This is a genomic window from Acetobacter sp., assembly GCF_047723915.1.
Lineage (GTDB): Bacteria > Pseudomonadota > Alphaproteobacteria > Acetobacterales > Acetobacteraceae > Acetobacter.
This window is the reverse complement of the sequence record NZ_JBDOBQ010000024.1, coordinates 1-45,057: the sequence shown is the minus strand read 5'-3', so window position 1 is coordinate 45,057 and position 45,057 is coordinate 1. Positions and strand designations below refer to the sequence as shown.

Annotated in this window: 36 protein-coding genes; 15 read left to right on the top strand and 21 right to left on the bottom strand. The window is 65.9% G+C overall.

Annotated features, from left to right (window positions below; all coding sequences use genetic code 11):
* Positions 1-137 precede the first annotated feature (137 nt).
* From ABF990_RS11805 to ABF990_RS11775, 7 genes are all read right to left on the bottom strand, one after another.
* Positions 138-1,454 (bottom strand): S1C family serine protease, encoded by a 1,317-nt coding sequence (locus tag ABF990_RS11805; RefSeq protein WP_415500238.1) that lies wholly within the window; start codon positions 1,452-1,454, stop codon positions 138-140.
* Between the two features lie 262 nt (positions 1,455-1,716).
* Entirely contained in the window at positions 1,717-4,527 is a 2,811-nt protein-coding gene (locus tag ABF990_RS11800; RefSeq protein ID WP_415500237.1) for an ATP-dependent RNA helicase, read from the bottom strand.
* Positions 4,528-4,838: 311 nt separating this feature from the next.
* Positions 4,839-5,765 (bottom strand): hypothetical protein, encoded by a 927-nt coding sequence (locus tag ABF990_RS11795; protein WP_415500236.1) that lies wholly within the window; start codon positions 5,763-5,765, stop codon positions 4,839-4,841.
* A 57-nt stretch (positions 5,766-5,822) separates the two neighbouring features.
* Positions 5,823-6,770: an Hsp33 family molecular chaperone HslO gene (locus ABF990_RS11790; RefSeq protein ID WP_415500235.1), complete on the bottom strand. Its 948-nt coding sequence runs from the start codon at positions 6,768-6,770 to the stop codon at positions 5,823-5,825.
* Positions 6,771-6,828: 58 nt separating this feature from the next.
* Positions 6,829-7,143, bottom strand: a complete 315-nt coding sequence (locus ABF990_RS11785; protein WP_415492465.1) for a hypothetical protein — start codon at positions 7,141-7,143, stop codon at positions 6,829-6,831.
* A gap of 3 nt (positions 7,144-7,146) precedes the next feature.
* The gene (gene argF, locus ABF990_RS11780; protein WP_415492464.1) at positions 7,147-8,139 is read right to left on the bottom strand and encodes an ornithine carbamoyltransferase; all 993 of its coding nucleotides are present in this window, start codon (positions 8,137-8,139) and stop codon (positions 7,147-7,149) included.
* The gene (locus ABF990_RS11775) at positions 8,136-9,338 is read right to left on the bottom strand and encodes an aspartate aminotransferase family protein (RefSeq protein WP_415500234.1); all 1,203 of its coding nucleotides are present in this window, start codon (positions 9,336-9,338) and stop codon (positions 8,136-8,138) included. Before ABF990_RS11775 ends, argF begins: the two co-directional genes overlap by 4 nt.
* Before the next feature lie 258 nt (positions 9,339-9,596).
* Here ABF990_RS11775 and ABF990_RS11770 point away from each other — a divergent pair, with 258 nt between their 5' ends.
* The 12 genes from ABF990_RS11770 (at position 9,597) to ABF990_RS11715 (ending at position 22,408) form a co-directional block, all read left to right on the top strand.
* Positions 9,597-10,349, top strand: coding sequence for a RecX family transcriptional regulator (locus tag ABF990_RS11770; RefSeq protein ID WP_415506622.1), 753 nt, complete (start codon positions 9,597-9,599; stop codon positions 10,347-10,349).
* Positions 10,350-10,623: 274 nt separating this feature from the next.
* Entirely contained in the window at positions 10,624-11,076 is a 453-nt protein-coding gene (locus ABF990_RS11765; protein WP_415492369.1) for a CHAP domain-containing protein, read from the top strand.
* A 159-nt stretch (positions 11,077-11,235) separates the two neighbouring features.
* Entirely contained in the window at positions 11,236-11,487 is a 252-nt protein-coding gene (locus ABF990_RS11760; protein ID WP_415492364.1) for a twin-arginine translocase TatA/TatE family subunit, read from the top strand.
* Between the two features lie 32 nt (positions 11,488-11,519).
* Positions 11,520-12,170, top strand: coding sequence for a methylthioribulose 1-phosphate dehydratase (locus ABF990_RS11755; RefSeq protein ID WP_415492368.1), 651 nt, complete (start codon positions 11,520-11,522; stop codon positions 12,168-12,170).
* A complete protein-coding gene (locus tag ABF990_RS11750) occupies positions 12,167-12,712 on the top strand; it encodes a 1,2-dihydroxy-3-keto-5-methylthiopentene dioxygenase (RefSeq protein WP_415500940.1) in 546 nt (181 codons plus the stop codon). Before ABF990_RS11755 ends, ABF990_RS11750 begins: the two co-directional genes overlap by 4 nt.
* Before the next feature lie 11 nt (positions 12,713-12,723).
* Positions 12,724-13,434: an acireductone synthase gene (gene mtnC, locus ABF990_RS11745; RefSeq protein ID WP_415500941.1), complete on the top strand. Its 711-nt coding sequence runs from the start codon at positions 12,724-12,726 to the stop codon at positions 13,432-13,434.
* A gap of 4 nt (positions 13,435-13,438) precedes the next feature.
* Positions 13,439-14,377: a bifunctional riboflavin kinase/FAD synthetase gene (locus tag ABF990_RS11740; RefSeq protein WP_415492367.1), complete on the top strand. Its 939-nt coding sequence runs from the start codon at positions 13,439-13,441 to the stop codon at positions 14,375-14,377.
* 163 nt (positions 14,378-14,540) lie between these two features.
* On the top strand, positions 14,541-17,465 hold the full coding sequence (ileS, locus tag ABF990_RS11735; protein WP_415492361.1) for an isoleucine--tRNA ligase: 2,925 nt from the start codon (positions 14,541-14,543) through the stop codon (positions 17,463-17,465).
* Between the two features lie 11 nt (positions 17,466-17,476).
* On the top strand, positions 17,477-17,977 hold the full coding sequence (lspA, locus tag ABF990_RS11730; RefSeq protein ID WP_415492360.1) for a signal peptidase II: 501 nt from the start codon (positions 17,477-17,479) through the stop codon (positions 17,975-17,977).
* Between the two features lie 70 nt (positions 17,978-18,047).
* On the top strand, positions 18,048-18,569 hold the full coding sequence (locus tag ABF990_RS11725; RefSeq protein ID WP_415500942.1) for a DUF3035 domain-containing protein: 522 nt from the start codon (positions 18,048-18,050) through the stop codon (positions 18,567-18,569).
* A complete protein-coding gene (mutL, locus tag ABF990_RS11720; protein ID WP_415506621.1) occupies positions 18,556-20,739 on the top strand; it encodes a DNA mismatch repair endonuclease MutL in 2,184 nt (727 codons plus the stop codon). Before ABF990_RS11725 ends, mutL begins: the two co-directional genes overlap by 14 nt.
* A 109-nt stretch (positions 20,740-20,848) precedes the next feature.
* Positions 20,849-22,408, top strand: coding sequence for a complex I subunit 4 family protein (locus ABF990_RS11715; protein ID WP_415492404.1), 1,560 nt, complete (start codon positions 20,849-20,851; stop codon positions 22,406-22,408).
* Between the two features lie 288 nt (positions 22,409-22,696).
* Here the strand turns inward: ABF990_RS11715 and ABF990_RS11710 are convergent, their stop codons facing one another.
* The 3 genes from ABF990_RS11710 to ABF990_RS11700 all read right to left on the bottom strand — a co-directional run bounded on the left by ABF990_RS11710 (position 22,697) and on the right by ABF990_RS11700 (position 26,497).
* Positions 22,697-23,614: an EamA family transporter gene (locus ABF990_RS11710; RefSeq protein ID WP_415492405.1), complete on the bottom strand. Its 918-nt coding sequence runs from the start codon at positions 23,612-23,614 to the stop codon at positions 22,697-22,699.
* 37 nt (positions 23,615-23,651) lie between these two features.
* Positions 23,652-25,676 carry a DNA topoisomerase IV subunit B gene (gene parE, locus ABF990_RS11705; RefSeq protein WP_415500971.1) on the bottom strand — a complete coding sequence of 675 codons (2,025 nt, stop codon included), beginning with the start codon at positions 25,674-25,676 and terminating at the stop codon, positions 23,652-23,654.
* A 308-nt stretch (positions 25,677-25,984) separates the two neighbouring features.
* Positions 25,985-26,497 carry a hypothetical protein gene (locus ABF990_RS11700; RefSeq protein WP_415492407.1) on the bottom strand — a complete coding sequence of 171 codons (513 nt, stop codon included), beginning with the start codon at positions 26,495-26,497 and terminating at the stop codon, positions 25,985-25,987.
* 494 nt (positions 26,498-26,991) lie between these two features.
* Here ABF990_RS11700 and ABF990_RS11695 point away from each other — a divergent pair, with 494 nt between their 5' ends.
* Entirely contained in the window at positions 26,992-27,528 is a 537-nt protein-coding gene (locus tag ABF990_RS11695) for an Ig-like domain-containing protein (protein WP_415492408.1), read from the top strand.
* 349 nt (positions 27,529-27,877) lie between these two features.
* Here the strand turns inward: ABF990_RS11695 and ABF990_RS11690 are convergent, their stop codons facing one another.
* Positions 27,878-28,330, bottom strand: coding sequence for an RrF2 family transcriptional regulator (locus tag ABF990_RS11690; RefSeq protein ID WP_415492409.1), 453 nt, complete (start codon positions 28,328-28,330; stop codon positions 27,878-27,880).
* Between the two features lie 180 nt (positions 28,331-28,510).
* Here ABF990_RS11690 and cysK point away from each other — a divergent pair, with 180 nt between their 5' ends.
* A complete protein-coding gene (gene cysK / locus ABF990_RS11685; RefSeq protein WP_415492410.1) occupies positions 28,511-29,497 on the top strand; it encodes a cysteine synthase A in 987 nt (328 codons plus the stop codon).
* A gap of 170 nt (positions 29,498-29,667) precedes the next feature.
* Here the strand turns inward: cysK and ABF990_RS11680 are convergent, their stop codons facing one another.
* From ABF990_RS11680 to gltX, 10 genes are all read right to left on the bottom strand, one after another.
* On the bottom strand, positions 29,668-30,894 hold the full coding sequence (locus ABF990_RS11680) for an OmpA family protein (RefSeq protein WP_415501044.1): 1,227 nt from the start codon (positions 30,892-30,894) through the stop codon (positions 29,668-29,670).
* A 129-nt stretch (positions 30,895-31,023) separates the two neighbouring features.
* Complete coding sequence (locus ABF990_RS11675) at positions 31,024-31,365, bottom strand: DUF1491 family protein (RefSeq protein WP_415492533.1); 342 nt, start codon at positions 31,363-31,365, stop codon at positions 31,024-31,026.
* Positions 31,366-31,373: 8 nt separating this feature from the next.
* On the bottom strand, positions 31,374-33,020 hold the full coding sequence (locus ABF990_RS11670) for a S41 family peptidase (protein WP_415506623.1): 1,647 nt from the start codon (positions 33,018-33,020) through the stop codon (positions 31,374-31,376).
* Between the two features lie 580 nt (positions 33,021-33,600).
* The gene (locus ABF990_RS11665; RefSeq protein ID WP_415500909.1) at positions 33,601-35,730 is read right to left on the bottom strand and encodes an RNB domain-containing ribonuclease; all 2,130 of its coding nucleotides are present in this window, start codon (positions 35,728-35,730) and stop codon (positions 33,601-33,603) included.
* Positions 35,731-35,735: 5 nt separating this feature from the next.
* Positions 35,736-38,465 (bottom strand): type I DNA topoisomerase, encoded by a 2,730-nt coding sequence (gene topA, locus ABF990_RS11660; RefSeq protein WP_415500908.1) that lies wholly within the window; start codon positions 38,463-38,465, stop codon positions 35,736-35,738.
* A gap of 31 nt (positions 38,466-38,496) precedes the next feature.
* A complete protein-coding gene (gene dprA / locus ABF990_RS11655; RefSeq protein ID WP_415500907.1) occupies positions 38,497-39,864 on the bottom strand; it encodes a DNA-processing protein DprA in 1,368 nt (455 codons plus the stop codon).
* A 108-nt stretch (positions 39,865-39,972) separates the two neighbouring features.
* The gene (gene plsY, locus ABF990_RS11650) at positions 39,973-40,617 is read right to left on the bottom strand and encodes a glycerol-3-phosphate 1-O-acyltransferase PlsY (protein ID WP_415492314.1); all 645 of its coding nucleotides are present in this window, start codon (positions 40,615-40,617) and stop codon (positions 39,973-39,975) included.
* Entirely contained in the window at positions 40,614-41,906 is a 1,293-nt protein-coding gene (locus ABF990_RS11645) for a dihydroorotase (RefSeq protein ID WP_415492313.1), read from the bottom strand. The genes plsY and ABF990_RS11645 overlap by 4 nt, the downstream gene beginning before the upstream one ends.
* Complete coding sequence (locus tag ABF990_RS11640) at positions 41,903-42,844, bottom strand: aspartate carbamoyltransferase catalytic subunit (protein WP_415492312.1); 942 nt, start codon at positions 42,842-42,844, stop codon at positions 41,903-41,905. The genes ABF990_RS11645 and ABF990_RS11640 overlap by 4 nt, the downstream gene beginning before the upstream one ends.
* Positions 42,837-44,240 carry a glutamate--tRNA ligase gene (gene gltX, locus ABF990_RS11635; RefSeq protein WP_415492311.1) on the bottom strand — a complete coding sequence of 468 codons (1,404 nt, stop codon included), beginning with the start codon at positions 44,238-44,240 and terminating at the stop codon, positions 42,837-42,839. Before gltX ends, ABF990_RS11640 begins: the two co-directional genes overlap by 8 nt.
* A 38-nt stretch (positions 44,241-44,278) precedes the next feature.
* On the opposite strand from gltX, the gene ABF990_RS11630 reads away from it, so the two are divergent.
* A partial coding sequence (locus ABF990_RS11630) for a DUF4131 domain-containing protein (RefSeq protein ID WP_415506620.1) occupies positions 44,279-45,057 on the top strand: 779 nt, incomplete at its 3' end.

Below are 45,057 nucleotides of genomic sequence, written 5' to 3'. Positions count from 1 at the left end.
CGGCACGGCACGGCACGGCACGGCACGGCACGGCACGGCACGGCACGGCACGGCACGGCACGGGGATGGTGTGCAACGGCATGGCCAGGGGTGGCGTCTGGCGCCCGGTGTCGGTTAGGCGGGCCGTTCCTGCGGGGTCAGTGAGTGTCCCCGTCCTCCGAATCCGGGCGGGTGCCAATATGCACGCCCAGCACCAGCGACTGCTTTGCCCGCAGGATCGTGATCTGGGCATCGGTTTCGGGCTGGATGGCAGCCACGGCGCGGATCAGGAAGCGTGCGGTTTCAACCCGTTCGGTATTCAGCCGGGTAATGATATCGCCCTTGCGCAGCCCGCCACGAAAAGCAGGGCCGTTGCGATCCACCTCGGACACCTGCACCCCCGTATGGGTAGCGCTGTCTTCCAGCGTGGCCCCCAGCCAGCCCCGGTCGATATGACCGGTCCGGCGCAGGGTTTCCACAATGGGAATGACCAGTTCGGACGGAATGGAAAAGCCGAGCCCGACCGACCCGCCGGTGGGTGACACGATGGCCGTGTTCAATGCCACGACCTGCCCCGCGAGGTTGAAGGTCGGGCCGCCTGAATTACCGGGGTTTATCGGCGCGTCCAGTTGCAGAAAATCGTCGAACGGGCTTGCCCCGATATCGCGCCCGCGGGCCGAGACAATGCCCGCCGTGACCGAAGACCCCAGCCCGAACGGGTTGCCCGCTGCCAGAATCCAGTCCCCTACCTGCACAAGGCGGCTGTCGCCCCATTGCACGTAAGGCAGGGGCTGGGGGCTGTCGATCTTGATGACGGCAATATCCGTCAGCGGGTCAAGCCCGGTCAGGGTCGCGGTATATTCCTGCCCGCCCATGAGCGAGACGGTAATCCGGTCCGCGTCCTCCACCACATGGCCATTGGTGACGATCACCCCGCTCGGGTCGATCAGGAAGCCCGAACCGGCTTCCAGCAGGTCGTCATGGTGGCGGCGCATGCGTTCGCGGTAGCGGTGTTCCAGCGGCGTGTCCCGCACGGATGACGGCAGCTTGCGCCGGGCCTGTGGGTCCGTATCCCGCGTGACGGCAATATTGACCACGGCTGGCACCACCTTGCGCACGAGTGGCGCAAAGCTGGACGGCCCCCCGCCAACAAGCGGTATGGGGGGCGCAAAGGCAGGCAGTACCTGCCGCGAGCCTGGCTGGTCACGTGCCGCAGGGCCAGCAGGTGCCGAACCGGCTGTTGCCGCGTCGGGCAGGAGCGCGTTGGCCAGCGCCGGTGTGGCAGCCCCGCCCAGCAGGACCACCAGTCCCGTTCCCGCCAGTGTGGGGACGGTGCGCGCATGCAAAAAGGCCGACAGTCCGCGCATGGACCCGCCACCGGCACCAGAGGCGGACAGGCCACGGGCCTTGCCGCACGGTATGCCGCCGCCCGGGCGTATGGAAAAAAGCCGACGTGCGAACCCTTTGCCCGTCATGGGTGTCCCCGTTCGCCCCTGTGCCGGCGTTTTGCGCAAAGGCGCTGTCATGCGGGGGGTGTCACGTCATCAGCCATACCGATTTCTGGCCCGGTTTGCGCAGTTTGTGCAACCGTTATGCGGTACCCGGGCGCCGATTTCTTGGCTTTGTCTTAATATGTGGCCCGGCTGGCATGGCCTACCATGTTTCGTTTACCATGGGGCGGCGGGCGTGGCTGCTGCCCGTTCGTGCCCGTTTCAGTTCAGTTCAGTTCAGTTCAGTTCAGTTCGGGCGCGTGCGGGGGCGGGCCGGAGCCAGGCCAGGATTTTCCGGCCAGTCGTGGCGGGGGTAGCGCCCGCGCATGTCGCGGCGCATGTCCGCCCACCCTCCCTGCCAGAAACCTGCCAGATCCGCCGTAATGGCCTGCGGCCGCCCTGCGGGGGACAGCAGGGCCAGTCGCAGCGGCACACGCCCGCCCGCCAGCCGGGGTGTTTCCGTGGTGCCATAAAATGCCTGCGCACGGGCTGTGGCCACGGGCACGGGCTGAGTATAATCGACATCCGCCCGCCCGCCGGGAAAGGGCAGGGCTGTGGGCAGTTCACGGTCGAGCCAGGTGGCGTGTGTGTAGCCCAGATGGGTGCGCAGCACGCTGGTGATATCGATGTCGCGCAGGGCGGCAGGTGTCATGCACCCTTCCATGAACGGGGCGAACCAGTCCGTGGCGGTACGCCCCAGTGCTGCGGATGAAAAATCCGGCCAGTCCTGTGGCATGTCGGTATTCTGCGGGGCCAGGGTGCGGGCAATTTCTACCCGCGCCTGAAGCTGGCGCACGGTATCGGTCCAGTTCAGGGCGGTTTCGGGGTTGGTCTGCACATGGGCCAGCAGCAGGGGGCCTGCATCTTCGGGGCGGACTTTTTCGGTGCGATCACGCAGTACCAGGCAGCCTATGCGGGTGCGCCTGCGCGCCATGATGGTACCGCTGACGGGGTCCAGCGTGGTTTCCACCTGTTCGCGCGCGCGGTCCAGCACGGCGGGGGGCAGGTTGTCGGCATCGAGCGGTGCCGCAAGCCTGATTTCCGCCGCAGCCCGCAGGTGCAGCCCTGCTACGGCCAGCAGGCGTGCGGTGCTCAGCCCGTCATCCCGTCGCAGGCGGGCATTGCTGCCATTGGCCAGTCGGAAACTGCCGATCTCGCCCCGGCTCAGGGCAATCCGGTCGGGAAAGCCCGCAGCCAGCAGGGGCGCAGCCTCGCCCTGGGCGGCAAGCCGTGGGGACAGGCCCAGCCGGGCGCGGAAACGCCCTGCCGCCTGGCGGATACGGGCCAGTGCCGCGCGGTCCGCCTGTGGGTGGTCGCCCCCGGCTATCAGGTCCAGCCGCAGGCCGATGTCGGCTGGCGGCACGGGCGGTGGCCCACCGCCGCCGCTCTGGCGGGGGCGCAACGGGTCGCGTTCTTCCAGCAGGGCGGCCAGGTCGGCGGCCAGGGCGGCTTCGGGCGGGGTGCGGGCGGCCAGCAGCATGGCCGCCAGCCGGGGGTGGGTGCCAAGGGTGGCCATGCGCCGCCCCAGCGGAGTTATGGCGCCGGTATCGTCCAGCGCGCCCAGCAGCACCAGCAGTTCACGCGCTACGCTGACAGCAGCGCCGGGCGGTGTGTCCAGCAGGGGCAGGGCGTTGTCGGGCTGTCCCGGAAGTGTTGTTCCCGTTGTTTTGGGTGGGGATGTTCCCTGTGTGCCGGTTTCCTGTGTGCCGGTTTCCTGTGCGCCAGTTCCCTTTGTGTCCGGTTCTGGCGTGCCTGTGCCCAGCGTGTCGGCCCATAATGTGGTGGCCAGCACAAAGTCGGACAGGTCCGCTTCCAGAATTTCGGGCTTGTCGTGCTGGGGCAGGGCGCGTTCGGTATGCGGGGTCCACAGGCAGTAGGCAACGCCGGGAGCTTCACGCCCTGCACGGCCTGCGCGCTGGCGGGCGGCCGCCTTTGAAATCCGCACCGTATCTAGCCGAGAAAGCCCCGCCCCCGCGTCGAACCGGGGGGTGCGCCGAAAACCGCAATCCACCACGGCGCGCACGCCCGGCACGGTCAGCGATGTTTCGGCAATGGATGTGGCCAGAATAACCCGCCGTTCACCCTCATTGCCGGGGCGCAGCACACGGGCCTGTTCGGCCGGGTGCAGTTCCCCGTGCAGGGGCAGGACCGTGACCCCCGTATCGGCCAGCAGTTGTGCCGTACGCCGGATCTCGCCCGTGCCGGGCAGAAACACCAGAATATCGCCCTGTGTTTCCGCCAGAGCCTGCCGGACCCCGTTGGCCGTGGCGGCGGGAATGTCCCGCACGGAGGGAATATCTTTCCTGGCGTGGTGTATGCTCAACTCGAACATGCGCCCGGCACTGGTAAAGACCGGGGCGTTCATATAGGCGGCCAGTTTCTCCGTTTCTGCCGTGGCGGACATGGCCACCAGCCGCAGGTCCGGGCGCAGGTTGCGTTGCAGGTCCAGGCAGAAGGCAATGGCCAGGTCCGCATCCAGCGAACGTTCATGCACTTCGTCGATGATGACGCAGGCGACCCCTTCCAGCATGGGGTCGTCCAGCAGGCGGCGCAGGAACAGGCCTTCGGTCAGCACCTCTATGCGTGTGCGGGCCGACATGGCCGAGTCCACCCGTGTGCGATAGCCGACAAAACCGCCTGCTTCTTCCCCCAGCAGGGCGGCAATGCGTTGCGCCGCCGCCCGCGCCGCCAGCCGCCGTGGTTCGAGCATGATGATCCGATCGTCCTGTGCCCGCCAGGGGGCGGCAGCCAGCACAGGCGGAATGGATGTGGTCTTGCCCGCACCCGGTGGCGCCACGACAATCGCGTTGATGGAGGTCCCAACCGTAGCCGTCCCAACCGTGGCGGTCCCGACAGGGGATGCCCCAGCAGGGGGTGTCCCAGTAGGAGGTGTCCTGGTCGGGGCGATGGCAGGGGCTTGCGCGCTGTTATGCCCCTCGGGGTCCTGTGCGGTGGCCGCCCCGGCCAGATGCGCGCACAGGGCAGGCAGGATTTCGCGGACGGGCAGGCCGTCGGCAATGCGGATCATGTCGTGCAGGGAAGGGGCTGTTTCAGGCATACGGCGAAAAAAGTCCACGGCTGGAACGGCCCGGGCCGGTCAGGCCAGAGCCGGGGGAAGAAACACCCGTCATTGTCCGCCGGGGTCTGCCGCGACCTTGCCGGGTGTCGCGGCGGCCTGCGCGCGGGAAGGGGCGGAGCATGGCGGTGCCGGCCGGTGAGCGATCCCAAGGCGGATGGTGGGGGCGGCCAAGCTTGCTGAAAAACACGCTCCTGAGCCTTACCCCCGGGCCAGCATGGTGTCAGCCCGGCCCGGAACCCGTTTGCCCGTATCCACCCGAGGGGCGGGCGGAGACGGGCTGGCGGGGTGTGTTACTGCCCCGTGGTGGTCTGCCCCGGCAGCTTGAGGAACCCTGCCTTGGGGGACAGGCTCTTGGGGGTGGATTTGGACGGGGCGGCGGCGGAACTGTCCGTACCCGCCGGGAAAACGGGATTGGGTTCACTGTCCTCCGGGCTGGGGGCGGAAGTGGCGGCAGAACTGGCTGCAGGACTGACGGCCTGCGTTGCCGCAGGGGCGGTCGACGTCCCGTCCAGCGGGGGGGCAAGGGCAGCAGGCGCCTGCCCGCCGGAGGTGGCGCCCGTGGTCAACTGGCCGGTGCCCGACGGGTCCGTGCTTTCGCCCGGGCCTGCAAGCGGCTGCGCCTGAATGGCGTCGCCCACAGGCGCGCCACCGGCATCGACCAGCCATTTGCCCAGCGAATGGCGCATTTCATATTCGAACTCGACATTCAGCGTCTGCATCATGCTTTTCGTGAGTTCATACAGATTGGCCTGGCTTTCGACATTGCCCGACGGGTCGGGGTGCAGGGTCTGCGTGGCCTGCGCGCCGGCAAAGGCCACGCGCTGCCCTTCCGGGTTGAGAATGTCGAGATGCACCGCCACCTTGCCCGACAGCGTGCCACCCGGTTCATGCAGGATGGAGGCCTGTTCGATCACGAAGCGCGCTTTGGTGGCAACCCCCACGGCACCCTTGGCCGCAAGCCGGTCCTCGGCCATCTGGCGTACAGCAACAACTGGTGGTGTGGGGGCTTTGTAGCCGATATCGCCCTCGACCGGGTGGGTTGGCGTTTTGTCGCTGATACTGAGCGAGGACACATTCAGGTTGATCTGGTTCAGGTAATCGTAACGCAGCGGAGCGAAATGCTTTGGCTGGTCGTCATCCGCGCAGCCGGCGAGCAGCGTGGGCAGCGCGAGAACCGCCGCCAGGCAGAAACGGCGCGAACGGGAAAGCAGCATCATGGCGAATACTCTGGCACAACGGGTTGAATGCGGGGAAAAAAGGCGGTTCGGCGGTCTTTACAGGTCGGCGGTAATATCCTTGCGCGGGAAATGAAAATCCTTGTTGCAGAATTCGCATGTCATCACGATTGTCCCGCTGTCCTCGCTCATGTGGTCCAGATCGTCGTCGGGGAAGGTCTGGAGCACTTCGGCCAGGCGCGCGCGGGAACAGCGGCAGCCAAACGCCAAGGCGCGTGGCTGGCTGACATGCAGGTTTTCTTCATGGAACAGGCGGTGCAGCAGTTGCGCGGGGGGCAGGCCGTCATCGAGCAGTTCGGCGGTCGACAGGGTTGACGCGAGAATGGTCGCGGTTTCCCAGTTGGCATCGGCCTCGGCATTGTCCACGACATGGGACCCGCCTTCCCCCGCGATCCGCTCCAGCACCAGACCGCCCGCACGCCAGCCGGCGTCGGTCATGGTGCATGACAGCATCAGCCAGCAGGCATGCTGTTCACTGGTGGTGAAGTAGTGGGTCGCCATGTCGGCCAGCGTGTCCCCCGCGATATCCACAATACCCTGGTGGCGGTCCGTATCGGGGCCCTGGTCCACTGTCAGCGCCAGATAGCCGCTCCCCAGCAGGTCGCGGTCCATGGGGCGGGGTGTCCTGGCCAGCAGGGCTTCCAGCGCGTCTTCATCCGTGCGGGCGTAAAAGCGCAGGGCCCCAGTGTCCGTGCAGTCGGCCACCAGCATGGAGATCGGGCCATCGCCCTTGATCTGGAGCGAGAACGAGCCCTGGAACTTCAGGGCCGAGGCAAGGCTTGCCACCAGAGCCAGCGCCTTGCCCGCAAGGCTGGTCACGGGGGCCGGGTTGTCATGCCGGGTCAGCAGCGCATCGGCCAGCACGCCAAGGCGCACAAGGCGGCCACGCACGGGCCGGCCCGCCAGATAGAAAGGCGTTACTCCGCCCGGAACCACCAGATCAGGCACATCGGGGCGGTCGCGGTCGAGAAAAGCCGGTTTTTCCATGAAAATAATTTATCCTGAGCGGGTCAGTGGCGGAAACACGGCGGCATGGCCGGGTGTTTCAGAGATCGGCGGAAATATCGAGTTCGAGTTTTTCGAGCTTCTGTTCCAAGGTGCGCTGGCCAGCCGCATCCAGCCCCAGCCCGTCCTGCAGGGCGCGCAGAAGCCCCTTGCGGCAGGCGTCATGTTCCGTATCCAGGTCGGCCGCGCGGCCACAGCGGGCCAGACAGTCCAGGTAGGAGGCGCGGAACGGCGCAAGCCTTGCGCTGTCATAGGGCAGGGTGGCCAGGATCGCGTCCAGACTGCTTTCCACCCAGCCCGGCGTGGCCGGGGTTTCTTCCGTGGTGGACGGGGTTGGAAATGCGCCGTCGTTCATGGGTTATTCCTTGCCGAAAGATGTCCAGTTCGAACCACCGAGTGTCCAGGCCAGAATGCCCTTCTGGGCATGCAGGCGGTTTTCCGCCTCGTCGAACACGACGGAGTGGCGGCCTTCGAACACGTCCTTGGTCACTTCCTCCCCTATATGGGCGGGCAGGCAGTGCATGAACAGGGCATTGGGTGCCGCGCGGGCCATCAGTTCGGCATCCACGCGGTAGGGTTCCAGCCGGGCGCTGCGCGACGCCGCTTCTTCCTGCGAGTCGGACATGCTGACCCAGGTATCGGTCACGATACAGTCCGCCCCCGTCACGGCCTCGTCAGGGTCGGACGTCCATTGCACGTCGCCCCCTTCGCGGTGGGCCCAGTCAAGGGCGGCCTGCGGCGGTTTCATGGTCACGGGGGTCGCGGCCCGGAGCGCGAAGCCGAAACGCACCGCCCCTTCGATCAGGGAGACCAGAACATTGTTGCCATCCCCCGTCCAGGCGAAGGTGCGCCCGCGCACGGGGCCGCGATGTTCCTCGAACGTCATGATATCGGCCAGGATCTGCGCCGGGTGCGAATCAGGCGTCAGGCCGTTTATGACGGGCACGTCGGCCCAGCGGGCGAGTTCGTGCAGGGTTTCGGTATTGCCTGTGCGCAGCGCGATGGCATCTACAAAGCGGGAGAGCACGCGCGCCGTATCGGCAATGCTTTCCCCCCGTCCGATCTGCATTTCCTGCGGGGAAAGCACGACCGCATCCCCCCCAAGCTGGCGGATTCCCACCTCGAACGACACGCGTGTGCGGGTGGACGGCTTGGACAGGATCAGCCCGAGCTGCCGCCCCGCCAGCGGCTGGCGCGGATGCAGGGGGAAACGGCGCCCCTGCTGCATCCGCTTCATGCTGCTGGCCACGTCCAGAATCTGGCGCAGGGTGGCGGCATCCAGGTCCTTGAGGTCAAGGAAGTGGCGCGGTGCCGTGGCCGTGTAGGAGGAGGCGGTGGCGACTGCGCTCACTGTGCGGGCTCCAGAACTGTCGATGTGCTGTTTTTGATCGTGGCGACCGCGTGCGCCAGACGGGCGACGGCCTGGCGGCAGTCATCCTCGCTCAGGGTCAGGGGCGGGACAAGGCGCAGCACGTTGTCGCCTGCCGTTACGCACAGCAGACCTGCATCCAGCACCGCTTCCTGCACGTCGCCCACGGGGGGCACGCAGCGCAGGCCGATCAGCAGGCCCAGGCCACGGCGCTCGGCAAAAATGTCCGGCGCGTCGGCCACCAGGGCGTCGAGCAGCCCGTCCAGCAGGGCGGCGCGGGCGCAGACCTGGTCCAGAAAGCCCGGCGCCAGCACCACGTCCAGCACCGCGTTGGCGGCGGCGCAGGCCAGCGGGTTGCCGCCGAAGGTGGTGCCGTGCGTGCCCGGCGTCATGCCCTGCGCCACTTTCCGCGTGGCCAGAATGGCCCCGATGGGGAACCCGCCGCCAAGCCCTTTGGCCGTGCTCATGATATCGGGGGCAATGCCTGCCCACTGGTGCGCGAACAGCCGGCCGGTACGGCCCACGCCGGTCTGCACCTCGTCCAGGGCCAGCAGCACGCCGGTTTCGTCGCACAGGGCGCGCAGGGCGCGCAGGAATTCGGGCGACGCCGCCTTGATCCCGCTTTCACCCTGAATGGGTTCGAGCATGACGGCGGCGGTTTGCGGGGTTATGGCCGCGCGCACGGCGTCTATGTCGTTGAACGGCACATGGCTGAACCCGGACACGGGCTGGCCATACCCTTCAAGGTATTTGGGGTTGCCCGTGGCGGCCAGCATGGCCAGCGTGCGGCCATGGAACGCCCCGTCCATGCAGATAATGTCCGTGCGTTCGGGGTGGCCTGCCAGCATCTGCGCCCGGCGGGCCATCTTGACCATGCCTTCATTGGCTTCCGCACCGGAATTGCAGAAGAACACGCTGTCGGCAAACGTATTGGCCACCAGCCGCTCGGCCAGTTTTTCCCCCTGGGGAATGCGGAACAGGTTGGACACATGCATGACCCGGCCAGCTTGGCGGGCAATGGCCTCGACCAGATGCGGGTGGGCATGTCCGAGCGAGCAGGTGGCGATCCCCGCCGCGAAGTCCAGGAATCGTCGACCGTCCGATGTCTGCAGCCATGCGCCTTCGCCCTGCTCGAAAGCGAGGTCGGCGCGCTTGTAGGTCGGCATTATCGGAGAAATCATGGATTCTGGTCTTTACTTTGGCGGTTGTGAGCCTGATCGGGGTGTGACGTAAAACGAAAAGAGCCCGCTGCCTGAAAATGGAGCGGGCGATCCGTTACTACCTTGTATCATGGCGCTTTGTGCGGGCGTGTGTCAAACTTCTGTCACGAAAAACCTGCATATGTGTCATGAACGCTCCGCCTGTATTTGCACGCGCCTGACAGGCTGTGTGTCGCGGGGTATATTTTCCACCCGCGCCGGGCGGGGTAAGGTGGTGGCATGAATAATGCGGCTCATACTTCTGCGGTGGTTCCGGCCCCCGCCCGCCCGGCCCCTGACCGCCCGGCCCCCGACCATTCGGCCCTGCGGCAGGCGGCGCTGGCGCATCTGGCCCGGTTCGGCACCACACGGCACGGTCTTGAGCAGGTGCTGCTGCGGCGTGTGGCGCGCTGGCAGCGCCAGGCCATTGCCGCCGGGGCGGAACCCGACCAGACCGATGCCGCGACCCGTCAGCTTGGTCCTGTCATAGCGGCTGTCGTGGCCGAAATGGTGGCCGCCGGTGCGGTGGACGACTCCGCTTTCGCCCGCTCCCGCGTGCGCAGGCTCGCACGTTCCGGCCGTTCGGGGCGGGCCATTGCCGCCCATCTGGCCGCGCGCGGGGTGGAGGCGCAGGTCAGTGCCGAGGCTCTGGCAGGCGGTGCGGATGATGATTTTGCCACCCCGCCCGGCATTGGTGTTGCGCCCCTGAGTGCGGGCGAGCGTGACCTGTGCGCGGCCCTTGTTCTGACCCGCAAGCGCAGGCTTGGCCCGTTCAGCCCCGTGGCGGAGGGGGCGGATCATGCGCCGGATCATGCGCAGGATTACGATACGGCGCACGATGCCGATACCGCAGCACCGGCGGCGCTGGCGCGGGGCAGGGCGCTGGGTGTTCTGGCGCGCGCCGGGTTCGGGCGCGACACGGCCGAGCGTGCTCTCGATATGGACGCGGAGGAGGCGCAGGAATGGCTGGAACGCCTGAAGAGCGCGCCATGAGGTGCCGGGCATGACGGAACGCCATGCGGATCGCGGGTATGACACGTGCCGGGACGGCGTGCGCATGGGCTGGCCAGTTGGTGGGCCAGTTGGTCGGTCAGTCGGTGGGCCGATCGGCGGGCTGGCCGGCGGGGCGGCGGTAGGGTCGCGCTGGACCGCGTTCCGCAATGCCTGCGGGTTGGCTGCGCAACGCCCGGTGCGGGGGGTGTGTTCCTTTTTTTGTGGCGGCGTGGCGGGGGCCAGCCTGCCTGCTGCGGAAGCATCTGGCGCCAGCGTGGCGCGCCTGTCGGTTCTGGCGTTGCTGCTGTTGCTGCCTGCCTGCGCGGGCGGAGGCTGGAACGGGTCCGTGCAGTGCGCGCCTTATGCGCGTGAACATTCCGCCATCAACCTGCGTGGCGCGGCGGCCAGTTGGTGGGGGCAGGCGCGGGGGCAGTATGCCCGCTCATCCGTACCGCGCGCGGGGGATGTACTGGTGTTCCGCCCCACGGGGCGGCTGCCCGCGGGCCATGTGTCGGTGGTGCGGCAGGTGCGCAATACCCGGCTGGTGCTGGTCGATCACGCCAACTGGGAGCCGGGGCGGGTAACACGCCGCGCCCCCGTGGAGGATGTCTCCCCCGCCAATGACTGGACACGGGTGCGCGTGTGGTGGACCCCGGTGGAGGGCATGGGCAAAACCGTGTATCCCGCATTCGGGTTCATAGAGCCCACCCCACCCGACAGGAGTTGAGAAAAGCCGGGTTTGCGGGCGTCTGGCGGGCCTGTTCGCTCGCGCAGGCGTGCATGAAGGAAAAACTTGCATGAACGGGCATTCGCCCTCATGTACTGCTGGCTGCTTCAAGGTTGGAAGACGGGTCGCGGTGTCGCGGCGCAGGTAAGGAAGTATGAAATGGGTAGCTTGAGCATCTGGCACTGGCTGATCGTGCTTGTGGTCGTGCTGGTGGTGTTTGGCGGCGGCGGCAAGATCAGCACGCTGATGGGTGACGTGGCCAAGGGCATCAAGTCCTTCAAGAAACACATGGCCGACGATGAAACGATGGAGGACACCTCCAGCCGTAATGGCGGGCATATCGCCCCGCCGGTTCCCCCCGTTGCCGAACAGCGCACCAACGCGCCTGCCGATCAGGCCGGTCGACAGTAAGTCACGATTGCGGAAAAACGGACGTCATGACAATGGATAACCCGGTTCTGGACCGGCGGAGCGGCCTGCTGGAATCCGGCGCCCTGGACATCGTGCGCGCCGGGCAGAGAATGGATGCGCGCGGCTGGGTGCCCGCAACGGCGGGCAACATCAGTTGCAGGCTGGCTGACGGGCGTATCGCCATTACGCGCTCTGGCTGCCACAAGGGCTTCCTGAACCCTCAGGACGTGATAACGGTGGACGAGACCGGTCGCCCGCACGATCCCGCGCACAGGCCCAGTGCCGAAACGCTTCTGCACTGTCAGGTCTACCGCCGCATGCCCGATGTGGGGGCGGTGCTGCACGGGCATTCCGTCGCATCCACCGTGCTGTCCATGATCGAGCAGAGCAACGCTCTGATCCTGCGGGATTACGAGGTGCAGAAGGTGTTCGACGGCCAGACCACGCATGACGCAACCGTGACGGTACCACTTTTTGCCAACGATCAGGATATCGCGCGGCTGGCGGGCGAGGTGGAGCCGCATTTCGGCTCCATGCCGGCGGGCTATATCATTCGCGGGCATGGTGTCTATGTCTGGGGGCGTGACATGGCCCAGGCCCTTGCCCGGCTGGAAGGGCTTGAATTCCTGCTGGCCTGCCTGCTGCAAAGACGAACACTAGAAAAAGGAACACCGGCTCCATGAGCAGCTTGGTCGTTTATGACGATGGCCAGCCCGAAAACCCGTCTTTGCGCACGCAGGACGTTGGGGAGATCGCGCGTATTCTGGCCGCCCACGATGTGCGCTTCGAACGGTGGGAAGGCCCGGCCATTCCCCCGCGCGACGCGACCGAGGAACTGGTGTTGCAGACATACCGCCCCTGGCTGGACCGCCTGATGGGTGAAACCGGGGCCGGCTCGGCCGATGTGCTGCGTGTCAGCGCACAGACCCCCAATTACCCCGCCCTGCGGCAGAAATTCCTGTCCGAACATGTCCATAGCGAGGACGAGGTACGGTTTTTCGTGCATGGCGGCGGGCATTTCATCCTGCATCTGGATAACCAAGTGTACGATGTGCATTGCACCCAGGGCGACCTGATTTCCGTGCCGGAGGGCGTAAAGCACTGGTTCGATGCGGGGCCGGAGCCCGATGTGGTGGCTTTGCGGATTTTTACCCACAAGGAAGGCTGGGTGGCGCAGTACACCGGCAGCGACATTGCGGGGCAGTTCCCCGCCTACGCCGCGTGAACGAGGGGCCGATGCGCGAAAATACGGGGGACACCCCACGAGTCGTCCTGCTGGATATCGAAGGCACGACCTTGCCCGTGGCCTTTGTCCACAAGGTTCTGTTCCCCTATGCGCGGCAGTACCTGCCCACATTGCTGGCACAGCGCGCGACCGACCCCGCAGTGGCCGAGGCGCTGGCCCAGACCCGGCAACTGGCCCCCGATGTCGCGCCGCAGCTCCAGCTCGAACGCTGGATGGATGAAGACGCCAAGGTGGCCCCGCTCAAGGCCCTTCAGGGCCTGTGCTGGGAACAGGGGTACCGGCAGGGCGACCTTGTGGCTGACCTGTACGCGGATGTCGTGCCCTGCCTGCGCGCGCTCAAGGCGGCGGGGCTGGTGCTGGCGGTGTATTCCTCCGGCTCGGAACCGGCCCAGAGGCTGATTTACGGCTACACCCACCAGGGCGACGTGACAGACCTGTTCAGCGCGTTTTTCGACCTGCGCGTGGGGGGCAAGAAAGAGGCCGCCAGTTATCGCCATATTCTGGAGGAAACCGGCTGGCAGGCGGGGGATGTCCTGTTCCTGTCCGATGTCGTGGCCGAACTGGACGCGGCGGCGCAGGCGGGACTTCAGGTCTGCCAGATCGCCCGGCCCGAAGACGGCACGGTGGCCGGCACGCACCATCGCGTCGCGGCGTCGCTGCCAGACGCGGTGCGCCTGTTCGGGTTGCCGGGGGGCGCATAAGGTGCTGACGCGTGCCCGGCTTCATACGAACTGGCGGGGTATTCCCGATACTGCGCGGGGCTGTGCGGCGGCCCTTGGCAATTTCGATGGCGTGCATCTGGGCCATGCCCATCTGATCCGCTCCGTCCATGCCGCCCGACCGGACCTGCCCCGCGCGGTGGTGACGTTCGAGCCGCACCCGCGCGAGTTGTTCCGCCCGCAGGACCCGCCTTTCAGGCTCACCCTGTCCGAGGAACGCGTTGCCGCACTCGAGGCGCTGGGCGTCGAACATGTGTTCGAAATCCCGTTCGACCGCGCTTTTTCCAACCTGAGTGCTGAAGAATTCGTCCGCGATGTGCTGCATGACGCGCTGGGCCTGCGGCATGTGGGCTGCGGGCCGGATTTTGCCTTCGGGCACCGGCGCGGGGGCGATATCAATTTCCTGGCCGAGCGGACGCAGGCGCTCGATATCGGGCTGACACAGGTGCCCGCCCTGGCCGATGCAGGGGGGCCTTTTTCCTCCACCCGCATCAGGCGGCTGTTGCAGGACGGCTACCCCGAACGCGCGGCCGAGGAACTGGGGCGCCCCTGGTTTATCCGCGGTGTGGTCCAGCATGGGGACAAGCGTGGCCGCCTGCTGGGCTTTCCCACCGCCAATATTGCACTGGGTCGGCACCTCGAACCCGCGCGTGGGGTCTATGCCGTCACAATCCGCCTGCCGGGCGGGCATACGCGCATGGGGGTCGCCAATGTCGGGCGCCGCCCCACCATAAACGACGGGCAGGAAAGCCGGCTGGAAGTCCATCTGTTCGATTTCGAGGGCGATCTGTACGGCCAGCAGTTGTCGGTGGCCCTGCATCGCCTGCTGCGGCCCGAAATGCGCTTTGCCGGTCTGGACGAACTCAAGGCCCAGATCGCACAGGACGCGGACCAGGCCCGCCAGCTTCTCGCACCTGCCCCTTGACCCTGCGCCGTTCCTTTTTGATAAGGGACGGGTTGGCCGCACCCCGCGCGAGCCATGGCCGGACCTGCCATGGCGTCTGCCGTGGCGCGCTGGCTGGCTGCCTGCTTTCCGCCGTGCCTGTCTGTTGCACCACGCACCCGAACCGAAGTGATTTCCGCCGCTCATGACCTCATCCAGTGAACCGGACAAGACGTCCCCCGCCGATCAGTACCGCGATACGGTGTTTCTGCCGCGTACGTCTTTTCCCATGCGGGGCGGTCTGCCAACGCAGGAGCCCAAATGGCTGGCCCACTGGCAGGACACGGGGCTGGATGCGCGTCTTGCGGCCCAGGCCGAGGGGCGGCCTACCTTTACGCTGCATGACGGCCCGCCCTATGCCAACGGCAACCTGCATATCGGTCACGCGCTGAACAAGATCAACAAGGACGTGATCAACCGCGCACACCGCATGGCGGGCTACGGCGTGCGTTACGTGCCGGGCTGGGACTGTCACGGCCTGCCGATCGAATGGCGGGTGGAAGAGGAATACCGCAAGGCCAAGCGCGATAAGGACGGCGTGCCGGTGCTGGAATTCCGTGCCGAATGCCGGGCCTATGCCGCGCACTGGCTGGGCGTGCAGATGGAGGAATTCAAGCGGCTGGGCGTGCAGGCCGAATGGCACAACCGCTACGCCACCATGGATTTTTCGTCCGAGGCGGCCATTGCCGAGGAAATCGGGCGGTTCCTGCTCAACGGCAAGCTGTATCGCGGCCTGCGTCCGGTCATGTGGAGCCCGGTTGAAAAAACCGCCCTGGCCGAGGCCGAGATCGAATATCACGATCATACCTCCACCACCATTTTCGTGGCTTTTCCCGTCATCAAGGACCCCACGACGGCCCATGCCCTGGCCGATGTGTCGGTCGTGATCTGGACCACCACACCGTGGACCATTCCTGCCAACCGCGCGCTGGCTTACGGCCCCGAGATCACCTACGTGGTGCTGCGGGTGGATGAAACGTCCGAAGGTGCGCTGCTGGAACCGGGTGCGAAGGTGCTGGTGGCCGAAGCCCTGGTGGACGATTTCTGCCGCGAAGCCCATGTGGCCGCGCACCGCGTGCTGTACACCCTGCCGGGCAGCGCGCTGAAAGGCGCTGTCTGCGCGCATCCGCTCCGCGGTGCGGGGTACGATTTCGACGTGCCCATGCTGCCGGGCGAATTTGTCACCACCGAGGCCGGAACCGGGCTCGTGCATCAGGCTCCGTCCCACGGTGAGGACGACTTCCTGCTGTGCAGCGCCAACGGTATCGAAGTGCCCGAGGCCGTGCAGGCCGATGGCACCTATGCCCCCTGGGTGCCGGGCTTTGCCGGTGTGCATGTGTTCAAGGCGGCCGATGTGGTCTGCGCAACACTGGTCGATGCGATGGAGCGCGCCAATGCGGCGGGCACGGCACCGGCCGGGCTGATCGCGCGCGGGCAGATCGTGCATTCCTACCCGCATTCATGGCGGTCACGCGCGCCCGTCATCTACCGGGCCACGCCGCAATGGTTCATCCGCATGGATGGCGAGGACTCCCTGCGCGAAAACGCGCTCAAGGCGCTCGATAACGTCACCTTCGTGCCCGCGCAGGCCCGCAACCGCCTGACCTCCATGGTGCGGACCCGCCCCGACTGGTGTATCAGCCGCCAGCGCGCATGGGGCGTGCCCATTGCCGTGTTCGTCGAAAAACGCACGGGCGAGGTCCTGCGCGACGCGGATGTCATGGCCAGCATTGTCGAGGCGTTCCGCACCGAGGGCGCGGATGCGTGGTACAGTTCTCCCCCCGAACGTTTTCTGGGCCCCGACCGCAAGGTGGAGGACTACGATCAGGTTTTCGATATTGTCGATGTCTGGTTCGAAAGCGGGTCCACCCATTCCTTCGTGCTGGGGCGGCCGGGCCTGACATTTCCCGCCGACCTGTATCTGGAAGGGTCGGACCAGCATCGCGGCTGGTTCCAGTCCTCCTTGCTGGAAAGTGTGGGCACGCGCGGTGTCTCGCCGTTCAGGGCGGTGGTGACCAACGGCTTCGTGCTGGACGAACAGGGCCGCAAGATGTCCAAGTCCCTGGGCAATGTCGTCGCCCCGCAGGACGTGAACGACAGCCTGGGTGCGGATGTGCTGCGCCTGTGGGTCATGAATTCCGACACGAACGACGACCTGAGAATCGGCAAGGAAATTCTCAAGCAGCAGGGTGAGCTTTATCGCAGGCTGCGCAACACGCTGCGCTGGCTGCTGGGTGGGCTTGACGGCTTTACGGAGTCTGAAACGGTGGCCTATGCCGACCTGCCGGACCTTGAACGCTGGGTGCTGCACCGCGTGTCCGAACTGTCGGGCCTTGTGGCCCGCGCGGTGGAAACCCATGAATGGGTGGGTGTCTACCCGGCCCTGCACGGGTTCTGCACCACCGATCTTTCGGCTTTTTACTTCGATATCCGCAAGGACGTGCTGTACTGCGACGCCCCGTCCAGCCCCACGCGACGGGCGGTACGCACGGTGCTTGATATCCTGCACCGCTGCCTGAGCACATGGCTTGCCCCGGTTCTGGTGTTTACGGCGGAGGAAGCCTGGGCCGCGCGCTTCGGGACCGAGACCAGCGTGCATGAACAGTCCTTCATGGACATGCCGGTGGAATGGATGAACCCGGAACTGGAAGAACGCTGGGCCAGTATTCGTGGCGTGCGCCGTGTCATCACCACTGAAATCGAAGGCGCGCGCCGGGCCGGGCAGATCGGTTCGTCCCTTCAGGCGCAGGTGGAACTGACCCTCTCGCAGGAGGAAGCCGCCCTGTTCGCGGGCGTGGACTGGAGCGAACTGGCCATTGTCTCGCATGTCGATGTCGTAATCGACCCGACATCCTCCTCGGTCTATGTGCCGGGTGAGGAAGGGGGGCTGCTGCATGGCGCGCCGGTGGTGCGCGTGGCCGAGGGCGAAAAATGCGCCCGGTGCTGGAAGGTGCTGCCCGAAACCGGCACCCGTGCCGAGTATCCCGGCCTGTGCCTGCGCTGCGCGGATGTCGTGGAACAGGCTGGTGGCAGCGCGGTTGGCGGCGTTCCTGCCGGCGGTGGCGCGTGAGCGTTCAGGCCATGAGCAGACCTTTCATGCTGCGGCCGTTCGGGTTGGGCCTGCTGGCCCTGGCCCTTGTGCTGTCGGCCGATCAGGTGAGCAAATACTGGATTCTCTACGGTCTGGACCTGCCCGACAGGGGCAGCGTGCGGCTGCTGCCGTTCCTGAACTTCACCATGGTCTGGAACCATGCCGTGACATTCGGCATGTTCGGCGGGCTTGGCGGGGCGGGGCGTATCGTGTTCTCGGTGATCTCGCTGGGTGTGGCGGCGGCCCTGCTGGTATGGATGTTCCGCACCCCCAGCAGGCTGACGGCGCTCTGCGTGGGTGCGGTGACCGGCGGGGCCGTGGGCAATGTCATGGACCGCCTGCGGTACGGGGCCGTGGTGGATTTTGTGCATGCCCATGCATTCGGCTGGTCTTGGTATGTGTTCAACGTTGCTGATTCGGCTATAGTGTGTTCGGTATGCGTGCTGCTGCTTCAGAATTCCCTGTCTGGCGGAAGCAAGGCATCTCAATGATCGTCCTCCTCAAGGACACCAGCCCGCAGACGGTCCCTGCGGCTTTTTCAGGATGAGTAGAAAGCAGATGATGGCGCGCCGTGTTTCAACCCTGGTTTCTCCGTTGCTGCTGCTTGGTAGCTGCGTCATGCTCAGCGGCTGCTCGGGCAGCGAGACCGCGCGTGCGTTCGGGCTGGAACGCAGTATGCCGGACGAATATACCGTCACGACCCGCGCCCCGCTTTCCATGCCGACCTCCGACGAACTGGCCAAACCCACCCGTAACGGTGACGAACGTCGCCAGGATGAGAGCGAACGCCTGCAGGCGCTCGAAACCCTGTCCCCCGACGTGGCGCTGCGCGGCACGAACGGTGACACCAGCGAGGGCCAGACCATTCTGGTGAACGAAGCCGCCGCCGCGTCCGACACGGTGGACACGGGCGAACTGGCCTCCTCGGGCTCCGGGTTTGTCGAGCAGCTCATGTTCTGGAAAGGTGGGCACGCAGGCACGGTGGTGGACGCCAAGGCCGAGAACCAGCGCCTGAAAACCAACGCGGCGCTGGGCAAGCCGCCCACCAAGGGCGCGACCCTCACCACGAATGTCCGGCAGTAAGCCCGGTTCCCAACATCCAGCCCTGACCGGCGGGGCGCGGCCCGACCCGGCTCTGCCCCCTCCCGTCGGGGCCGATACCGTAACCACGCGGCCACTGCCGGTCCGGCGCCTGCCCGAGGTGATCGTCAACCGCATTGCCGCGGGCGAGGTGATCGAACGCCCGGCTGCGGCCGTGAAGGAACTGGCCGAAAACGCGATCGATGCCGGGGCCACGCGGCTGGAAATTACCCTGGCGGGCGGCGGGGTGGAACGCATTATCGTCACGGATGACGGCGTGGGCATGACCCCCGACGATCTGGTTCTGGCGGTGGAGCGGCACTGCACATCCAAACTGCGTGATGAAACGCTGGTGCATATCGCAACCCTCGGTTTCAGGGGGGAGGCCCTGCCATCCATCGGGGCGGCGGCACGGCTTGCCATTACGTCGCGCCGCCGCGACCCGGCCATGTCCGGCGGCACAGCACAGGCGGAACAGGTCGGGGCATGGCGGATCAGGGTCGAGGGCGGTGCCACGACGCCGCCAGAGCCCGCTGCCGGGGCTGCGGGTACCACCGTTGTGGTGGAGGACCTGTTCTTTGCGACCCCGGCCCGGCGCAAATTCCTTAAATCCGCGCGTGTGGAAGGCCGCCATGTCGAAAACGTGGTGCGTCGTCTGGCCTTGGCCGTGCCGCAGACAGCGGTGCGTTTCGTGCTGGACGGCCGGGTCGTGCTCGACCTGCCGGCCCAGGACATGGCGGCACGGGTGGCGGCCCTGCTGGACGCCAGCCAGACGGATGAATTGATCGCCATAGAGGGCGCGCGCGACGGCATGACCCTGGCGGGGTTTATCTGCCCGCCTTCCATCCACCGGGCCACGGCCAGCGGGCAGTTCATGCTTGTGAATGGCCGCCCCGTGGTGGACCCCGTGCTGCGCACGGCGGTACGGGTGGCCTATCGCCGGGTTATCGAGGCGGGGCGTCATCCGGTCGTGGCCATCATGCTGAGCGTGCCACCGACCATGGTGGATGTGAACGTCCACCCCGCCAAGACTGAACTGCGCTTTGCCGACGAAGCAGCAGTCCGCTCGCTGGTGATCGGCACCATCCAGCGCGCGCTCGAACATGGGGCGGGTGTTGTCGGTGTAAGACCGGTGCTGTCCGCCACATCCCGGGGCGCGCGGATCTGGTACCCGCCCGAAAACCGACCCGAAAACCGGCCCCTGACCACACCGGACATGGCACGTATCGGCCCCGGCCCGGCGGGGGGACTGCCTGCTGGCGCCACGGGTGGCGCTTCCGGCGGGGTGCCGATGGCCGCACAGGGGCAGGGTGCTGCATCGGGCTTTGCCGAATCCCGCCTGCAATTCGGCGATGCACCACAGGCGCGCACCATTGCCCCGGCTTACCCTGTTCCACCGCCCGGTACCGGTGCTTATGCGGAAACGCCGGACGATCCGTCCGCCCCCCTGCACCAGGGGGCAGGGGGCAACGGCGTTGCCGCTACGGGTGGCCCTGGGGGTGGCTTTGGGGGTGGCCCTGGTGGCGGTTATGGGGCGGCTCCGGGGGCCACCCGTGGCGGCGGGGCTGGCAGTGCGCATCCGCTTGGGGCTGCGGTCGCGCAGGTGCTGGATACGTATATTATGGCCGTGGCGGACGATGGCAGCCTTGTGCTGGTGGACCAGCATGCGGCCCATGAACGGCTGACCCACGAACGCCTGCGCACGCAGTTTCTGGGCGGGCGGGTGCAGGCGCAGCGCCTTCTGGTGCCCGACGTGGTGGACCTGCCCCGTGCACAGGTGGAAAGTCTGCTGGCGTGTCAGCCGGTGCTGGAAAGACTCGGCGTGGAACTGGAAGCGTTCGGCGGGGATTCGGTGCTGGTGCGCGCGGTGCCCGCCATGCTGGGCGGCACCGATGCGTCGGGCCTGCTGCGCGATCTGGCGGATGAACTGGAACGCGACGAACACGGCGCCCCCGATGAAATGGCAGCCCTCGACGGCAGGCTGGACGCCGTGATCGCCCGTATGGCCTGCCATGGCAGCATCCGTGCCGGACGCAGGCTGACGGCGGAGGAAATGAACGCCCTGCTGCGCCAGATGGAGGCCACGCCACGCGCTGGCACCTGCTCGCACGGGCGGCCGACATGGCTGAAACTGAGCCGCGCGGATCTGGAAAAGCTGTTCGGACGCCGCTGAGCACAAAACCGTGGTCGGCAGAACGTGAACTGCCACATGCTGGCCTCGGGCCCCAAAATGGCGCAAGTATTTCAGCACTCTTTCATCCAACTTATACGGTGGTGAAGTCGTGCAGCCGATCCTCCTTTCGCTGATTACCTATCTCCCTCTCGCCGGTGCGCTGGTGGCGTTCCTGTGTCCCGGCAAAACCGAGGACCGGGATCGCGCCGCACGCTGGCTTGGTCTGTGGACAACTCTCGTGACCCTGGGGCTGAGCGTTCTGCTCTGGCTCTGGTTCGACCCTTCCGTGCCGGGCATACAGTTCGCAACGCGTCTGCGCTGGATGGGGGATTACGGCATTACCTACCATACGGGGGTGGACGGGATCAGCCTGGTGTTCATCCTGCTGACGGCGTTCCTGACCCCGCTGGCTCTTGGTGCTGGCTGGCGCAGCGTGCAGACGCAGGGGCGCGACTTCGTGGCCGCCATGCTCATGCTGGAAACGGCCCTGTTCGGCCTGTTTTCCGCGCAGGATCTGGTGCTGTTCTACGTCTTTTACGAAGCAACGCTCATTCCGGGCAGCCTCATGATCGGGATCTGGGGTGGACCCAGGCGCGTCTGGGCGTCGCTCCAGTTCTTTCTGTTCACCTTTGGCGGTTCGCTGTTCATGCTGGTCGGGTTGATCACCATGTGGCTGCATGCGGGCACGACCGATATTCCGGCCCTGATGCAGGCCGGTTTTTCCGAGCCCTTGCAGGGCTGGCTGCTGCTGGCCTTTGTGCTGGCGTTCGGCGTCAAGCTGCCGCTCTTTCCCCTGCATGGCTGGTTGCCCGATGCGTATTCCGAAGCGCCGACACCGGCTTCGGCCATGCTGTCGGGGGTTCTGTCCAAGACCGGGGCATACGGCCTGCTGCGGTTCGGGGTGCTGATGTTCCCTGACGCGGCGCGTGCGTTTGCTCCCTATGTGCTGGCGCTGGGTGTTGTGGCCATTCTGTATGCGGCCTTTGTCGCCTTTGCCCAGACCGACATGAAGCGCATGATCGCGTATTCTTCCTTCTCGCATATGGGCATGATCGCGGTCGGTCTGTTCACCCTCACGGCGGAAGGAATCGACGGCGCCATTTTCCAGATGCTGTCGCATGGTGTGGTGATCGCGGCTCTGTTCTTCTGCGTCGCCGCCGTGGCATGGCGGGCAGAAACCGGTCAGATTTCGGCTCTGGGCGGGGTAGCGCGGCAGATGCCGGTGCTGTCCCTGCTGGCCATGCTGTTTACCATGGCCAATGTCGGGCTGCCGGGCACGGGCTCTTTCGTTGGGGAACTGCTGGTGCTGATGGGGGCGGTGCATGTCTCGATCTGGGTGGCTCTGCTGGCGGGTGGTACCATGATCATGGGGGCTGTGTACATGCTCTCGCTGTATCGTCGGGTGCTGTTCGGCAGTGTCAGGGGTACGGTCGGTCTGCTGCGTGACCTGACAGCGGCCGAAATGGCCGTGCTGGTGCCGCTGGCCGTGGTCACGCTGTGGATGGGGGTTCACCCCGGCAGCTTTACCCGGCTGTTCGATCCGGTTGTGATGCAGGCCGTGCACGGGTCTGCCATGAGCGACGGTTTTGCCGCGTCATCCGGCAGGGGTCCGGTGGCCGTCCAGCATGCGGGCCATGTATCGGATGTGGTCAAGCTTGCCAGCCGGTAAGGCTGGCTGCCGGGTTCATGCCGGGCTGCCCCGTGCGGGCAGGATCGGTTTTATGGGCAGGACAGGGGGAACCCTGTCCTGCCTTTTTTGATGCCCTCTGTTCGGACCATGCCGTGATCCTATTGGGTAAAAGCCCGTTCGGGGTATATCGGCCCGGAACCACCCTGCCGCGCAGGGGCGGGGCGTTCACTGGCGGCAGGACTGCGTGATGGGCGTCAGGGCGGGCGCGATCGTCTGTTTGCCAGCCAGTGTCCTGCCTGAAGCTGCCGTATGGCGTTTTGGCGGGGTTTAATCCAGCAGTTCGGGCAGTTCGGAGGGCACGGGTTCATGGCTGGCGCGGCTTGGGCCCAGCACGATCCCGGCCGAGGCTGTGACAATGCACAGGATGCCGCCTAACTGACGTAGCGAGGGAATTTCGTGCAGCAGCAGCGTGCCCGACAGCGTGGCGCAGACAGGCTCCAGGCTGCATAGCAGACCGAACTCACGCGTGGTCAGGCGGTGCATGGCCCGCATTTCCAGCGCGTAGGGCAGGGCGGAGGAACTGAGTGCCACCACCACGCTCAGGGCCAGCATGGCGGGGTTATGAAAGCCGATGACAAGGGCTGGCACCGTGCAGGGAAACAGCAGGATAACCGCCCCGATCGCCATGCCCACGGCGCAGCCATGGCCGGGGGGCACCTTATGCGCGAGTTTGCGGCAGCAGATGATATAACCGGTCCAGAAACCGGCACCGATCAGCGCGTAGCCCACCCCCACCATATCGAGGGTCACGGCCGATTGCGGTTTGAGCAGCAGCCCGAGTCCCACCACGGTCAGGGCAATCCACAACACATCCGCCACGCGGCGCGAACTCAGGAAAGCCAGGGTCAGCGGGCCAATGAACTCGATGGCAACCGCAATACCCAGCGGCAGGCGGTTGAGCGCGAGATAGAACATGGCGTTCATGCCCGTCAGCGCAATGGCGTAAGGGAGCAGAACCCTCAGAACCCGCACTGAAAGCCCATGCCAGCGCCATGTGCCGAAAACCAGCACCAGTGCCACGGCGGCAAAAAAGGTCCGCAGCCCCAGCATGTTGCTGGCCCCGAACACGGGAAACAGTAGCTTGGCCAGCGAGGTGCCAAGCTGAACGCTGATCATGCCGCCCGTAACCTGCATGAGCGCCAGCATACGATCCCGCGCGGAGACGGCAGGAGAAGAAGACGACATGGCGTGTAAGCTCAATTCTTGCTGGAATGTCCAGAAATCAAATGTCGAGAAGTTCGTCCACGCTGCGGGCATGTTCCTGAATGAACGCAAAGCGCAGTTCCGGCCTGCGGCCCATCAGGCTTTCTACCCGTTCCCGGGTGTTCAGCCGTTCTTCCGCCGGCGTCACGACGCGTAGCAGAGTACGGCGTGACGGGTCCATTGTTGTTTCCTTCAGATCCGCCGGAGGCATTTCCCCCAACCCCTTGAAGCGTGACACGTCTATTTTGCCACGGCCCTTGAACTCTGTCTTCAGCTTGCGTTCGCGGTCGGCGTCATCCATCGCGTAAACGCTGCGCGCGCCCTGTGTCAGGCGGTACAGCGGCGGCTGGGCCAGGTACAGATGGCCGTTGCGTACCAGTTCGGGCAGTTCCCGGTAGAAAAACGTCATCAGCAGGGAGGCAATATGCGCGCCGTCCACGTCAGCGTCGGTCATGATGATCACGCGGCCGTAGCGCAGCTTGCTCAGATCGAATCCGTCGCCCGAACCGCAGCCCAGGGCTTCGATCAGGTCGCGCAGTTCCTGGTTGGCGCGGAGTTTTTCGGTGGTGGCGCTGGCCACGTTCAAAATCTTGCCCCGCAATGGCAGCACGGCCTGGTTTTCGCGGTTGCGGGCCTGCTTGGCCGAACCACCGGCCGAGTCGCCCTCGACCAGAAAAATTTCGGTCTCGGGCGCGTATTCCTTGGTGCAGTCGGTCAGCTTGCCGGGCAGGCGCAGGCGGCGTGTCGCACTTTTGCGCGGCGTGTCTTTCTGTTCGCGTCGGCGCAGGCGTTCTTCCGCCCGTTCGATGGTAAAGGCCAGCAGCGCGTCCGCCTGGGGCGGGTTTTGCGCCAGCCAGTGGTCGAACCGGTCGCGCAGCGCGGTTTCAACCAGCTTGCTGGCTTCGGTTGTGGTCAGCTTTTCCTTGGTCTGGCCCTGAAACTGCGGGTCGCGGATAAAAACCGACAACCGGGCCGCGATCATGCCCAGCACGTCCTCGGCGGCGATGCTGGCGGCCTTTTTTATCGAACGCTGTTCCCCCCAGGCGCGAAATCCTTTGACCAGCGCGTTGCGCAGCCCGGTTTCATGCGTGCCGCCCAGCGGTGTGGGGATGGTATTACAGTAGGAAATGAGAGAGGCCGCGCCGCTTTCCATAAAGCCGATCGCCCATTCCACCTTGCCGGTCTCGGTCCCGTCGGCTGCGGGCGGCAGTTGTGCCTCCGCCGCCCATATGGGGGCCAGCAGGGGGGCTTTTGGCCCCAGTTCGTCCGCCAGACTGTCGGCCAGCCCACCGGGGAAATGCAGCACCGCCTCAACCGGGGTTTCATCCCCCGTTTTGATCAGATCGGGGTCGCACGACCAGCGGATTGTAACGCCACGGAACAGGAACGCCTTGGAACGGCACAGTTTGTAAAGCCGTGCTGGCGAAAAGACATGGGAGCCGAAAATTTCCGGATCGGGCTGGAAGGTGATCTGGGTGCCGCGCCGGTTGGGGGCATTGCCGACCTGTTCCAGCGCCGTTACCGGTTTGCCGCGTTCATAGGACTGCCGCCACACAATACGGTCACGCGCGATTTCGACATCCATCCGGGCCGACAGCGCGTTCACGACAGATGAACCCACCCCATGCAGGCCGCCTGATGTGGCATAGGCCTTGCCGGAAAATTTACCGCCCGCGTGCAGGGTGGTCAGAATGACTTCCAGCGCCGAACGGTCGGGAAAACGCGGGTGCGGGTCCACGGGAATGCCGCGCCCGTTGTCGCGCACGCTCAGGCGGTTGCCGGGATCGAGCCGCACGTCGATGGTGGTGGCGTGGCCCGCCACGGCCTCATCCATCGAATTGTCCAGGATTTCCGCGGCCAGATGGTGCAGGGCCCCTTCATCCGTGCCGCCGATATACATGCCCGGTCTGCGGCGTACGGGTTCAAGGCCTTCAAGCACCTCGATGGCGCTGGCGTCATAGGCCTGCGGTTCGGCCTCCGTCTTGCGGGCTGAAGGGGCGGCGGGCTTGCGGGCTGGCGGGGGGGCGGAAAACAGGTCGCTCATGCGCAAAGTCTGTCCCGCTTTGGCGTTGATTCGTCAAGCGTGGCGAGGGCGTACCTGGCAAACTGTTTTTGCTGGCGGCTCTCATGCCCGCCAGAGTCCGGGTCATGCAGGCTGGCGGGGCACAATCTTCAGGCAGGCTGGGTTCAGGCAGACGGGGCCTGTACCAGGGCTACAGCCTGACCTGTCGGGTATGAACGCCGCCGGACCAGAAAGGCGCGGCGCTTGGCGGGAGCCTGCCTGTCAGCCCCATCCGTGGGTGTTGCAGACGGCATTCGGGCCATAGGGGTGGTCCATATGGCCTGTGCGGGTCAGGCCTTGCGTGCGCTGCGGCGCGCCGGGCGCGATGCGGCGGCGGGGGCCGCACAACTCTCGAACGAGGAGGGCTGGACCACATCCTTGCCTTCGGAATAGTTGGACAGGTCTTCCGCCGTTTCCAGTGCGTTGACCTCATCATACATGGCCAGGCGCTGCATGCAGAAGATCGTGCCCGATTGCAGGCCTTTTTCGGACTGCACATTGGCAAGCTGGGTAATGTAGTCGTCGTATTCACGCTGGGCGCTGCGGCCGTAGGTGGCGCGGAAATAGGCGTTCAGCTTTTCCTCTTCCTTCAGCAGGATCGGGCGGAACTTCGCAACCATGTCGTTGTACCGGTCCTGTGTCTTGCAGGACAGGGCCGTTACCATCAGCTCGCTTTTCAGGCCGAGCACGTTGAAGGCTTCGTGCACGGGGGAATGTCCGCAGGGGCTGGCGGCGAACGCGATTGTGCCATGGACCATGCCCGCGGCCAGGACACCCGCGGCGAGAAGACGGGAAAAGGACATACGGTACCTCCGACAAATGCTGCACAAGGCAATAGCGTATTCACGCAAGAAAGAAACCGGTATTTTTAGTTATACCGCCGTCCCGCCAGCCGCAGCCTTGCCCGGGGTGCGGTCTGGTAACCCCGGGGTAAGCCAGCTTGCACCCTGACTGGCGGCCCGGATAGGGCACGGTTTGTTCACACCGCCCCGCATGTCCGGGCTTTGAGCAAGGAGGTTCATTCTTAACAGCCATGTTTACGGCGAAATCATGACTGCATGACATGTGTTACATGACATGCATGGCCCGATGGGATCATGGTTCTCGCCAAAGCGAGGCAGCCGTGCTCAAAGGATAAGGGTATGCCTCTTTCTTCCCGTTGCCGGATGATTTAAAGGCAGAGACAGCTCACGCTGCGCGGCAGGTCTGCCACCGGGACGGTTCAGTCATGGTGGGGTGGTTCGCAGGCGCACATCGAGCTGGTGCATGTTCAACAAGAATGAAGCGGAGCTGCGGAGTGCGCTTACGAGGAATTGCCGGACTGGCATTAACTGGCAGTATGCTTGCCGGCTGTGCGACAACAGGTGGCCCTGTTCATCTCGGATCTCCCAATCCGTTCGGTTACATGAAAAAATCGGCCGTCTGTAAAACGACGCCGGTGGTCAAGGGTGCTGACGGCCAGCTTTCCACGACCATGACCGTCCGTTCGGATGACGGGTTGTGCGAAGTGCTGGTGTCTCAGCCCGGCGGCAAGGCCTATGCCAGCTTCGGGGTGGCGCCTCCGCCCGATCACGGCAAGGCGTTCCTGTATTCGCTCGATGGCAGCACTCATGTCACCTATACCCCCACGCTGGGATATGCGGGGCAGGATACGTTCACGGTTATTCTTATTCCCGGCCCCGGACAGGCCCGCACGCATCTGACGGTCACAGCACAGGTCGATGCGACGGGGGTTTATATTCCGCGCCCGGCGGTGACCGCTCCCGTGCCTGCAAGCGCCAAGGAACAGAAAAAGACGACCGGTCGCAGTCGCGCCGTCTCACACAAGAAATAACGGCTGTCCCTGCGGGGCCGTGCCTGCCCCAAGCGGGCCGGACCCTGCAACGGGGGCGCCACGTCGTCCCGCCGGGTGCGCCCTTACCGGTCTTGCGGTCATGATAGGGGCATGACATGTCCCGTGCATCCGTGCATCCGTGCATCCGTGCATCCGTGCATCCGTGCATCCGTGCATCCGTGCATGAGGGCGGGGCTTTTGCCGGGTTCAGCAGATCGGTCCTGCCACCCGGTTAACGCAAAGCCCGCGCATTTGTGCGGGGGGCGGGTTCAAAGCCGTGTTGTCAGGGCTTGGACAGGGCCCGCGCGCCAGCCTGGTGGCAGGGCCGCAGGCCCGGCCAGCCCCTCTTTCAGATCGAGAATGTGATAGGTTCGCTCAGCGGGCGTTTGAGACCGGCTTTCTCGGCCTGGCGCACCAGGTCTTCAAGCGTGGTCTGGCGCATCTGTTCGCTCAGCTTACGGTCGAACTTTGCCCAGCACGGTTCTATGATCTTGGTCAGCAGTGGGCCGGGGGTGGTTTCGGCATCGCTCTGGGTGTCGTCGCCTACGACGGCTTCGATAATATCCACCAGCGAAATGTCGCGTCTTGGGCGGCCCAGCTTGTAGCCGCCGCGCGGACCGCGAATGCTTTCCAGCAGTTTCGAGCGGGACAGTGCCTGAAGCAGCGGCTCGATTCCGCGGCGCACCAGCCCTGACCGCTCGGCGATATCCGCCGCGCTGACCGTGCCTGAACGCCCGGCATAAAAAGCAACATCCAGCATGATGAGAACGGCTGTCATTGCTCTGTCACGACGGAGAATCATGGACTGTATCCTTCCTGCTGCCCGGTATGGCCTGTCATGCGCCGCATTGCGGCATTGTCTGGCCGCCATGTTACTGTTTTCCTGTTCAGAATACGCTATAGCAGGAGAATGTCGGTTTATCTACGTTGTAGTTTCGTATTATAATCGCATATCTCGTAAACAGTTCTTCCGGGGCCTTGAATGACAGCGACAACGCAGAAAAACGAGCAATACGGCTTTGCCGCACCGCGCGGGCGCGTTTACGATTCGGTCATGAACGTTGTTGGCGGCACACCGCTTGTCGCCCTGCCACGCCTGATGCAGGAAGACGAGCTGAAAAGCCGCCTGCTGCTGAAGCTGGAATTTTTCAACCCGCTGGGCTCGGTCAAGGACCGAATCGGCGCCGCCATGGTGCTGGATGCCGAACGCCGTGGGCTGATCACGCCGGGTCGTACGCTGCTGGTGGAGCCCACTTCGGGCAATACCGGTATTTCGCTGGCTTTTGTGGCGGCCGCGCGGGGGTACAGGCTGGTCGTGACCATGCCTGAAGGGGCCTCCATCGAACGGCGGCGCATGCTGCGGCTGATGGACGCGCAGGTGGAACTGACCCCCTCGCGTCTGGGCATGGCCGGGGCGATCGCAAGAGCTAACGAAATCTTGAACGAAACACCCGACGCCTGGATGCCCGACCAGTTCGACAACCAGGCCAATCCGGCGGTGCATGCCGCCACCACAGCCGAGGAAATCTGGGCTGACACGGCAGGCAAGGTCGACGTGGTGGTGGCAGGTGTGGGAACGGGCGGCACGGCCACGGGTATTGCCATGGCGCTTAAATCGCGTCGTCCGGGGCTTGAGGTGTTCGGTGTCGAACCGTCCGAAAGCGCCATCCTGAACGGGGATGAACCCGGCCCTCACGGCATTCAGGGTATTGGCCCGGGTTTTTGTCCCGGTACGCTCGATACCAGCCTGCTCGATGGCGTTCTGACCGTAACCGAGCGTGAAGCCATTGCCGCGGCCCGCCGATGCGCGCGGCTGGACGGCATTCCCATCGGTATTTCATCGGGGGCGGCCCTGCATGCCGGGCTGCAACTGGCGGCCAAGGATAAATACAAGGGAAAGACCATAGTGGTGATCACCCCGTCCTTTGCCGAGCGCTATCTTTCCACCTCGCTCTTCAACGGGCTGTAGGCCACGCCTGTCGGAGCCCTTGACCCGGTGCGTCTGCCGGGTTCCGACAGGGCTCAGGGCTCAGGGCTCAGGGCTCAGGGCTCAGGGCTCAGGGCTCAGGGCTTCCGGTGGGCATAAAAAAACCGCCTCCTGCAACGGGGCGGTTTTTTTGTCGTTAATCGGTCCGTCTGTCAGCGGAAGACAATTTCCACCCGGCGGTTCTGTGGCTCTTTGGTGTTGGGGCCGGTGGCGACAAGCTGGTTGGCTTCCCCATAGGCATGCACATCGATGGTGGAGCCGGCAACGCCGTCGCGCATCAGTTCGGCTTTTACGACTTCCGCCCGGCGCATGGACAGTTTCATGTTGTAGCTCGCTCCGGCTTCGCCCGGTCGCGCGGATGAATTGTCCGTATAGCCGGAGACGACAATGCGTGTCAGCGCGACCCGCGTGGCGGCCTGTGCTGCCGTGTTGACAATGCTTCGTGCCCGGTCGGTCAGGTCTGCCTTGTCCCAGTCGAAAAAGACCAGATAGCTGCGTGTGGCCTGGGGGGCGGGCACGGCAGGTGCCACGGCAGGCGGTGGCGGCGGTGGCGCAGGATTGAATTCATACCGCAGGCCCAGCATGAGCGAGTGGTTGAAATCGGTCTTGGTGTCGTGGTTGGTGCTGGCGAAGGAATAGGCATGCGTCTGGTTCATGCCGCCTGCGGCCGAACCGCCGACAGTGCCCCAGCCCGAGGCCGAGTGCGACTGCGGGCCAAGCATGGTCCAGAACCGGTATTCCGCCGTGGCCGACAGGCCAACCGCGCCGGGCAGGGGAAAGGACAGGCCAAAAATGCCCTGATAGGCAAAATTGCCGAACGTGCCGCCCATATGCTCGTTAAGCTGGTTGTTGGGCATGGTCAGGGACGTGCGCAGCGCCGTCCAGCCATAGCCCACACCCGCGCCGAAATAGGGGAAGATGTAGCGATTGCCGATGTCCATGTCGAACAGCGCATTGGCCATGACGCCGTAGGTCTGGCGGCGGCCGCCGGCCTGGGTCTGCAGCGCGTCGTTCGCAAGCTGCCTGTAGGCCATGCTGCGGTAGTCGCCTTCGACCTCGACACGAAAGCCGTTGCCCAGGCCCCAGCCGACAGACCCTATGCCCACGCCGCCTGTGCGCCACCGGTCACGCCCGCTGGGGAACGCGGTGGACGCACGGACCTGCTGGTCCTGGTTGAAGGTAGCCCCCCCTTCGCCCGATACGTACAGACCCTGCACCGGCTGCGCGTACGCGCCAGCGGAGAAAAACAGAAGCCCAGCGGCCAGAGGAGCAGAAAGCAGCGTTTGCGCAAGCAGAGTCTGGCGCGGCTTCATGGTTTTCTCCCCGCTGTGGCAGTGCGATACGTCGGGTACGACGTCAGGTGAAAGGACGGCACACATGCTTGCCTTCTTTGCTGGAAAGTTGTCCCCGGTGCAACAGGCAGAAAGGGGACTTTGCCCAAACCGGCCTCTTTTGTCGGCAATAAATCGTGTATCCGTGTGACATAAGTCACAATGTATATGCCTGTATCAAAGCAGTATTGCTTGAAACGGAGGGCTGAAATCAGCCGCATCGATCTCCAGCACCCACAGGTCGGGGTCGTAGCGTAGCTGACGGGCAACGTAATCCTGCACTTCGGTTTCTGTCAGGGGGGTGGGGCCGGTGGCCCGTAGCCAAGCACTTTCACCGTCTTGTGTTCGTGTCTGGCTCAGGACGACGCCAAGCCCACCCCTGCCGTTGAGCACGACCAGTATGCCGCCCGCATCCGGGTCGCCCTTGCGGGCCATGACCGCCATGCGCCCGTCCATGGCGGACTGGCGGATGATGGCGCGGGCCACGAGGTCGCTGCGCAGGCGGGGGGCGGGGTCCATGCCGGTCATCAGTTGTTGGTGGACAGGATGGGGGCCGATGCCGCCTCATCCGGTATGGCGGCAATCGCGGTTTTGTACCAGGCCGGGTTTTCAAGCAGGGCGCGGGCCACGTCCAGATCCCTGTCGCTGCCCAGTGCGGCGGGGCAGGCCTTGCGAATGGCCAGAATGCGCGACACCGGCAGCGGGTAGCGCGCCGCGCGTGAGGCCGCGACCGCAGGCTGGTTGTCCAGGCGGCCCGCGGGCAGGTCTGCCAAGGTGCGGGCTATGTCCGCCTCGCCAAGGCTGGTGCAGATCTGGGGCATGACGCCAAGCCCCTGCAACGGCCAGTGCAGGGGGGCGATAACGCGGCTCCAGGTTACGAACAGTTCGCCCTCGTCAGGAAGCTGGGCCACGGTCTGGACCAGCCCTTTGCCAAGAGTCGCGCTGCCGATCACCACGGCGCGCCGGTGGTCCGCCAGAGCGGCGGCCAGAATTTCAGCCGCACTGGCAGTACGGCCGTCGACCAGAATGGTAATGGGCAGGCCGTTGGTCATGTCTCCGCCCTGCACGGCCCAGATATGGTTGGCCTGCGGGTCACGCCCGCTCGTTACGGCCGCAACCCCGTGGTCCAGCAGGAGGGCCGCCGCCGTAACCGCCTGTTGCAGCACGCCACCCCGGTTGCCGCGCAGGTCGATGATAAGCCCCTTGAGGTGTGGCGCCTGGGTCGCCTGGTCCAGATACTGGCTGAGTTCTTCCGCCGTGTCGGACGAAAACGCGGTAATGCGCAACACGATGATCGAGCCGCTGGCAAAGGCGAAAACAGTCTCGGGCGGGACCTTGGCGCGGCGCAGCACCACCGTGCGGGCCCGTGCCTGCCCGGGGCTGAGCAGGCGCAGCACCAGCCGGGAGTCCGCAGCCCCGCACAGCCACTGGCTGACGGTGGCCGCCGACTGCCCTGCCGTGGAGCGGTTGTTGACCGCCAGCACCCGGTCGCCCGTCTCGACCGCGGCGGGCCAGGCCGGTCCGTTGGCGTTGATTGCGGCAATGACGACATGCCTGCCTGCCTGGGCAAGGGTTACGCCGGCATCGGCTTCCCCGCCGATCCGGGCCTCACGGTCGGTGACGGCGGAGGACGGGCCGATATAGCGCGAATAAGGGTCCAGATGGTTGAACAGTTCGTCAAAAAACGCCTGGAGCAGGTCGTCGCGGCTGGCGGTGCGCACGGCGTCGGAATGGGCGCGGGCTGTCTCGAGAAAGTCGGTGGCAAGCTGGGCCCAGCCGTCAATATTGTCCTGCGCCGGAGCCGGACGGGACAGAAGGTGCGTCTGCCCCGACAGGAGCTGGATATCCGCCCCGCGTGTATCGAACGCCAGTGACGGGTCCAGCGCCGTCAGGCACCCCAGACCCCACAGCGTGAAGTCCCGGCTGGTGTGTGGATCGAGCGTGCGGGGCCCGAGGAATTGTAGCGCCGTACCGATGACCGAGCGGACCAGCACAAGATCGGGCGCGGCGGGCATATCCGCTGCATTGTGCTGGTCCTGGGTGTCTGCCGCCGCGTTGGCCGCCGTGGCATTGGCGGCGGTCGCGCCCGCTGCCGGGGCGGCAGGGGGTGCGGGGCTGGCGGCCACGCTTGTGGGCGCGGTAACGGCGGCGGCCGGAGTGCTGGCCGTCGGCAGGGGCTGGCTGACCGCAGGGGGCGGGGAGCCGGCCGATGGTGGATTTAGCGACGCACTGGCCACGGGCTGGCCGGTTACAGGACCGCTCCCCGCTGGAGCGGTGGCGTCGCCCGTATGTATCTGCTGAACGGCGGATGGGGGAGGTATGGTGGGGGCTGCCCGTTCGGTGGGAACTCCCGCCGTTGATGTCCCCTGGGTTGCTGGCGTTGCGGTGGAGGTATCGGCAGCAACCGGCCTTGAGGAAGACGGCGGCGCAGCCGTTGCCACACCCGCGCCACTGGCCCTGTCGGCCTGCTGGGCGGTGGCAGGGGCGGTGGCAGGGCCGGTGGTGCCAACAGCCGGTGTGGCCGTGGGGGGCAGGGGTTTCTGGGCCGGGCTTTTGTCCTGCGCGCGCAGGACAGCAGGCTGGCAGAGCAGCAGCACCGTGACAATCATGATCGGCAGGCCGCACAGCGGCAGCGCGCGTCGCCCCCGGCCGGAGGCGGGCCCGGCAGGTGGCAGGCCCCGTGCGGACAGGTCGCGTACGGGTGGGCTGCGTGCGGGCAAGCCGCGAAGGGCGCAGGCGCTACAAAAAGGCAGGTCAGCACGCATGAATGGGAGAAGCCAGAACTACAATGCCCCGCGCCGGGCAGGTTGCCAGCAGAACTGCTGAAAGTACGGTCCCGCCCCCATCAGGGGTGAAACGGCGTGGCGCGGCGCCGCCGTGCAGCGAATCGTCAGCCCCATTCTTGTGGGAAGGAAAGGCCGACCAAGGAAGAAAAGACGGAGTTCCTGTTTTCGTCAATCGTACACGAAGGCCGTTCCGTGTTGCTGTCATGGCATGGACGCTCACGCGTCCGCCAGTCTCCGGGGTCAGGTAAAGGGCCGCCAGCCGGTTCTGGCAGTCCTGCCCGATCTGGTCCGCCCGGCGTTCCGTAACGTTCAGATGCGCCGCAAGTGTGGCCATGTCCTGTTGCGGCCGGGCAACAGCAGGCGGGGCTGGCGGCGCGGCTCCCGGTGGGTTGGCAGGTTCGCACAACCCATTGAGCAGGCGGTGGTTGACCAGATCGGCGTAGCGGCGGATCGGGCTTGTAAAATGCGTATAAAGCGGCAGTGCAAGTCCCGCATGGGGGGCTTGTGTGGCACTGTAGCGGGCTGTGGGCCGTGGTGTTGCCGCACTGGCGCGGGCATGGGTTCTGAACAGCCCTGCAAGCCCGTGGTCATGCAGCATGGCTGCGGCATGGGCATTGGCCGCGATCATGCAGGCGGCCACCATGTCGTGCGCGGGCAGGCGTGTGCGCTGCGTAAACGCCACGGGCAGGCCCGCGTCATTGAGGGTGACGTGCCAGGCGGCATCTTCCTGCCGGCTTGCGCCACGGCGTGCGTCGGCCCCGGCCAGCGCGCTGCCTGCGGCCTGCAGGGTGGGTAGCAGGTCTGCCGGCAGGGCATGGATTGCATGGCCTGCCGGCAAGGCTGTGCCGTCAAGGGTGGTCTGCACGTCCTCGTAGGTCAGGCGTGCCTTGCTGCGCATGACCCCGCGACCCAGCCGGGTGCTGTGTGGCGTGCCATCCGCGCGAAGGTGCAGTTCCACGAACAGGCATAACCTGTCCTGCCCCGGCAGCAGCGAGCAGGCATTTTCCGACAGGTCGGGCGGCAGCATGGGCACGACCTGGCCGGGCAGGTAAATGGAGGTGCCACGCTGGCGCGCCTGCCGGTCCAGGGCCGAGCCTTCGGGAACGTAATGGCCGACATCGGCAATGGCTATGACCAGCCGCCACCCGTCCGCCAGTGTTTCGGCCCACAGGGCGTCGTCAAAGTCATGGGCGGTGGCGTCGTCCATGGTCAGGAACGGCAGGTGGCGCAGGTCTTCCCGCCCGTCAGCCTGCCAGTCCTGCCCGGAGCGTCCCTGCATGGCCATGGCGGCCTGTCTGGCCTGCTCCCCTTCGACGAGTGATGCGGGCCAGAACGCCGTGGGCGCGTCATGCGTCAGCAGGCTCAGGCGCTGGGCCATGCCGGGTGCCGCGGCACGGCCCAGCAGCGTGTGCGGGCGCACGGTATAGGTTCCGGCCTGTCCGGCTGGCAGAAGGTCTGCCAGTGCGACGTCACCGGGTTCCAGAACAGGGGCAGCGCTGTCCTGCCCCGTGTCGGCGGGGGCGGCGGGCAGGCTGGCGGCATCGTGCAGCGCCACGGCCAGACGTGGGTCACAGGCCACCAGCATTGCGGGGGCGGGCTGTTCCGTGCCGGACAGTGCCGCTATGGCCAGCTGGCGGGGTTGTCCGTCCAGCAGGCGCAGGCCACGGGCTTCACGCAGGCGTTGGCCGCTGGGCGGGCGCAGGCGCACAAGCACCCTGTCCATGGGCAGGAGGGCCGGGGCGTCGGGCGGTGGTGTCAGCAGGATAACGCGCGGTGTATGGGGGGCGTCGGGCAGAAAACCGTGTACCGTGCCGTCTGCCGCGACCGTGCTGACCCGCAGGCAGGCAACCTCGGGCAGGCCTATGGAGGCTTTCAGGCGGTTGGGGGGCAGGTCCAGCAGGGCACCGGCAAGAGCCATGTCATGCAGCAGCGCTTTCAGGGCTGCCTTGCGGCTGACGGGCAGCCCCAGGGCGCGCAGGATGTCCGACAGGCCGAGGGGCGTGTCGGTCCCCGTGCCGGGTGGGCTGCTCTGCCCGCGCAGCACCGCCAGAACGGCCGCCGCAGGGGGCGGGGCCGTTCGTTCAGCCCCGTGAGCCATGGTGCTCAGTCAGCTTTCTTTTTGCGTGGGGCGGCAGGCTTGGCGGTTGCCGACGCGGTGGCCTTGCGTGCCCTGGGCTTGGCGGCGCTTTTGGCTGCTGTCTTCGTGGTTTTGGCAACGGCGGTTTTGCCAGTCGTGGCCTTTTCGGTGGCGGTTTTTCCGGTGGCTGCCTTGGTGGCGGCTTTTTTCCTGGGTGCTGCCTTTTTCGCTCCGGCCTTGCCTTTCATCGGCTTGCCTTTTTCCACCAGCAGGGCCACGGCCTCGTCCAGCGTGACGTCATCCATATCCGTGCCGCGCGGCAAGGTGGCGATCATCTGCCCATGCTGCACATACGGGCCAAAGCGGCCCTTGCGCACCATGACCGGTTCGCTGTCCTTGGGGTGGTTGCCCAGGCTGCGGATGGAGGCCAGTTTTTTGGCCAGCGCATCCACCGCGCGGTTCAGCCCCACGGTCAGAACATCGTCATCCTTGTCGAGCGAGCCGTAGACCGCGCCCATTTTCACGTAAGGGCCGAAACGGCCCAGCCCGGCTTCGATCGGCTCACCCGTTTCGGGGTGGGTGCCGACAAGTCGGGGCAGCGACAGCAGGCCCACCGCCTGGTCGAGCGTAATGCTCTGCCCGTCCATGCCCTTGGGCAGCGACGCGCGGCGGGGCTTGGCTTTTTTGTCGGCAGGGTCGGGTTCGCCCTGCTGCACGTAAAGCCCCCACGGCCCCTGGCGAACGGTAATGTCCTCCCCCGTGTCGGGGTGCTGGCCCAACAGCCGCATACCGTCCTTGAGCGTGCCGCCATTGTCGCCATCCTCGGTACTTTCGGCGATCAGGCGGCGGGTATACTGGCATTCGGGGTAGTTGGAACAGCCGATGAACGCGCCATACCGCCCGAGCTTGAGCCCCAGCCGTCCGGTCCCGCAGGACGTGCAGTGGCGTGGGTCCGACCCGTCCGCGCGGGGCGGGAAGAAGAACGGCCCCAGATCCTTGTCCAACGCGTTGAGCACGTCGGTAATGGTCAGTTCCCTGGTGTCCGCTACCGCCTTGGAAAAATCCTGCCAGAAGGAGGACAGGACATCTTTCCACTGCGCCTGCCCGGCCGAAATATCGTCCAGCAGTTCTTCAAGGTTGGCGGTAAAGCCGGTGTCCACGTAGCGTTCGAAAAACGAGACGAGAAAAGCCGTGACCAGCCGTCCGCGCGCCTCGGGCACGAAACGCCGGTTTTCAAGCTGCACATAGCTGCGGTCCTGCAGCACGGTCAGGATGGAGGCATAGGTGGACGGGCGGCCAATGCCCAGCTCTTCCATTTTCTTGACCAGCGACGCCTCGGAATAGCGCGGCGGCGGCTGCGTGAAGTGCTGGTCGGCCTCGACTTTTTCGCGCTTGAGCGGGTCTTTCTCGGTCATGGGGGGCAGCATGCGGCTGTCGTCATCGGCCGGTTTGTCGCTGTCGTCCCGCCCTTCGCGGTAGAGCTTGAGAAAGCCGTCGAAGGTGATGATGGAGCCGTTGGCGCGCAGCACGGTCTGGCCCGACGGGCCGGAAATATCGACCGCCACCTGGTCGAGGGCCGCGGATTCCATCTGGCTGGCCATGGCGCGTTTCCAGATCAGCTCATACAGGCGGCGCTGGTCGTGGTTGAGGTGCCGGGCCATGGAATCGGGCGTGCGGGTAATGTCCGTGGGGCGGATGGCCTCATGCGCTTCCTGCGCGTTCTTGGCCTTGGACGTGTAGACACGTGGCTTGTCGGGCACATACTGCGCCCCGATCTGGCGGCCGATATGCTGGCGTATGGCCTGTATGGCTTCCTGCGCCATGGTCACGCCGTCGGTTCGCATATAGGTGATCAGACCCACGGTCTCACCCCCCAGGTCGATCCCTTCGTAAAGCTGCTGGGCGGTACGCATGGTGGTCTGGGCGCTCATGCCCAGCTTGCGCGACGCCTCCTGCTGGAGGGTGGAGGTGGTAAAAGGTGGCTGCGGGTTGCGCCGCACCTTGCGCCGCTCGATGGAGCGCACGCTCAGCGGCTCCGCCTCCACGGCTTTTTTCGCGGCTTCTGCCAGTTCGGCGTTGTTCAGGTCGAACTGGTCCAGCTTCTGGCCCGCAAGGTGGGTCAGCCGCGCGGTAAAGGGGGCGTTGGTGGGGGTCAGCAGCGATGCCGTGACGCTCCAGTATTCGCGCGGCTTGAAAACCTCGATCTCGGCTTCGCGCTCGCAGATCAGTCGCAGGGCGACGGACTGCACGCGGCCCGCGCTGCGCGAACCCGGCAGCTTGCGCCACAGCACGGGGGACAGCGTGAACCCGACCAGATAGTCCAGCGCGCGGCGGGCCAGGTAGGCTTCGATCAGCGGAAAATCGAGTTCGCGCGGGTGTTCCATCGCATGACGGATCGCGCTTTTGGTAATTTCGTTGAACGTCACACGCTGGACATCCACCCCTTTCAGGGCGTTGCGCTCTTCCAGCATGGCGCGGACATGCCACGAAATGGCTTCGCCCTCGCGGTCGGGGTCGGTGGCGAGATAGAGGTGACGCGCGCCCTTGAGCGCTTTGACAATGGCGCTGACCTGCCGGGTCCCGCGCTCGTCCGACTGCCAGGACATGGCAAAGTCTTCGTCGGGCAGAACCGAACCATCCTTGGGGGGCAGGTCGCGCACGTGGCCGAACGACGCCAGCACCGTGTAACCATCGCCCAGATATTTGTTGATCGTTTTCGCCTTGGCTGGCGACTCGACCACAACAACGTCAGTCATACTCACTCCGACCTGCCCGGAGGCAGCGCACTTATCTACTCGTTTCCGCCCGCTCGTCCGCCTGTGTGCCTGTCAGGCCTACCCGACCGTCCGGATAGGTCATGACGCGGCCCGAAAGCTCAAGTTCGGTGAGCGCGATCAGAACGGCAGAAACCGAGAACTGGCAGCGCCTTACCAGATCGTCAACCGCTATGGGCGTAATGGAGAGAAGATCGAGCACGCAGCGCTGCCGTCCGGACACCAAAACAGGATCGGAAACAGGGGGTGCCGAGGGGGGCTGCGATACGCTGCCGGGTCGGGCGGTGGAACTGGTGCCTGCGTGGGTGCCAGCGCCTGTGTTGGTGCCGGTGGCCTGGTGGGTGGTCCGTTGTGCGGGGGGAACGCCATGGGGTGAGGGCATGGATGCCGGCATGGGCGAAGACATGGGTGACGGTATGGGCGAGGGTGGAAAGCCGTTGCGGTCTCCGGGCGTTGTCGCTGCAAGGGGGGGCGTGGGGTCGGGTGTGAACAGGTCGGGCAGGGCTGTTGGCGTGCGCGGCGCGGCCATCCGCTCGAATGGCGGGAGATGAAGCACGATATCGGCCGCATTTTCGGTCAGGGTAGCCCCCTTGCGCAGCAGGTCGTTGCTGCCCCGGCAGCGCGGGTCCAGGGGGGAGCCCGGCACCGCGAACAGTTCCCGCCCGTAATCGGTGGCCATACGCGCGGTGATCAGCGTGCCCGAATGCAGGGCGGCTTCCACCACCACGCAGCCCTGCGCCATTCCCGCGATCAGCCTGTTGCGGCGCGGGAAATGGCGGCCCAGCGGGGTGGTGCCCAGCGGGGCTTCGGTCACAATCGCGCCATGTTCGGCAATTTGGGCCTGCAGGGCGGCATTTTCGGGTGGGTAGGGGCAGTCCAGCCCCCCGGCAATGGCGGCCACCGTCATTCCCTGGCGGAACAGCGCGCCCCGGTGGGCGGCCGAATCAATCCCTCTTGCCAGACCCGACACCACGACAAGCCCTGCTGCGGCCAGTTCGGCGGCCAGACTTTCGGCCAGCCGCAACCCCGGGGCCGAGGCATTGCGCGCGCCCACAAGGGCTATGGCAGGCTGGCTCAGGCACGCCACATCACCCAGTACGCTCAGCACCGGTGGCGCGTCCGGCACATGGGACAGAAGGGCCGGATAGGCATGGTCGAGCACGGTAAGAAAATGCCCACCCAGCCTGAATGTGGAGTCTATCTCACGTTCGATGGCGGCAAGAGGGGGAATGACAACAGGGCGCTTGCCGCGTGCGGCAAGCTCGGGCAGGGCGTCGAGCGCGGCCTGGGCGGAGCCATGCCGGGCTACGAGCCGCCGCCATGTGCGCGGGCCGATCTGCTCGGTGCGGGCCAGACGCAGGCAGGCGACAAGCGTGTTCAAACAGGTGATCCGGGCATGGCCCCTGTGCTGCGCCGCCTGCACACCGCAAGGCCCGGCCCACGCCGGGGTCGGGACGATGGTGGCCGTAATGCCGGGCCGGAGCGTGGCCTAGCGCTTGCTTTCACCGACCCGGGGTTCCGTTCCGCTAAGGATACGGCCGATGTTTTCGTGGTGGCGGGCCAGCACCAGCAGGCTGATCAGCATGGTGGCCAGCGGCTTGGGCGAGGTCTGGAAGGAAAAACCATAAAGTGCCAGAACCACGAGCGGCATGATGACAAAGGCCGAGAGCGCCCCGGCGGATGAAATACGTGTCAGCCGGGCGACACCCAGCCACGCGGCACATCCGGCAAGTCCGGTCAGTGGCGAGAGGGCAAGCATGACCCCAAGCCCGGTTGCAACACCCTTGCCCCCCCGGAAGCCAAGAAAAACCGGGTAGCAATGCCCCACCACGGCGGCAATGGCGGCAACCGTGCTGGTATAGTCGGAAAAATCGGGCGGGGTCATGATCCACGCAATGGCCACCGCCAGCATGCCCTTTGCTGCATCCAGCAGCAGCGTGGCCGCGGCAAGGTCCTTGCGCCCGGTGCGCAGCACGTTGGTGGCGCCGATATTGCCCGAACCGATCTTGCGCAGGTCGCCCGCGCCGGCAAGGTTGGTCAGCAGCAGGCCGAACGGCACGCTGCCCAGCACGTACCCCAGAAAGGCCATGGCCGCGACCAGCCACAGGGCGTAGGTGGGTAGGGCCTCTGTCATGGTGTACCTGCCTCATAAACGCGGCGGCCGGTTTTCCAGGTGCCCAGCACGCGGCCTTCCAGCGGACGACGGTCGAACGGCGTGTTCTGCGCCCGGCCGGGCAGTTCCCCGGCGCGGACCAGCCAGCTCTGTTCGGGGGCGAACAGGCACAGATCGGCCGCCGCACCGCGTGCCAGCGTGCCGGCATCCGACCCCAGCAGGGCTGCCGGGCGGTGTGTCAGCAGACCGATGGCGCGGGCCAGATCCAGCGTACCGTCATGCACGCGGGCCAGTGTCACGCCCAGCAGCGTGACCATGCCCGTGCCACCGGTCGCGGCCTGGGCAAACGGCAGGCGCTTGTCATCCGCGTCGCGCGGGAGGTGGTCCGATGCAATGGCGTCGATCGTGCCGTCGGCTAGCGCGGCACAGACGGCAAGCCGGTCGTCCTCGCTGCGCAGGGGGGGGGAGAACTTGGCGTAGGTCCGGAAATCGCCAATGGCGTTTTCGTTCAGGTCGAAATAGGGCGGTGCGGTATCGCACGTCACGCGCAGGCCGCGTGCCTTGGCGTCGCGGATCAGGGCAATGCCCTCCCCGGTGGAGACATGGCCGAAATGCAGCCGACCGCCTGTCAGTTCCGCCAGGCGGATGTCACGCGCGATCATGATGGCTTCCGCGGCGGTGGGAATACCCGCAAGCCCAAGCCGTGTGGCCATGGCCCCCGATGTGGCGCAGCCTGAACCGGCCAGCGATGGGTCTTCGGGGTGCTGGATGACCATCGCGCCAAACCCGCTGGCATAGGACAGCGCCAGCCGCATCAGCCGCGCAGGGTCCACCGCGCGGTTGCCGTCGGTAAAGGCTACGGCGCCCGCTTCGTGCAGCATGCCGATTTCGGCCAGTTCCTTGCCTTCGCAGCCTTTGGTCAGCGCGCCATAGGGCAGGATGGTGACAGCCCCTGTCTCGTCCCCGCGGACGCGCAGCATGCGCACCAGTGCCGGGTTGTCGATGGCGGGCTTGCAGGTGGGCAGGGTGGCGAGTGTGGTAATACCCCCGGCGGAGGCCGCGCGCACGGCGGAGGCTATGGTTTCGCGGTATTCGAAACCGGGTTCGCCAATTTCCACCCGCATGTCCACAAGGCCGGGGCACAGCACGGCACCCTTGCCGTCCACAACCGGCATGCCTTCGGGCACGCCTTCCCCGCCGGGTTTGCCAAGACCTGCGATCAGCCCGTCCTGAACGAGCAGGCTGCCCGGCTGGTCCACCCCGGCCGATGGGTCGAGCAGGCGGACATTATCGAAAAGAAAACTGTTCATGCGCTGTGCCTGCCACGGGTCAGGCGGTCCAGCACGGCCATGCGGACGGCCACGCCCATTTCCACCTGTTCCTGAATGACGCTTTGCGTGGAATCCGCAACGCTGCTTTCTATTTCCACACCCCGGTTCATGGGGCCGGGGTGCATGACCAGCGCGTTCGGGCGGGCCAGTTCCAGCCGCCTGCGGTCCAGCCCGAAAAACCGGAAATACTCGCGCGCACTCGGCACAAGACCGGAGGACATGCGTTCACGCTGGAGGCGCAGCATCATCACCACGTCCACGCCGCGCAGGCCTTCTTCCATGCTGTGGAAAATATCGGCCCCCAGGCGGCCAAGAGCACCGGGTACCAGGGTGGGCGGGCCTACCAGACGGACGCTGCTGCCCATTGTGGTCAGCAGGTGGATATTGGAACGCGCCACGCGCGAATGCGCCACGTCGCCGCAGATGGCGACAGTCAGCCCGCCCAGCGTGCCAAGGTGGCGGCGGATGGTCAGCGCGTCCAGCAGGGCCTGCGTGGGGTGTTCGTGCATGCCATCCCCCGCATTGACCACGCAGGCTTCCACCTTGCGGGCCAGCAGGGCAGGGGCACCCGACTGCGAATGGCGGACCACCAGCAGGTCGGTGCGCATGGCGTTCAGCGTCGCCGCCGTGTCCAGCAGGGTTTCCCCCTTGTTGACCGAGGACTGCGCGACGGACATGTTGATGACATCCGCCCCCAGCCGCTTGCCAGCCAGTTCGAAGGATGTGCGCGTGCGCGTGCTGTCCTCGAAGAACAGGTTGATGAGCGTGCGCCCGCGCAGCACGTCACGCGGGACCTTGCGTGAACGGTTGAGCAGGGCATAGCTCTCGGCCAGATCCAGCAGGGGCTCGATCTGGTCCGGCGTCATGCCCTCCAGCCCCAGCAGGTGCCGGTTATGGCGGGAATGCGCGCTAGCCATGCAGAACGGCTCCGATACGGGCCAGTGTTTCATCCCGCCCCAGGGCGTGCAGGGTCGCGTCGATCCCGGGGGAGGAGTTGGAACCGCTGACAGCCGCGCGCAGGGGCTGGGCGACCTGCCCCAGCTTGTGGCCGCCCTTTTCGGCAAAGCGGCGCAGGGCGGCGTCGATCTGTTCGGGCGTGAAGGGGCTGACAACCGCCAGGTCCCGCGCAAGTTCGCCCAGCAGGGCGCGGCCTTCGGGGGTGAGCAGTTTTTCCGCCTTGGCGTTCATGGGCAGGGGCACATGGCGGCCCAGGAAAGCGGCGTTCTCGGTCAGTTCGACCAACGTGCGCGCGCGCTCCTTCAGGCCCGGCATAAGGGCCAGCACGCGTGCGCGGGTGGTTTCATCCACGCTCACGCCCTCAACGGCTTTCAGCCGTTCCATCACGTCGTCGGTCAGGCGGGTGTCGTCGGTCTGGCGCAGCCACACGGCGTTGACATGTTCAAGCTTGGCATAATCCATGCGCGACGCCGCACGGCCCACGCCGTCGATATCGAACAGCCTGATCTGCTCCTCGCGCGAGAGGATTTCGGCATCGCCATGCCCCCAGCCCAGACGCAGCAGGTAGTTGCACAGGGCTTCGGGCAGGTAGCCCTGATCGCGGAATTCCACCACAGACTGCGCGCCGTGCCGCTTGGACAGCTTGGCCCCGTCCGGCCCGTGAATGAGCGGCAGGTGCCCGAAGCGCGGCAGGTCCCAGCCCATGGCGCGGTAGATCATGGCCTGGCGGAACGTGTTGGTCAGGTGGTCGTCACCCCGGATGACATGGGTAATGGCCATGTCGTGGTCATCCACCACCACGGCATGCTGGTAGGTGGGCGTGCCGTCCGAGCGCAGCAGGATCATGTCGTCCAGTTCGGCATTGGCGACTCGCACCTCGCCCTGCACCAGATCGTCGATCAGGGTTTCCCCCTCACGCGGGGCCTTGATACGGATGGCATACGGTGCGCCGGCCGGGGCTGCTGCCGGGTCACGGTCGCGCCACATGCCGTTATAGCGGGGGGGCTGGCCGTTCTTTACGGCGTCCTCGCGCATCTGCCTGAGTTCCTCGGGCGTGCAGTAGCATTTGTACGCCAGCCCTTTTTCAAGCAGTTCAAGGGCCACTTCACGGTGGCGCGCTTCCCGCGTGGACTGGAAAACCGGTTCCTCGTCCGGGGTAATGCCCATCCAGTCCAGGCCCTTGAAAATAACATCAACGGCCTGTTGGGTGGAGCGTTCGCGATCGGTATCCTCGATACGCAGGAGGAACTTGCCGCCATGGTGACGGGCAAAGAGGAAATTGAACAGGGCTGCGCGGGCATTGCCAATATGCAGCAGGCCTGTCGGACTCGGGGCGAAACGCGTGCGGATGGTCATGGGGCGCATCCTTATCACGCGCGGGCACGCGGAGCCATATGCTCGGGCTGATCCACACCACCCTGCACGGTGTTGCCGCCCGAGTTCTGTCGGCTGGTCGACTGGCCGGTCCCCGGCCTGTTCCCCTGTTCTTCCGCCTTTGCGCTTTTTTTGCAGCCCTTGTGGCCGCGGAGCAGCGTCGGCTTGTGTTGTGGGTGCCGGTCGGGGTGGCGGTCGGGGCGTGGCTGTATTTTGCCCTGCCGGTCGAGCCCGACATGGCCGGTGGCCTGCTGGTGCCGCTGGGCGTGTTCTGCGCGGGCCTTGGTGCGGGTCTGCTCTTTCGGCACAGGCTTGGGACGCGTGTCGTGGCGGGCGGCTGCGTCAGCCTTGCGGCGGGTTTTCTGCTGGCAAGCCATGCCACGCACCGCCAGCCGCCCATGCCCGAACTGCCCCGGCGCGGGGTGGAGATTACGGGGGTTGCCGTGGCCGTGACACATGCCGCCCCCGCCACCCCCGGTGGGGCCGACATACGCTGGCTGGAACTGGGGGGCGCGGTTTTTCACACCTATCTGACCCAGGACATGCAGCCCCTGCGGCGTACGCTCCGGCTGAGACTGCGCGCGGGGGATGCAACGCCCCTTGCCCCCGGTGTGCGCGTGCGTGTGCGGGTCGTGCTGCGCCCGCCGCGTGAGCCCGCGTTGCCCGGCGGGCGTGACCCGCAGTTCGAGGCGTGGTTTTCCGGGCAGGCGGGCAACGGCATGCTGCTGTCCCCCGTGCAGGTGGAAGTGGCGGGCGCGGCTGCCGACTCCGGGCCGGACGGGGCCGGGCGGGCGAACAG

Coding starts and splice junctions, on each gene's coding strand:
- ABF990_RS11645 (WP_415492313.1), bottom strand. CDS start 41,906: ATGAACAGTTTTCTTTTCGATAATGTCCGCCTGCTCGACCCATCGGCC.
- gltX (WP_415492311.1), bottom strand. CDS start 44,240: ATGACCATCCGCACGCGTTTCGCCCCGAGTCCGACAGGCCTGCTGCAT.
- ABF990_RS11770 (WP_415506622.1), top strand. CDS start 9,597: ATGAATAATGCGGCTCATACTTCTGCGGTGGTTCCGGCCCCCGCCCGC.
- ABF990_RS11690 (WP_415492409.1), bottom strand. CDS start 28,330: ATGATTCTCCGTCGTGACAGAGCAATGACAGCCGTTCTCATCATGCTG.
- ABF990_RS11750 (WP_415500940.1), top strand. CDS start 12,167: ATGAGCAGCTTGGTCGTTTATGACGATGGCCAGCCCGAAAACCCGTCT.
- ABF990_RS11725 (WP_415500942.1), top strand. CDS start 18,048: ATGGCGCGCCGTGTTTCAACCCTGGTTTCTCCGTTGCTGCTGCTTGGT.
- ABF990_RS11755 (WP_415492368.1), top strand. CDS start 11,520: ATGGATAACCCGGTTCTGGACCGGCGGAGCGGCCTGCTGGAATCCGGC.
- ABF990_RS11785 (WP_415492465.1), bottom strand. CDS start 7,143: ATGAACGACGGCGCATTTCCAACCCCGTCCACCACGGAAGAAACCCCG.
- ABF990_RS11775 (WP_415500234.1), bottom strand. CDS start 9,338: ATGATTTCTCCGATAATGCCGACCTACAAGCGCGCCGACCTCGCTTTC.
- ABF990_RS11675 (WP_415492533.1), bottom strand. CDS start 31,365: ATGGACCCCGCCCCCCGCCTGCGCAGCGACCTCGTGGCCCGCGCCATC.
- cysK (WP_415492410.1), top strand. CDS start 28,511: ATGACAGCGACAACGCAGAAAAACGAGCAATACGGCTTTGCCGCACCG.
- plsY (WP_415492314.1), bottom strand. CDS start 40,617: ATGACAGAGGCCCTACCCACCTACGCCCTGTGGCTGGTCGCGGCCATG.
- ABF990_RS11790 (WP_415500235.1), bottom strand. CDS start 6,770: ATGGAAAAACCGGCTTTTCTCGACCGCGACCGCCCCGATGTGCCTGAT.
- ABF990_RS11800 (WP_415500237.1), bottom strand. CDS start 4,527: ATGCCTGAAACAGCCCCTTCCCTGCACGACATGATCCGCATTGCCGAC.
- ABF990_RS11795 (WP_415500236.1), bottom strand. CDS start 5,765: ATGATGCTGCTTTCCCGTTCGCGCCGTTTCTGCCTGGCGGCGGTTCTC.
- mutL (WP_415506621.1), top strand. CDS start 18,556: ATGTCCGGCAGTAAGCCCGGTTCCCAACATCCAGCCCTGACCGGCGGG.
- ileS (WP_415492361.1), top strand. CDS start 14,541: ATGACCTCATCCAGTGAACCGGACAAGACGTCCCCCGCCGATCAGTAC.
- ABF990_RS11665 (WP_415500909.1), bottom strand. CDS start 35,730: ATGGCTCACGGGGCTGAACGAACGGCCCCGCCCCCTGCGGCGGCCGTT.
- ABF990_RS11640 (WP_415492312.1), bottom strand. CDS start 42,844: ATGGCTAGCGCGCATTCCCGCCATAACCGGCACCTGCTGGGGCTGGAG.
- ABF990_RS11805 (WP_415500238.1), bottom strand. CDS start 1,454: ATGACGGGCAAAGGGTTCGCACGTCGGCTTTTTTCCATACGCCCGGGC.
- ABF990_RS11700 (WP_415492407.1), bottom strand. CDS start 26,497: ATGTCCTTTTCCCGTCTTCTCGCCGCGGGTGTCCTGGCCGCGGGCATG.
- ABF990_RS11680 (WP_415501044.1), bottom strand. CDS start 30,894: ATGTGTGCCGTCCTTTCACCTGACGTCGTACCCGACGTATCGCACTGC.
- lspA (WP_415492360.1), top strand. CDS start 17,477: ATGAGCAGACCTTTCATGCTGCGGCCGTTCGGGTTGGGCCTGCTGGCC.
- mtnC (WP_415500941.1), top strand. CDS start 12,724: ATGCGCGAAAATACGGGGGACACCCCACGAGTCGTCCTGCTGGATATC.
- topA (WP_415500908.1), bottom strand. CDS start 38,465: ATGACTGACGTTGTTGTGGTCGAGTCGCCAGCCAAGGCGAAAACGATC.
- ABF990_RS11760 (WP_415492364.1), top strand. CDS start 11,236: ATGGGTAGCTTGAGCATCTGGCACTGGCTGATCGTGCTTGTGGTCGTG.
- ABF990_RS11710 (WP_415492405.1), bottom strand. CDS start 23,614: ATGTCGTCTTCTTCTCCTGCCGTCTCCGCGCGGGATCGTATGCTGGCG.
- parE (WP_415500971.1), bottom strand. CDS start 25,676: ATGAGCGACCTGTTTTCCGCCCCCCCGCCAGCCCGCAAGCCCGCCGCC.